Origin of the sequence: Dechloromonas sp. CZR5 (assembly GCF_008711155.1) — a bacterium.
Classification (GTDB): Bacteria; Pseudomonadota; Gammaproteobacteria; order Burkholderiales; family Rhodocyclaceae; genus Azonexus.
In genome coordinates this window covers 283,722-340,213 of the sequence record NZ_VUYQ01000003.1, presented here as the reverse complement: position 1 = coordinate 340,213, position 56,492 = coordinate 283,722, and the positions used below count along the sequence as shown (strand labels likewise).

Here is a 56,492-nt window from a genome sequence, read left to right as displayed (position 1 = left end):
ATGCAGCAAGCCGAGCAGCGGCAGAATCCGCCAGAGCGCGCGGCGCAGGCGGCCCGGCAGGGCAGGACGTGTGTCAGACGGCTGAGAAATCGCTTGCTGGGGGATGGACATGGGATTTTTGTCGTTTGGGGTGGCTGTGCGATGGGAAGCGACGAATCCACTTCAGGGGGATAAGCGGGCGGCGCGAATGGTGCGGGGTAAGGGAATCGTGAACGAACTTGGAGCGCCATGCCCCCGAGACGTTCCATCGGGTTGGCGTTTTCGCCGGTAGCGCATCGGGCCTGGCATGAAAAGGCCGGCGCACGCCTTGCGGCATGGCCGGCCGGTGCCGTCGCGAATCCAGTCGCGTCAAACCCGGTGCGCCGAACCGTCGCCGGGCATCAGTTCGCCGGTGGCGGGTTGGCCGGTCCTTGCGGGCCGGGGCCGCGCATGCCGCCACGCATACCATCGCGTTGGCCGCGCTTGCCCATCATGCTGTGCTCGTCGAAAACCTTCTTCTGTTCCGGCGTCAGCTGGGCGTAGAAGTCCTTCATGGCATTGACGTGCTTGCCCATGGCCTCCTGATGCTGCTTTTGGAACTCCAGCATCTTCTCGGCGCGTTCCGGCGCGGTCAGCTTGGCCATGTCGCCCGGATCAGGGCGATTGGCGTTGCCGGCGAAGGGGTGGGATTCCTGAAATTTGGTCCAGGCACCTTCCTGTTGCGGCGTCAATTTCAGGGCATCGTGCAACTGTTGTTGATGCTGCTTCATGCGTTCGCCGGCTTGCCCTTGGGCAAACTTGCCACCCATCGGGCCGTCGCCCATGCAGCCGCCGCGTTGGGCAAAGCTCGGAGCGGAGACGGCAATGGCGCCGGCACCGATGATTAGGGCAGCGATACGAAGTTTATTGTGCTTCAACATGTTTTTCTCCTTGATGATCACTGGCGGAATGTCCCGCGCTGGAAACCATTAGAGCGCAAACATGTAATTCAGCTATTTCCAGGCTGTTCCAAATTGTTGCAAGCTGTTTCAACGGATGCCGGGTCAGGGGCGACGCCAAAGCCGGCGTAGCGTGGCGGCGGCGACGGCGCAGGCAAACAGCGCGACGATGAGCCATTTTGCCGAGGCGAAGGCGGCCGCCAATGGTATGAGACCTGGATCGACACCGGGGCCGTCGCGCAGCAAGGTTTCGTGACCGTAATTTTCGACGAGGTCGCACAACGCCGCGACCGGCAACGCGGCAACGGCCAGTCGCCGGGGCCAGTGCCACGCCGAACCGAAGAGTGGCGTGCAGATGGTGATGACCAGGCCGAGTACGCCGTAGATCAGCGCGTGCAGCGCATCGTAAGGGAAATGGGCAAGGTAGCGCGCCTTGCCTTCCGCTCCCCAGGCGTCGACGATCTGCCAGAACGAAGAGGGAGAGAACGTTGTCTGGAAACGCAGAATATCCTCGGCTTGTGGGCCCAGCACAACGATGATGTGCGCTTGCGACGCGATGTAGAGCAGGGTCGTGGCAAGCAGTAGAACGAGGTTTCGGTGGCGGAAAGCGGGCATTGCTTAAAGAGCGGCGGGCGGCTTGCAGCCGGGTGGATCGGAACGAGAGGAGGCGGGGATTTACGGACTCGAAGCGATTGTCATGGTAGCGCACACCGGAGCCGTCGGCACGAAGCGAATCTGGCTGTCGAATGTCGGATGTCCGAAAGTCTTCCTCAGAAAGCGCAGCATGGTGATGCGCAATGCGTCGAGTTCGTGCCCACACGGTGTGCATGACGAGTGATGGACGGTAACCAGGCAAGGCGGGAGGCGGTCGTATAGCCGTCCGCCAATGAAATATCGAGAGGGTGGCGCACTGTCGATCCGGATGGTGATGTGTTGAGGGGGAAGAACAAAAGCATCGGCGAGCAATTCGGTGAGGTGTCGGGCGATAAATTCGACCAGCGCTTCCGACAAGTCGGCACCGAGTACGAGGTGGCAATACAGCATGGCGGCCGAAGGCGGTTCAGTGGTGCGGACGCCGCGATGTTGCGTATCGGGCAATACGGGCCTGTAGCGCATGACAGGCTGAAAGAATCCAGGATAGTGGGTTCCAGCGGCGGATGGCAGCCTTGCGCAGGGTTTCGGCGAGACGTCGATGGGCGTCGAATACTTCTGGATTTATGCGGTTCATCGTATGCTCCTGTCAGACGGCGAAGGGCGGCGTCAGGAACAGCTTAGGCAGCGTTCCAGTCTGCGGCGAGGCCATGAAAAGGAAAGGGGTTTTGCATGCCACGCAACACCGATACCGTGGTCAAGGTGCCCGGTTGGCAAAATGTGATGCCAGGGGATTTGGCGATCCTGATCCGTACCGTCGAACTAGGTAGCTTTTCGGCAGTGGCACGAGAGCGCAATCTTCCGACATCGAGTGTGTCGCGGGCCGTCCAGCGGCTGGAGGCAGTCTGGAGTGTGCGGCTACTGCGTCGCTCGACGCACGGGCTGAGCCTGACCCCGGAGGGTGAGGTGGCGGTCGATCTCGGCCGATCCAGTCTGACGAAACTGGCCGAAATCGGTGAGCGGTTGGCGGTACCTCGTGACGGAGTCAGCGGCATGGTGCGCCTGGCCATCAGCTCGTCGTTCGCTGAAGGATTGATTGTGCCGGCCTTGCCCATGCTGGCCGAACGCCATCCAGGGCTAGCGGTGGACGTCATCGTCGATGACAAGGCCAGCGATTTTTCGCTGGATGCCATCGATCTCGCCGTGCGTGTCGGGTCTGTTGTGGATGAGAGCCTCGTCGCCCGACATGTTGGAAGCTTTCGGCGCGGTCTCTTTGCCGCCCCGGCATACCTGCGGCGTTACGGTACGCCGCAGACGCCAGACGATCTCGAAGGCCATCGTTTCGTCAGCCATCAAAGCATTTCCCACCTCAATCATCTGCGTTTCGCGCCGGCAGTGGGTGGCGGCGACCATGTCGTATCCGGGCGATATCGGGCCAATACGACGGCCGTGCTGGAAGAGATGGTTGCTCAGGGACTGGGGATCGGCTACCTGAACGAATTGTTCATGCGCAGCCGCGTGCTCAGAGGTGAGGCGGTCGAAATTCTTGCCGGGCAATGCGATCCGGCACATTACCCGATCTATGCCGTTTATCTGCCCGACCGCCAGCGCCTTCCTCGGGTACAGGCGATGATCGAATTTCTGGGTGAGCTATTCGGTCCGGACGTTTCAGGCTGACGCTTAGACGTCAGCCTCGACCAGTCCGCCATCCTTCTCCATCCATTGCCGGCGTCCGGAAGCCTCGCCCTTGCCCATCAGCAGCGTGAAGGTACGGTGCATCTGCAGGATGGTGTCGCGGTCGGCCTGGAAGGGCACGAGACGACGGGTGTCCGGGCAGAGGGTGGTTTCCCAGAGCTGGTCGGGGTTCATTTCGCCCAGGCCTTTGAATCGGGAGACCGTAATCCGGTGTTCTGGTATGCCTTCCTCACGCAGCTTGTGCAGGGTTTGCTGCTTTTCCGCCTCGTCCAGGCAATACACCTTGCGGGTGTGCCCCTTGGCTTCGACGTCGACACGGAACAGCGGCGGCTGGGCGACGTGGATGTGGCCCTTCTCGACCAGGGCCGGGAAGTGCTTGAGGAAGAGCGTGAACAGCAGCACCTGGATGTGCGAGCCATCGACGTCGGCATCGGACATGACGATGACGCGGCCGTAGCGCAGGCCGGAGACGTCAACGGAGTCGATCTGGTCGATGCCGTGCGGATCGACGCCGACGGCAACGGAAATATCATGCACCTCGTTGTTCTTGAACAGCTGGTCGCGATCGACCTCCCAGGTGTTCAGCACCTTGCCGCGCAAGGGCAGCACGGCCTGGGTTTCCTTGTCTCGGCCTTGCTTGGCGGAGCCGCCGGCCGAGTCGCCCTCGACCAGGAAGAGTTCGTTGCGGCTGATGTCGTCCGACTCGCAGTCGGTCAGCTTGCCGGGCAGCGTGGCGATGCCGGAGGACTTCTTTTTTTCGACCTTCTGCGTCGATTTCATGCGGTTCTGCGCCGCCTTGACGGCCAGTTCGGCGATCTTCTTGCCGAAATCGGCATGGCTGTTCAGCCATAGCTCGAAGGGGTCGCGCACCATCTGGGCGACCAGCTTGTAGGCGTCGCGGCTGGTCAGCTTTTCCTTGGTCTGACCCTGGAACTGCGGGTCGAGCACCTTGGCCGAGAGCAGGTAGGTCATCTTGCCGCAGACGTCTTCCTGCGCCAGCTTGACCTTGGCGGGCAGGATGGCGTGGTGGTCGGCGAAGGCTTTCACTGCTTCGAAAACGCCGGATTTCAGGCCGGCTTCGTGCGTGCCGCCATCCAGCGTCGGGATCAGGTTGACGTAGCTTTCCGGCTTGCCGCCGCCTTCCTCGAACCAGGCGAGCGCCCAGGTGGCGCCTTCGCCGACCGCAAAGCCGTTTTCGACCTCGACGTATTTTTCGCCCACGAAGATCGGCGCTACCGGCGTGCCGACCATCATCTCGGCCAGGTAGTCGGCCATGCCGTTCTGGTAGCACCAGGTCTTCTTCTCCTGGCCTTCAATCTCCAGTTCGACCGTGACGTTGGGCATCAGCACGGCCTTGGAGCGCAGCAGGTGCTCAAGCTGGCCGAGATTGACCTTGGGCGAATCGAAATACTTGGGGTCCGGCGAGATGCGAACCGTCGTGCCGGTGGTGCGCGGGCCGACGTCGCCGATGCGGGCCAGCGGTTCGATCACGAAGCCGTCGGCAAAGGCGATTTTGTGCACGCCACCGCCGCGCTTGATCTCGACTTCCAGCCGTGTCGATAGGGCATTGGTCACCGAGACGCCGACACCGTGCAGGCCGCCGGAAAAGCGGTAGGCGTTGCCCGATTCCTTCTTGTTGAACTTGCCGCCGGCGTGCAGCTTGCAGAAGACCAGTTCGACGGCAGGCTTGCCTTCCTCCGGGTGAATCTCGACCGGGATGCCGCGACCGTTGTCGGAAACCTCGATCAGCCCGTCGGCCGCAATGCGCACTGAAATCTTCTTGGCGAAACCGGCCAGTGCCTCGTCGGCGGCGTTGTCGATGACTTCCTGCACGATATGGGTCGGGCAGGTCGTCCGGGTGTACATCCCGGGACGTTCCTTGACGGGTTCGAGGTCCTTGAGGACGCGGATGGATGAGGCGGAGTAGTCGGACATGCGATTTGGAATCTTGGGTGATAATGGCGGTCGCTCACCGAAGTGGCGCGGAGCGCGATTCTACCTGCCGCAGCGCTCGCCGCAATCCTCCAATATAGATATCGATGAAAAGGACGCCTCTCATGAACGTTGCTCAAATCGCCACAACACGCCGTACCTGCAAGGCCTTCGATCCGACCCGCAAAATTCCCGGCAGCGTGCTGGACGACCTGAAGACCGTGCTGCGTTTCGCCCCTTCTTCGGTGAACAGCCAGCCCTGGCACTTTGTCATCGCCGGTAGCGATGCCGGCAAGGAGGCGCTGGCCGCGACGCTCGACGGCGCTTTTGCCTACAACGCCGGCAAGGTACGCGGCGCCTCGCACGTTGTGGTCTTCTGTGCGCGTACCGCGCTTGACGAGGCGTATCTGAACAGCCTGCTGGATCAGGAAGAGGCCGATGGTCGCTTTGCCACGCCGGACGCCAGGGCAGGGCAATCCAAATCGCGCAGTTTTTACGTCGGCCTGCACCGCGACCAGTTGAACGATGCCGATGCCTGGGCCGACCGCCAGATCTACATCGCACTCGGCAATCTGATGCAGGCCGCCGCCGCGCTCGGCGTCGATGCCTGTCCGATGGAAGGGATCGACGTGTTGAAGCTGGACGAGGCACTCGGCCTGCCGCAAAAGGGTTTGCGCGCGGTCGTCATGTGCGCGCTGGGTTACGGCAGCGAACAGGATTTCAACGCCAGGCTGCCGAAGTCCCGCCTGCCCGCCGACACGGTGTTCAGCGAAATCTGATAGCCGGGAGACGGAACCCAGCCTTGGCGCTGCGACGGGCGCCCCGGCCGTGCGAGTTTTCCATCGACGTTAACTACCTGAACAATCCCATGCGCCAAACCGGCGCCGTCCCGACAGCGAACGGAGTTCCCCATGGCTGGTGCCAGCCTGCTTGCACTGATTGACGATATCGCGACGATCCTCGACGACGTCGCCGTACTGACCAAGGTGGCCGCCAGGAAGACGGCCGGCGTATTGGGCGACGATCTGGCGCTCAATGCCCAGCAGGTGGCCGGTGTGGCCGCCGAACGCGAACTGCCCGTGGTGTGGGCCGTAGCGGTTGGATCGTTCAGGAACAAGTTGATTTTGGTGCCCGCCGCATTGCTGATCAGCGCCTTCATGCCGTGGGCGGTCATGCCCCTGCTGATGCTGGGCGGTATCTACCTGTGCCTGGAGGGCGTCGAGAAGCTCGCGCACAAGTGGTTGCACAGCACCGAGGAAGATGCCGCGCACCACGCCGAGGAACTGGCGGCGGTGGCCAATGAAAGTGTCGATCTGGCTGCCTTCGAGGCGGACAAGATCAAGGGAGCCATCCGTACCGATTTTGTGCTCTCCGCCGAGATCATCGTCATTGCGCTCGGTACGGTCGCCGGGCAGCCCTTTTCGACGCAGGTTGCCGTGCTGGCCGGTATTGGCGTGATCATGACGGTCGGTGTCTACGGCATCGTTGCCGCTATCGTGAAGATGGACGACATCGGCGTCTGGCTGTTGAAAAAGGATTCCGGCGCCGCCCAATCGCTTGGCAAGGGCCTGTTGCTGGCGGCTCCCAGGTTGATGCGGCTGCTCGCCGTGCTGGGCACCGCAGCAATGTTCCTGGTTGGCGGCAGTATTCTGGTGCACGGCATTCCGGCGTTGCATCACGGTATCGAAGCGTTCGCCGGCCTTGCCGGTTGGGGGAGCGTCCCGGCATCGATGGCGATGGAAGCAATGGTCGGGGTGGTCGGTGGTGCACTCGCCCTGCTCGGCATGCAGGTATTCGGCGCTGCCCGCAAAATGATCTCCGGAGGAGCGAAAGCATGAGCAAAGCGTTGCGTTTGTCGGAAAAATGGTTCCGTTTCGGGTTGTGGATCGTGGCCTTCGTTTTCGCGAGCTTCCTGATCGGGTTGGGCGGAACGATCGTCGCCAACCTTCCCAAAGTCGAACATCGCTACACACTCGACGATTTCATCGACAAGCCGGCTGCCGAGAGCCTGCGCGCCGAACTGCGCAGCTTGCAGGAAAAACGCCAGGTGGCCCAGGACGCCAACGATCAGGCGCAGTTGAAACTCAATGCCGCCCGCGCCAATTCCGGAAGCGCACGCGATACCTTCAACAACTGGCTGGCGACCCGTCATGCCACCCAGCGTCCGGAGCAGGACCGTGAACTGATCGAACGGACCCAGGCGCTGGATGAGTTGAAGATACTTGAGCGCAAGGCGTTGTCCGATGTCGAGCGCCAGCAGCAGAACCTGCTCGATGCCCGTCAGGCCGAGGCGAAGGTTCAGCGCGACCTGCACGAACTCGAAGACGCCGCGTCGCAAAAGCTGGATGTCGAACTGCGCGATCAGGAATTGCGCGTGTTCGGTTATCGCCTGCTGCTGACCCTGCCGCTGCTGGTCGCCGCCGGCTGGTTGTTCGCCAGGAAGCGCCACAGCACCTGGTGGCCATTCGTCTGGGGCTTCATCTACTTTGCGCTTTTCGCCTTCTTCGTCGAGCTGGTACCCTACCTGCCCAGCTACGGCGGGTACGTGCGCTACGTGGTTGGCATCGTCCTTACCGTGCTGGTGGGCCGCTACGCCATCGTCGCCCTCAATCGCTACCTGGAAAAACAGAAGCAGGCCGAAGCGCTGCCCGATATCGAGCGGCGCAAGGAACTCAGCTACGACACGGCGCTGGCGCGGCTGGCCAAAAAGGTCTGCCCCGGTTGCGAGCGGTCGGTTGATCTGACCAATACGGCGATCGATTACTGCCCGCACTGCGGTATCTGCCTGTTCGACCACTGCGGCCAATGCAAAGAGCGGAAAAGCGCTTTCGCACGTTTTTGCCACGCCTGCGGCGCGGCAGCGGGGCAAGGGAGTTAGCGTCAGCCGCTCGGCGGGCTGGAGGCAGGCTACGAGGCCGTTCGCCAGGGGTACGCAAGCGCTTCCAGGTCAAGTGGAAAAAATGCGCGGAGGCCGATCTTCCTGGTAAAAAGCCCTGGTTGACGATGGGTTATTCATCCGTGGATACTCGGGGCACACCGATTGTCCCGTCACCTTTTTTGCATCCTGATCAATGATCGACAGCGTTTCCCGCCGCCTCGCATTTTCCATGGGGTCGTTGATTCTGGCACTGCTGCTTTTGCTCACTGCCCTGGGCTTCGTCGCCCTGCGGAATGCCACCGACGATTCCTTGTCGGTCGCCATTTGGCAGATGGCGCAGGCCCGTGCCCAGGCTCACCGGGACATCTTTCGCCAGGCGAATGACAGCGTCCGGCGCTTGCACGGCGAATTGCTCGAGCGCCTTCAGGCGCAGAACCCCGCAACTGCCGATCGACGTTTTTTCGAATTGTTTGCCCGTGCCGACGATGGCCTCTGGCGCCTGCGCCCGGAGCTGGTCGATACCCGCCGCGCGCCCACGCTTTACCTGCGCAATGCCGACGATGCCTCGGCCAGGCGGCGGGCGGTTGCCAGCTACGACCTGCTGCGCGAGCAGGGGCCGGCGATGGTGCCGCCTTTTTTTTCGGTTTACATGGATTTCGTCGAGGTCGGGCTGATGGTTTACTCGCGCGGCATCGATTGGGGAGCCAAGGCGACGCCGCAAACCGACAACTTCAACTATCCGACCATGGCCAACTCGCGACCGGACAAAAATCCGGAGCGCCGGCCTTTCTGGACGCCGGTCTATCTGGATAACCAGGCCGGAGCCTGGATGATTTCGGCGATTCAGCCGCTTGACTGGCAGGGCGTATGGGTCGGTACCGTCGGACTCGATATCACGGTCGAGAGCTTGCTGACCAATGTCGATCAGAACGGTGCAACCGGCGAGTACCACCTGATCATCGACGATAAAAGCCAGTTGATCGCGCATCCGCAGCTTCAGCAACGGATTGTCGAAGCGCAAGGCCAGTTGGCGATTGCCACCCTTGGCGACCCGCTGCTCGAACAGATGGACGGGGTCATCAGGGGCAGCGGACTACCGTCCGGCGTTGAACGCTCGCCGGACGGCACGCACTGGATCGCGTGGAGCCGGATCGATGGCCTGGGGTGGTATTGGGTGACGCTGTTGCCGAAAGCCGGCATCGATAGCCGGATACTGATCGGCGCCGGGTTGCTGCTGGCGATTGGCTTGCTGCTGATTCTTCCCAGCCTGTGGCTCATGCACAGCGCCATCCAGCGCATTGTCAGTCGGCCGCTGGGCAGGATCACGCAAGCCGTCGACGCGATCGGCAAGGGCGAAAAGCCGGCGCCGATCGAGTTGCATCAAGGCGACGAACTGGGACGCCTGGCCAACGCCTTCGATTGCATGACCGCCGAGATCGCCGCACAGCGGGCCGCCCAGCAGCAGCGTACGCAGACGCTCGAAGAAGAGGTCGGGCAGCGTACGGCCGACCTGGCGCTGGCCAAGTCGCAGGCCGAGCAGGCGAGTGCCGCGAAAAGCACCTTCCTGGCCAACATGTCGCACGAGATCCGCACGCCGATGAATGCCATCCTCGGCCTGACCTACCTCCTGGGCAGCGAAGCGACACCGGCACAGGCAGACCGGCTGGGGAAGATCAATGCCGCGGGCAAGCACCTGCTTTCCATCATCAACGACATCCTCGACATATCCAAGATTGAAGCCGGCAAATTGCAGCTGGAGCACAACGATTTCACGCTTTCGGCTGTTCTCGATCACGTGCGCTCCCTGCTTGCCGATGCCGCCAGCCAGAAGGGCGTGGAGATTCACATCGATACCGATGCGGTACCTGTCTGGTTGTGTGGCGATGTCGTGCGTCTGCGGCAGGGTGTACTCAACTATGCCGGCAACGCCCTCAAATTCACCGAGCAGGGGCGCCTGACTCTCGCTGCCAAGCTGCTTGAAGAGCAAGGCGACGATCTGTTCGTGCGCTTCGAGGTGCGCGACACCGGTATCGGCATCGAGCCGGAAAAGCTTGCCACGCTCTTCCAGTCCTTCGCCCAGGCTGATGCCTCGACGACCCGGCAATTCGGGGGCACGGGCCTCGGCCTCGTCATCACCCGCCGCTTGTCCGAGTTGATGGGTGGAGAGGCTGGAGCGGAGAGCATTCCCGGCAAGGGGAGCACCTTCTGGTTCACCGCCCGGCTGCAGCGTGGCCGGGGAATCCTGCCGGCAGTGGCCGCTTCCGGTTGCGATGCGGAAACCCGGTTGCGCGAACGATCGAAGCGCGCCCATCTGTTGCTTGCCGAAGACAACCCGATCAATCGCGAAGTGGCACTGGAGTTGCTGCACGCCGTCAATATGCGGGTGGATGTTGCCGTGGACGGGGTCGATGCGGTCGAACTCGCTCGCCGACAGCAGTACGACCTGGTGCTGATGGACATCCAGATGCCCAATCTTGACGGGCTGGGTGCGACAGCCGCCATTCGTGCGCTGCCGGGTTGGCAGGACACGCCGATCCTGGCGATGACAGCCAATGCCTTCGACGAGGACAAGGCGAGCGCCAGACTGGCCGGCATGAACGATCACGTCGCCAAACCGGTCGAACCTGAGCTGCTCTATGCCACCTTGCTGAAGTGGCTGCCAAGCTGCGCCGAAAAAACCGTCGAAGAAAGAGTCGTGTTCGCAGAGGCGCCGGTAGTAAATGAAACCGATGCCGACCTTTACGCTGCCCTGGCGCAAATCGGCGATCTCGATCTGGAAGCAGGCCTCAAGCTTGCCGGGGGCAAGCTGCCGTTTTACCGCCGCTTGCTGACGCTCTTCGTCGATGCGCATGGGGGCGACGCGGAACGGCTGCTCGAACTGCTTGATCGGCATGACACCAAAGCTGCCCAAGGTGTCGCCCATACCCTGAAAGGTGCCACCGGGAACCTGGGGGTACGACCCATTTACGACCTTGCCAGCGAGCTCGACAGTGCGCTCAAGAGCGGCGATGACGCAGGGGCCGATGCGGCACTGAAACAGCTGAGCGAACGACTTCCCGCATTGATCGGTGCCTTGCGGTCGGTGCTGGCGGCGTAGGCCGGCAAGGCGCACAGCTGTAGCGCGGCAGCTCGATGGGCCCTGAAACGGGCCTGATGCGTCAAGATCCGGGCATTCCCCGGCGGCGCTGCATTTCCCGGCCGAGGGCATTGAATTGTTCGGCCAGTTCGTGCTGCAGGAAGTTGCTGCCGAGCGAGGAGGGTATCCAGCTGTCGGGCTCGATTTCGATGTGATAGTCGATCTGTGTTCCGCTGCCCTGTGGATGGAGTTTCATTTCGCTCTGCATGCGCTTGGCCGAGCCGGAAATCGAGCGGGAGAGGATGCGGTTATCGTCGATGACCTCGATGCGGCGCAGGCTTTCGAACGACATGGAAAACGGCCCGAAGCTGACCTTGCCGCGCTGGGCCACTTCATAGACGTTGCCGTGATGGGAAACCACGCGACTGGCCAGCACGCCGGGCATGAAGTCCGCCATGTGCTCGAAGTCGGTCAGCACCTTGAGGGCGATGCCGGGTGCGACCGGGGACTTGAGGTGCAGGGTGGCGATGTACAGGCCGTCGCGGTAATCGACCTGGACTTCATCGTCCGTGACAGCCTGCCCGGGGAGCGCCAGGCAGGCAATCGATAGCAGCATCAGGAAGCGCAGCCACAGCGCGTTCATCCGGACCTCAATGCAGCGCGCGCGACAGCCTCGGGTGCGTGGCAACGTAGTAGTACAGAGCCGGCAGCACGAAGAGCGTCAGCACCGTGGCCGAGATCAGGCCGCCAATGACGACCAGGGCTAGTGGACGCTGGGTTTCGGAACCGATACCGTGCGACAGCGCCATCGGCAGCAGGCCGAGCATGGCGAGCAGGGCAGTCATCAGCACGGTGCGCAGGCGAGACAAGGCTCCCTGGAAGACGGCCTGGTAATCATCGAGTTTCTGCTGCTTCAATTGGTTGATGTAGCTGACCATCACCACCCCGTTCAAGACCGCCTGCCCGAACAGCGCAATGAAGCCGATGGCGGCCGATACCGAGAGCGGTATCCCGGAGATGAGCAGGGCGAAGATGCCGCCGATCAGCGCGAAGGGGATGTTGCAGATGATGATCAGCGCATCCTTGAACGACTCGAAGGCGTCGAACAGCAGCAGGAAGATCATCAGGATGGATAACGGCACGACCAGCATCAGGCGCTTCATGGCGCGTTCCTGGTTCTCGAACTCGCCGGACCAGGTGATCGAGTAGCCTTCCGGCAGCTTGATCTCCTTGGCGTGGTTCTGCATGTCGGCCACCACGCTGCCCATGTCGCGGTCGCGGATGAAGACGCCGATGGCGACGACGCGCTGTCCCGATTCGCGGGCGATGTTCATGGCGCCGCTCGCCATCTTGAAATCGACCAGCGCGGAGAGCGGGACCTGGGCGCCGTTCGGCGTCGGCACCAGCACGTCCTTCAGCTTGTCGAGCTGGCGCGACGGCTCGGCGAGGCGGACGACGACGCTGAAATGGCGGTCGCCTTCCCACAGCTCGGTGGCTGCCTTGCCGGCGAGCGCCGTTTCGACGACATCCTGCACGTCCATCACATTCAGGCCGTAGCGGGCGGCAGCGGCGCGATCGATTTCCAGGCGGTATTGCGGCAGGTCGCCGTCGCGGTCGATGAAGGCGCGGGCAACGCCCGGCACGTTGCCGATCTTGTCGAGCAACTGGTTGGCGTGCAGCTTAAGGGTGGCCGTGTCGTCGCCAAACAGCTTGATGACGATCTGGCCGTCGATCTGCGAGATGGATTCGAGAATCTGGTCGCGCACCGGCTGACTGAAGGTCGGTTCGATGCCCGGCATGTCGTTCAGCTTGTCCTCCATCTCGCGAACCAGCTGGTCCTTGGTCATGCCCTTGCGCCATTGGCTGTCGGGCTTCAGGTCGACCAGCATCTCGGTCATGTTGATGTTCTTGGGGTCGGTGCCGTCTTCCGGCCGGCCGCCCTTGGAAATCACCGCATTGACCTCGGGGAAGTCGGCGATGATGCGCCGCAGCTTGCGCAGTTCGCCTTTCGCCTCGTCGACCGACACCGAGGTCGGCAGTGTGATGTTGATCCAGATCGAACCTTCGTTCAGTTCCGGCAGGAATTCGGTGCCCAGTTGCGGTACCAGGGTTGCCGTGATGGCCAGGGCGGTGAGCGCGATGGCCAGTACACGCTTGGCGTGGGCAAGCACCCATTTGAGCGCCGGTTCGTAGCGATCCATGAACCAGCGCATCAGTCTGGTTTCCTCGTGCGGCACATTCTTTTTGAAGGCGATCTTGGAGAGCAGGGGCACCAGCGTCAGCGACAGGATCAGCGAGGTGATCAGCGCGGCGACGACCGAGTAGGCCATGGGCGCGAAGATTTTTCCTTCATGGCGCTGCATGGTGAAAATGGGCAGGTGGGCGACGATGATGATGATCATCGAGAACACCGTCGGCCGGCCGATTTCGACGACGGCCTCCTGGATGGTCCGGATGTGCGGGCGGTGGTCGTCGTCCCGGTTCGCCTCGCCAAGGCGCCGGAAGATGTTTTCGATGACGATGACCGCGCCATCGACAATGATGCCGAAGTCCATGGCGCCCAGCGACAGCAGGTTCGCCGGGATGCCGACCAGCGACAGGCCGGTGAAGGTGCCGAGCAGGGCGAGCGGAATGATCGAGGCGACGATACCGGCAGCGCGCAGATCGGCGAGGAAAAGGTAAAGCACCAGCGTGACGAGTAGGGCGCCTTCGAGCAGGTTCATGAAGACGGTTTTCAGCGTCTTGCTGATCAGCCACGAGCGGTCGTAGAAGGGCACGATCTGCACGCCGTGCGGCAGGCCGCCATTGTTGAGTGCATCGACCTTGGCCTTCAGCGCGTCGAGGACCATGGACGGGTTTTCGTCCTTGCGCAGCAGGACGATGCCGGACACCACGTCGTCCTGGTCGCCGTTGGCGTCGCTGATGCCGACGATGCCCTGTTCCGGCACGCGCGATTCGACGACTTCGGCGATATCGCGGACCAGGATAGGGGTGCCGTTGTTCTCGGCGACGACCACCTGGCCGATATCGGCCGATGAACGCAGCAGGCCGAGCGAGCGGATCAGGAACTGCTGGCGCCCCTGCGCGACCGAGCCGCCACCGGCATTGGCATTGGCCCGCTGCAGCGCATTGAACAACTGGCCGAGGGTGATCTTGTAGTCGCGCAGCTTGGGCAGGTTGGGGCGTACCTCGTACTGGCGGATCGGCCCGCCCAACGACACCACGTCGGCAATGCCGGAGACCTGCTTGATCTGGCGGACGACCGTCCAGTCCTGGATGGCGCGGATTTCGGTTGGCTTGAGGCCGGGAGCCTCCAGGCGGTAGCGGAAGATTTCACCGGTGGCGGTGGCCGGCGGCGCCAGTTCCGGTTCAACGCCGGGCGGCAGGTCGAGGCCGCGCAGGCGTTCCTGGATCAGTTGCCGGGCCATGAACAGGCTGGGTTTCTCGTCGAAGGTGACGACGATGAACGACAGGCCGAACTGCGTGTGCGAGAACATGCGGATCGAGTTCGGCACGCCGGAGAGTGCGATTTCGAGCGGAATGGTGACCTGCTTCTCGACTTCTTCCGGCGCGCGGCCGGGGTAGAGCGAGATGATGGTGACCTGGGTGTCGGTCACGTCCGGGAAGGCCTCGATCGGCAGCGAGCGGAACGAAGCGGTACCGATGCCGATGAACAGCAGGACGCCCAGAATGATGAACAGTGGCTGGGTAAGCGCGAAATGAACGATGCGCTTGATCATTTGGCTGCCTGTTTTTCAGCGGCGGCAGCCGGCTTGAAGTATTTCAGCAGGTGCAGGCTGCCCTCGATAACGACCTTGTCGCCTTCCTTGACGCCGGCCATCAGGTCGATCAGGCCTTCGCGCTCGGCGCCGGCCTCGACGGCCTGCCGCCGGTAGCGGCCCGGCGCTTCCTCGACGAAGACATAGCGCTTGTTGCCGAACAGGAATACCGCCGCTGCCGGGGCGCGCAATGCGGCCGTCGGTTCCAGCTCGACCAGCGCATTGACGAACATCTCGCCTTTCAAGCGACGGTCGGCGTTGGGGACTTCGCCGCGAATCTTGATGGTACGGGTATTCGGATCGACGAAGTCGGCCACATGGCGAATGACGCCCTTGAAACGCTCGCCGGGGTATTGCTTGGACTCGATGAGCAGCGGTTCGCCTTTCTTCAGCTTCGACAGATCGGCTTCGCCGGCGTCAACCTGAATCCACAGGCTGCCCGGGTCGGTGACGACGAACAAGGGCGAGCCGGATTGGTCGGGGCGGAACTCCTGGCCGGGATTGAGGTTGCGTTCGACGACGGTGCCGGCCAGCGGGCTGCGCAGGGCATAGGTTCCATCGCCTTCGCCACCGAGGCCGGCGACACGGCGGCTGGCCCGCTCCGCCTCGGCCTTGGCGGCAATGGCTGTTGCTTCGGCTTGTTGCCAATCCTTCTCGGCGACGACGCCGGCTTCGCGCAGCACGCGGTTGCGTTCCAGCGCCTGCGCGGCGACCTGGGCATCTGCACGCGCCTTGCGGGCATCGGCCAGCGCCTGGCCGTAGTCGGGGGAGCTCAGTATGGCCAGCGTCTGACCGATCTTGACCGGATTGCCGATATCGACGGCGATGCTCTGGACCCGTCCGCCCACTTGCGGGAAGACGCGCACGGTCTTTTCCTCGTTCCATACCAGGCGGCCGGGCAGACGCAGCAGGCCGCCCTTGTCCTTTTCGACGGTGGCGAGTTTCAGGAATGTGGCCTTGTCCGGCTCGGCGAGCAGGGCGAGGTCGCCGTCGACCTTCACCGCCGCGGCCTTTTGTGACTCGGGTTCGGCGGAACAGCCGGCCAGCGCCAGCAGCAGGGTAATAAGAAGAGTGCTCAGCTTCATGGATTCTTCCTGAATTCGGCCTGGACCTGCCAGTCCGACAAGGCTTTGGCGTAATCGGCGCGCGCGCTGGCGGCTTCGATCTGTATCTGGCGCAGGGTGCGGCGGGCGTCGAGCAAATCCATCAGGCCCATGGCCCCCTTGCTGTAGGCAAGTTCGGCGGCCTTGGCGACGCGTTCGGCGTCGGTCAGCAGGCCGCCTTCCAGCCGCTGCATGCGGTCGCGCGAGGCGAGCAGGGCATTGCGTGCCTGGGCGACCTGCCCGATGGCGACCGCCTGCTGCTGGTCGTATTGCAGCCGGGCGGCGTTGTAATCGGCCTCGGCACGGCCGATTTCGCCTTCGTATTCGTGCCAGATGAAGAGCGGCACGCTGACACCGAAACCATAGCTGTTGGTCGGCGCGTTCTGCAGGTTGCGTTCGTATTGCACGCCGACCGTGACGTCGCGGCTGCGCTTGGCACGGGCCAGGTCGCGGTCGGCCTCGGCGGCGGCCATGCGCTTCTGGGCAGCGGCGAGATCCGGGCGTTGATCGAGCGGATGGGCGTTGAGGGCGATGGCTTCGAGTTGCGGCCAGCCATCGGTGGCGACGATCTGATCGGCCTCGGCGTCGCGGCCGATCAGGTAGGCCAGCATTTGTTGTGCGACGGCGAGGTCTGCCTGGGCTTGGCGGGCATCAGCCTCGGCACGCGCTTGGTCGATCTGTAGGCGGGAGACGTCGACCGGCGCCAGATCGCCGGCTTTCTGGCGCAGGCGGCCGGCCTGGGCGCTCTTTTCGTACAGCGCCGCCGATTCACGGGCGAGGGTGAGCTTTTCCTGGGCGAGGCGCAGGTTGTAGTAGGCCTGGCGCAAGTCGCCCAGTTGCTGGCGTGCCGTGTCGTCGCGCTCGAACTTCGCCGCATCGACGCGGGCTTCGGCGCCCTTGATGCGCAGGTCGCGCTTGCCGCCGCGTTCGATCAGCTGGTCGAGGCGGAGCTGGGTGTCCATCTTCTTGTCTTTGAGCGGGCCGCCACCGTACCCGGACTGCGGGCTGATCGACAGGGCGTTGATCGTCAGGTCGGGGTTGGGACGCTGGGCAGCGGTGCGGACATCGGCCGTGGCACCGGCAACGACGATATCGGCAAGTTTGAGTTCACGGCTTTGCTCCCGCCACAGCGTCTCGGCGTCGCGGAGCGTCAGGGGCATGCCCGGGTCAGCGAAAGCAAGGCCCGGAACGGAAAGCAAAAGAATCAGGAGGCGTCGCATCGCATCAAACCAAAAGTCAGCGTGCTATCGTATGGAATTGGCCTGACTGAATTCTGACTGATTTTATGCGTATTCTGTTGATTGAAGACGATGCCCTGCTTGCCGATGGATTGGCACGTGCCTTGCGCCATTCCGGCTATCTTGTCGACACCGCTGCGGATGGGCGTGCCGCGGATCAATTGTTGTCCAGCGATGGTTACGATCTGGCCGTCCTCGATCTCGGCTTGCCCGGACTGGATGGCAGCGAAGTATTGCAGCGTCTGCGTGCCCGCCGCCAGCAAACGCCCGTTCTGATTCTGTCGGCGCGACTTGCCGTCGAGGAGCGGGTCCGCCTGCTCGATCTCGGTGCCGACGACTACGTGGTCAAGCCGGTGCGCCTCGACGAACTGGAAGCACGCGTCAGGGCGCTGATCCGGCGCGGACAGGGCGGCGCCGTGCCGGATTTCATGCTTGGCCGCCTGCGGCTGGATACCGTCGGCAAGCGAGCCTGGCTCGATGACACCCCTCTCGATCTGAATGCCCGGGAATGGGCGGCCCTGGAATTTCTGTCCGGGCGCGTCAATCGCATCGTCAGCAAGGAGCAGCTGATGCAGGCCCTGTATGGCTGGCAGGACGATATTTCGACCAATGCCATCGAAAAGCTGATGTCCAGGCTGCGCGGCAAAATCGAAGTCGCCGGCATCACGATCCGCACGGTACGCGGTTTGGGATATTTCCTCGAAAAACCCGACGATGCGGCCGCGTAGCGCGCTCAGCCTGCGCCTGATGCTCATCGACCGGTTGCTGCCGGCGATGTTGATCCTGTTGCTGCTTGGGGCGCTGGCGGCTTACTGGGTAGCCTTGCGCGCGGCGACCAAGGCCTACGACCGGGGTTTGCTGGATACGGCCTTCACCATTGCCGAACAGCTGCGGGTCGTCGATGGGCGCCTCCAGTTACCCTTGTCGCAACAGGCGCGGGCCGTGTTGTTGACCGACAAGTTCGACCAGATTTTCTATGCCGTGCATGGCGCGGCTGGCGAGTTGCTCGACGGAAATCCGGAATTGCCCATGCCGCCGAGGGAGAGCTGGCAGCAACTGGGAAACGACGGGCGTTGGTACTACGACGGTACGCTCGATGAGGAGTCGATCCGCCTTGCCGCCTATCAGCGGCGCATGGATGATCAACTGGTGACGATCATCGCGGCCGAAACCCTGGTCAAGCGCCAGGAGCTGGTTCGCGACATCCTGCTCGCCATGGTGCTGCCGGAAATCCTGCTGGTCGTGGTGGCCTGCCTGGTCATCTGGTCGGGGGTGCGCTCCGGTCTGCGCCCGCTCGACGACCTGCAGTCCGAGCTGGCCGACCGTTCCCCCGCCGATCTCCGGCCGGTGACGGCCGACGTGCCGGAGGAAATGCAGCAAGTGGTGACCGAAATCAACGGTTTGTTGCGCCGCCTCGACCAGGCCTTGTCGAGTCAGCGCAATTTTGTTTCGGATGCGGCCCACCAACTGAGGACACCCATTGCGGCCTTGCTGGCGCAGGTCGAGGCTGCCCAGCAGGAATCCGGGCAGTCCGGCAAGGGCGTTCTGTCGGGAATCCACGCCGCAGCCGGGCGCCTGGGGCATCTCGTCGAACAGCTATTGGCGCTGGCCCGGGCCGAGCCGAGCTTGCCGCAGACGTCGGCAGTCATCTCGTTGGCGGACCTGGTCAGGTCGGTTGCCGAAAACTGGCTCCCCAAGGCCATCGCCAAGGATATCGATCTCGGTTTCGAGCTTTCTCCGGCTTTAGTGGCCGGCAACGAACTGCTGCTGCAGGAACTGCTGGCCAACCTGCTTGATAACGCCTTGCGTCACACCCCTGAGGGTGGCGTGGTTACCGTCAGCTGCGCCCAGGAAGGGGTGACGGCCTGGTTGCGGGTCGAAGACAGCGGGCCGGGCATCGCCGAAAGCGAAAGACCGCGCATCGGCGAGCGCTTCTACCGGCCGGCCGGCCAGACGGGCGATGGTTGCGGCCTGGGGCTGGCCATCGTGCGGGAAATCGCTCGCCAGCATCATGGCAAGCTGCAAATCGGCGAATCGGCCCGGCTCGGTGGTGCGATGCTGCAGGTCGAGTTGCCATCGCCCACTGTGGGGGGCAACTAGCAGAACGGCGCGACCGCAGAGCCGGCTATTCCTTCTGTTTCAGCAGCGATTGCAGCGCGGCAAAGGGATTGTGCGTCGCGCTGCCGGTACGTCCGGTACGCGCATCGGTGCGGCCGCGATCGGCCTCGATCTGCTTCTGGTGCTCATTGTCATGGCAGTAAAGGCATAGCAGTTCCCAGTTGCTGCCATCCGCCGGGTTGTTGTCGTGATTGTGATCGCGATGATGCACGGTCAGCTCGCGCAGGTTGGCGTGGGTGAATTCGCGGGCGCAGCGGCCGCAAATCCAAGGGTAGATCTTGAGCGCTTTTTCGCGGTAGCCCTCGGCGCGAAGGTCTGCGGCCTTCCGGGCAGCGAGGACGATTTCATCGAGGCGGTTGTGGTCGATCTGTTTCATGGTGATCTCCGATGGTTACCCGATTCTACGCTGCAAGCCCTAGAATTCCCTTTTTTACCTATCCGGCGCCAGACCCATGCCCCGCATCAAGATCGAACTCCCCGCAGCATTTCCGTTCTCGACCGAAATCCCGATCTACATCGGCCACATCAACTATGGCCATCACCTCGACAATGCCCAGCTGATGTCGCTCGTGTCCGAAGCGCGGGTCCGCTTCTTCAAGTTCCTCGGCTATACCGAACTCGATGTCGAGGGCGTCGGCATCATCGTTGCCGACGTGGCTGCCCAGTATCGTTCCGAAGCCTTTCACGGCGAAACGCTATTGGTCCGGATGGCTGCCAACGATTTCAACAAGTACGGCTGCGATCTGGTCTGGCAACTGGCCGACAAGGACAGCGGACGGGAAGTGGCTCGCGGCAAGCACGGGATCATGTTCTTCGACTACACCGAGCGCAAGCCGACCACCGTTCCAGCGGCCTTCATCGCCAAGGCCGGCGCGGCGTGATTCCGATCCGCTACGTCGAGCCGGTATTCCGCCCGCCGAGCGAGGCGGAATCGCTGATCCTGCCGGTGACCGACGGCTGCTCGTGGAACCAGTGCACCTTCTGCGAGATGTACACCGCGCCGCAGAAGAAATTCCGGGCGCGCGACGAGGACGAAGTCCTGGAAAGCATTCGCCTGACCGGCGAGCGCTACGGCGACCAGATTCGCCGGGTTTTCCTCGCCGATGGCGATGCCCTGGTGCTGCCCACCCGGCGCCTGCTTGCCATCCTCGAGGCCATCCACACGCACATGCCGGCCGTTCGCCGTATTTCCTCTTACTGCCTGCCGCGCAACCTGCGCAAGAAAAGCCAGCAGGAAATCGACGAGCTGTCTGCCGCCGGCCTGAAAATGGTCTACGTCGGGGCCGAATCCGGCGACGACCAGGTGCTTGCCGCCGTCCAGAAGGGCGAAACCTTCGACAGCACTTGCGATGCATTGGACAAGCTGGGCAACGCCGGCATCACCCGTTCGGTCATGATCCTGAACGGCCTGGGCGGCAAGATGCTGTCGCCGCAGCATGCCGACAATTCGGCACGCTTGGCCAACGCCACCCAGCCTGAGTACCTGGCGACGCTGGTGGTCAGTTTTCCCACGGGCGAGGGGCGCTTGCGTGCCGGCTTTCCCGGCTGGGAGCCGCTCGACCGGCATGAACTGTTCGTCGAGATGGAGCGCTTCCTGTCCGGTCTGGACCTGAAACGCACGGTCTTCCGCAGCGACCATGCATCGAACTGGCTGATCCTCAAGGGAACGCTGGGTGCCGACAAGGAACGCCTGTTGCAGCAGGTCCGGCAAGCCATAGTCACACCCGAAACAGCCCGTCTGCGGCCGGGTTGGGCGCGGGGGCTGTAGGCTACACGCTCTTGCCCACGCGCAGGGCGCTGAAAATGGCGAGGGTTTGCAGGATGGCGATACCGACCAGCACGGTGCCGAATTTTCCCGCATCCATCAGGCCGCCGAAGATCAGCGGGGCAGTTGCCAGACCGAGATCGAGCCCGGAATAGACGAAGCCGTAGACCCGTCCGTAGGCGGCCTTGCCGAAGCGGGCGGTGGCCGCCTTGCGTACCAGCAGGTCGCGCGACGGGCCGGCGATGCCGGTGCAGAAGCCGATGCCGGCCATCAGCGGCAGGATCAGCCCGGCAGGCAGTATAGCGCTGGCGAGCAGGACGGCGAGGAGAGCGGCAAGCCCCAGCGCGCCGGCGATCAGTAGGTCGTGTTCGCCTTTCTGCGCGAGAAAGCCGCCGAGAACGATGCCGCAGGCGCTGCCGACCAGGTAGGTCGACAAGGCGAAGGCCGCCGTCGTCAGCGACAGGCTGTACATGGCCTGCAGGATGGGGCTGGCGAAATTCTGGATGGTGCCGAAGGCCGCCGTGATGAGCAGGAAGAACAGAAAGCACAGCCAGACCGCCCGAGAACCCAGGAAGGCGAAGGTGGGGCCGGCATTTTCCTGCGCTTTTTCGGCGTGGTGTGCGGCGGTATCGGTGATCGCTTCGCGGCGCCAGAAGAGCAGCGCGATGGCGAGCAGGGCGACGAGGCTGGCCGCCAGCGCTGCCGTGCGCCAGCCGGCGGAGGCGGCGATGCCGGTCATGAAGATCGGTGCGGCCGCCCAGCCGAGGTTGCCGGAGAGGCCGTGCACCGAGAAGGCATGGCCGAGGCGCGATTGGGAAACGTGGCGGTTGAGGACGGTGAAGTCGGCCGGGTGAAAAACGCTGTTGCCCAGCCCGGCCAGTGCGGCGACGGCAATCAGCATGGGCAGCCCCGTCGCGAAGTGGAGCACGACTCCGGCCAGCGCGAAGCAGGCAATGCCGCAACCGAGGACGCGGGCGGCACCGAAGCGGTCGACCAGAAACCCCGCAGAAGCCTGCCCGATACCCGAGACGACGAAAAAAACCGTCATCGTCACGCCGATTGCCGTGAAGCTCAGGCCGAATTCAGGCATCAGCCAGGGAAACAGCGGTGGCAGCAACAGGTGGAAAAAATGCGAGACGGCATGCACGAAGCCGATCAGGCTGATCGTTTCGAAATCGCTGTGTGTGGCTGGGGGCAGGGTGGCGGTGGTCATCGTCCGTGGCGCTCGGTTGGGTAGGGCGAGTGTAGGAAACTTCGCCTTGACCGTATTGCAATAATCGGACAAAAATTATCGCAATGCTGACATCGCTCCCTTTCGATCCGGTGCCGCGCCGAGCACCTACCCTGAGCGAGCCGCTGACGGTAAACCTCCGCCAGCCGCCGCCGGACGTCGTCGTTCCCTGGCATAGCCACGACTGGGCGCAACTGGCCTATCCGCTGCGTGGTGCGATCCGCGTGTCTGCTGCCGGGACGAGCTGGCTGACGCCGGCATTCAGGGCGGTATGGATTCCACCCGGCATCGAGCACGAAGTCGCCATGCTGGGGCAGGTCGAGCTGCGCACCGTCTATGTCGCGCGGGAAGTGGCGCCCTTGCCGCTGGAAGCCTGTACCGTCATCGAAGTCTCAGACCTCATGCGCAGCCTGATCGAGTCGCTCAGCCGGGTGGGGCGCGAAACGCCGGGCGACGCGGAACGCCGCGACCTGATGATCCGCCTGCTGCTGACCGAAATGCGGCAGGCGCCGACCTTGTCGCTGGGTCTGCCGCTGCCCCGGGATCGCCGCCTGCAGGCGCTCTGCGAGGCACTGATGGCGGAACCGGCCTCGGCGATGGCGCTGGGCGAGTGGGCCGTCCGGGTTGGCGCAAGCGAACGGACGCTCGCCCGGCTGTTCCGGGATGAGCTGCAGATGAGCTTCGGCGCCTGGCGCCAGCAGCTCAGGCTGGCCTGTGCGCTGGACATGATCGGGCGCAGCCGGCCGCTCGGCGAGGTGGCGGCCGAGTTGGGCTATGCGAGCCAGGCGGCATTCTCGGCCATGTTCAAGCGGGCTTTCGGCGTGTCGCCGGGGCGTTTCATGCAGGCCCGGCAGAGCGGTGCATCGGCCGCGGGGGCTGGCGATGCCGAACCGATGCCGTAATGCAGCCCGCGAATTCGCCGGGGAGCGTCGGAAATTGGGCTAAAATCCAAGGATTCCGGAGGACAACGTAAATGAACCCCAAACCTTTGACCGATGCCGATCTCGACCGGCTCGAAGAACTGCTGGAACACGAGGTATTCAAGGGTGACGCCATGCGCCTGGACGAAGCGCAGGCGGTCATCTGTGCTGTGGTCAGCGCCCCGGAGCCGGTCTTGCCGACCATCTGGCTGCCCGAGGTGCTGGGCAACGGCATGGAGTCAGGCGACCCGGTAGTTGGCGAAACCGTCGAACTGCTGATGCGCCTGAACAACGATATTGCCGCTGCGTTGCTGGCCGACGAAACGATCTCGCCCATCCTCTACCCGGTGGACGAAAGCTGCGAGAACTACGATTTCGAGGCCTGGGCCGATTCCTACGTTTTCGGGGCGGGACTGGCCGGCGACTGGTACGAACTGGCCGGCAAGCACGCCGATGACCTGTCCGAACTGCTCGAGCCGATGTTCCTGCTCAACGGCATGCTCAAGGAAGATGCCGAAAAGAACGGCGAGCGCTGGTTTCCGCCAGCCGAGGAAGCCCGTCTGGTGGCCGATATCCAGGAAAACCTGCCGGTCATCGTGCAGACCCTGTACAACTTCTGGCGCAACAAGCGTTCCGGCGGCACCGCGCAGCGCAGCGAAGACAAGATCGGCCGCAACGACCCGTGTCCTTGCGGCAGCGGCAAGAAATTCAAGCAATGCTGCGGCAGCCCGGAAAAGCTGAACTGATCCGTTACCGCACAATGAAAAAGGCCGTTCAAGCGAACGGCCTTTTTCATTGGTGTGCCTTCAGGCGGTTGTCGTTATTCCTGGCGGACGACCACGTAGGCATGCTTGAATTGGGCGCCCTTGATATCGGTCGCGCTCGCCGAACTGCCCGGTTTGATCAGCGAAATCCTGCCGGTAGCCTCCGGGGAGGTACCGTTGGCGATGACTTCCTTCATTTCCAGAATCAAGGGTTCGGGAGCGATCAACCGGAACTCCAGTGTCGTGTCGGTCAAACCTTCCGGCGAGAACTTGAATTGGGAATGCGGGCCGGCCAGCGATACGGAGTGCTTCAACTCGCCATCAAGGAAGACCTGGAACTTGACCGGATCGGCTGCACTGGCGAGGGCTGGAATGCTCAGGGCGGCGGCGAGGATAAGGGCGCTTGCTTTCATGGTTCTTTCGGCAGAGTGATCGGTAAATCGGGACAAAGGCGTGGAGGCCGGGGTGCATTGTCGCCGATGGACGATAATTCACGGGTGAAAAGCATAGAAAATACACCCGGAGACGCCTGTTTGCCAACCCGTCGTTGCTTTAACGACGACATTTTTTATGAAACGACACATGAAACTCTATATCGCCGGTCCCGACGTTTTTCGGCCGGATGCCCTGCGCTGGGCTGACGATGCGCGTACGCTCTGCCGGCAGGCGGGGCATGAGGCCCTGATCCCCCTTGATGGGGTGGAAACCACCGCGGCGGGCATCTTTCACGCCAATATCGACCTGATTCGCCAGGCCGATGCGCTGCTTGCCAATCTCAACCCATTTCGCGGCTGCGAGCCGGATTCCGGAACCTGTGTCGAGGTCGGCTATGCGCTGGCGCTGGGCAAGCCGGTCGTCGGCTATGTCGACAGCCTGGAATCGACGGTCGATCGGGTCCGCCGGCAGCAAGGTCGGGTCGCGTTGTGCGATGGCCGGCCAGTTGACGGCGATGGCCTGCATATCGAGGACTTCGGCCTGCCGCTCAACCTGATGCTGGCCATTCCGGTGAAACTGGTCGCCGGCGGCCTGGCCGCAGCCTTGGCCGCGCTCGGCTCACCGGCATGATGGGCGTCGCCCTTCCGATTATTTACCGCCCCAGGACTGGATGGGAACCGTCGAAATCGCGTTGGCCGGCGCGCCTTCGATGACCCGGCGGCTGATCGCCAGATAGATCAGCACGTTGCGTTTCTGGTCGAGGAAGCGGTGAACTTTCGTTTCCTTGAACAGTAGCGAGGTGTCTTCGCTGAATACAACCTCGTCGTCCGGCAGCTTGGCCGGCAGCACGATCGGCCCGACCTGGCGGCAGGCGATGGAAAACTGCGAAGGATCTTCGGCCAGTCCGAGGCTGCCCTTGACGCCGCCGGTGCGCGCCTGGCTGACATGGCAGGTGACGCCGGGAATCTTCGGGTCGTCGTAGGCATTGACGCAGATACGATGGTTGGCGCCGATCAGCTTCCAGGTGGTGGTGACGCAGTCGATCTCTTCCCCCTGGGCGGGCAGGGCGGCGGCAAGGGCAAGCGCGCCGGCAAGGCAGGCCGGGCGTATCTTGGCAAACGAAAAGCTCATGGTGTTTCCTTGTTCAGTCGGGCAATGAATTCTGCCCCCTTGTTGCGCCCTTCGTCCATCAGGCGTTCGATGAAGGCCGGGCTGCGGTCGAGTTTGGAGGCATAGTCGAGATCGAGTTCGAGGCGGATGAAGCGCACGTCAACGTGCTTCATGTGCGCGGCGTCGAGCCATTTCTTCCTGAGCCAGTCGTTGGTCTGGTCGACGAAGAACAGTTCCTGATGCAGCGACAGGTTGCCAGCCAGTTCGTTGCGGCGGTCGTCGATGTCGTTCGCGGTCATGGGTTCGCCGGCGCGACGTTCTGGATTGATCTGGATGACCCAGATTTCATCCGGCTTGGCGTCCCGGCTTCCCTTGCCGGACAGAAAACCCCGGATCGGCGGATTCTGCGAGAAGAGGCCATCCCAATAAATGCCCTTGCCGATATGAACGGCGCGGAACATTTCCGGAATCGCCGCCGAGGCGAGCAGCGCCTCGACCGTGATGCCCGGCTGTCCGGGGCCGGGATGCGAATGGAAGACGGTGAAATCGCCGGAAAGCACCTCCACGGCACCGATCATCAGGCAGGGTGAATGCGGTTTCGTCAGCGACTGCAGGCGCTCGAACGGGATGTGCGCACTGAGCAGGTCGGCCATGAAATCCTGCCCGCTCGTCGGCAGCAGATAGGGGCTGATTTCCGGCAGGCCGAGCACGGAGCGGCTGCGTTGCTGCAGGAGCAGCCACTGGTTGGTTCAGAAGTCGGGCAGCTGGCTGGCGCTCATCTTTCGCCAGAAGGCGTCGAGCAGGGAAGCGCCGCGCTTCGGGTCACCCTCGAGCAGGCCGGTCCACGCCAGGGCTGCGCACAGGGCGCCGCCTGAGGTGCCGGAGAGGCCCAGGAGATGGTGCTTTTCCGCATCGATGCCGTGCAGGAGCGCTTGCAGCACGCCGGCGGTAAAGGCGGTATGGCTGCCGCCACCCTGGCAGGCGATGGCGACGCGCCGGGGTGAGGGGTTGGATCTGGCCGGTTTCGCGGCAGGCATGGCGTACTCCTTCGTGGGATATTGGGGTAGTGTGCCACAGTCATGACAAACGGTTTGCTGGCGGCTTTGCCACCCGTTTTCGGTCATGCGTTATTGATTGGCACATGCCGAAGGATCGCTGAGGATTACTCGGAACATGTGTTACGCATATTGTCTTAAAGTCGACATGTCATTTGTATTTACTGAAAGCGCCATGAATCTCGAACAAGTCGACAGTGTCATCACCGAATTAAATGAAACCCTGGCGGGGAAGCGGATGTATTTCCCCTGCAATGCCGACATTCGTGCTGCGCTGGCATTTATGGGGCGCTATCTCCGCGACAAGGGTGGCGTTTATGCATCCCTTAGCGACCGGCTGGCGGGTGGATATGTCCGCGTCGATGCACAACTGGTGGCCGATATGCAGAGTTTGCGGGAGCAGTTGCGCGATGAAATGCGCTGCGATGAGCAATTGAACCGCCGCGTCTTGCACGTGCCGAACCGGATTCCCCTCAAGGACAGGCTGGCCAACCTCTTTTTTGCCGCCTGCCTGTTCGGCTATGCCGCGCTGGCGGCGGCCATCGACGATTTCTACATTCCCGGCAAACGCGGTAACGGCATCCATCTGCATGGCGTGTCGTTATGGGTGATGTTTGCCGCCGCCATCTGCGCCGTGGTGGTTCTGCTCGCCGTAATCGTCGATCACTACGACACCCGACCCAACGAGCGGGCTTACAAACGGGTGGGCAACGGCTTCCGTGTCGCCGGCTGGGTGTTGTTCGTCGGGGCTTTTGTCGTCGATATCGCGCTCAAAATCCGCCATTAAGGGCGGCAAGCGGCTTCAGCTTTGCGACGTATTTGGCCAGTATCTTGTAGATGTCGCGGTCGAAGAGCGGGCGGGGGCTGTCCAGCAGTTCGCGGATCTCGTTGTCGGATCGCGCCGTACCCAGATAGCGCCAGCCGTCGATGAGGTGGGCCTCGTCTTCCTCGCGGATGATGGCCGGCCCGGGGTAGGGCCAGGTCACCAGCTTCAGGCCGGTTAGCGCGGTCATCAGGCGCATGGTGTGCTTGGCCAGCGGCTCCTTGCCGACGCAGCTTCCCTTGCAGCGCCGAATCTGGTGGCCGAAGCAGGGCTTGCCCGGCTTGACCGGCTGTTGGCCGGTCAGCATGTCGCACAGGTGGTGGCTTTCGACCAGCTGGCGCATCACGGTGTTGGCTTCCTTGCTGTTCTTGAACAGGCCGTAGCACGCGGTGGAGAGGCCGAAATCAAGCTCATTGGCCAAGGTCAGTTGCGGGCGCAGCCAGCCTTCGCCTTCGTCGACCAGCGTCCAGGTGCACACTTCCTCGTTCTTGCGCAGCTGGCGGTTCTGCGTCGGCAACAGTTCCTTGAGCAGGGCGGATTCACGGAGCAGGGCGCCGATCTCGCCGGCCGTGACGATCCAGTCGATGCGTCGCACCTGTTGGGCGAGTGCCATTTCCCTGGCCGAGCGGACATCGGCCGAAAAGTGCGACAGCACGCGCTTGCGCAGATCCTTGGCCTTGCCGACGTAGATCGGCAGGTTGTTCTCGCCGTAGAGCAGGTAGACGCCGGGCGCATCAGGCAGGTCTTCGAGGTTTGCCGCGTCGAGATTCGGCGGCAGGCTGGGGCGGGTGTTCTGCTTGCGCAGGGCCGCCTCGATGGCCTCGCTGCTGCGGTCGAGGTGGATTTTCTGCCAGAACTGATGGATCAGCTGGGCATCGGCCAGCGCACGGTGGCGGGCCTCGGCCTGCAGGCCATGGCGTTCGATCAGGCTGTCGAGGTTGTGCCGGTGGTGTTCCGGATACAGCGCCCGCGACAGCTTCACCGTGCAGGTGACGGTACTGCGGAAGTCGATACCCAGGCGCTTGAATTCAGTTTTCAGGAAGCTGTAGTCGAAGCGGGCGTTGTGCGCGATGAACAGTCGCCCTTCGAGGCGGCGCAGGGTTTCGCCGGCAATCGCCTCGAAGGGCGGCGCATCGGCCACCATGTCGTTGGTGATGCCGGTCAGCTGCTCGATGAACGGGGGAATCCGCATGCCGGGATTGACCAGCTGCTGCCATTCGCGAACGGACCCATCGTCATCGACCTCGACGATGCCGATTTCGGTGATGCGGTCATGGGTGGCGGTGGCGCCGGTAGTTTCGAGATCGACGAAGGCGAGTGCAGGCATGCCGGTATTTTCGCAGATCGGTGCTGCAGCGCAAAAACGGGATGCGGCAAAACAAGCGCCCGCCTTGTTCGATGCTCATTCCGCCGGCCTGTGAAATCCGGCCGCCAACATGCTATAAACGCTTCCTTTGGCCGCGAGCCGCCGAAATGACCGATACCGCTTACTGGATATTGCGCAGCGACAACCGCTTGCTGATTGCCGTCGACGAGACTGCAGGCTCGCCATTTCCGGCCGGCCGGCATCTCGGCGTGCTGCCCGATGGCGGGCTGCACATCGGCGACTGGCAGGGGGCAAGCTGTTATGCCGCCGATGTGGCCGAGCTGCCCGAGCTTGCCGGAACCGAGCCGACGCCCCTGCGTGCCGTCTTTCAGCTGGCGGGCGGTGAAGCCTTCGCGTTGGCCGGGCGGGCCGTACAACTTCTCGACTGGCAGGCGCAACACCGGTTCTGCGGCCGTTGCGGCACGCCGACCGGGATGCGGGCCGACGAACACGCCATGCAATGCCCGGCCTGCGGTCTGCTGGTTTATCCGCGCATTTCGCCGGCCGTCATGGTGCTGGTGCGCGATGGCGACCGCTTGCTGCTGGCGCGCAGCCCGCGCTTCAAGCCGGGCGTCTACAGCGCGCTGGCCGGCTTTGTCGAACCGGGCGAAACGCTGGAACAGTGCGCCCGGCGCGAGGTCCGCGAGGAAGTTGGGATCGAGATCGCCAATCTGCGCTACTACGCCAGCCAGCCGTGGCCTTTCCCCAATTCACTGATGGTCGCCTTCTTCGCCGATTACGCGGGCGGGGAGATTGTGCCCGAACCGGTGGAAATCGAGGCGGCGGAATGGTTTTCACCCGATGCGCTGCCCTTGCTGCCGGAGCCGATCAGCATCTCGCGGCAGCTCATCGATGCGGCCTTGAGCGAACTGCGCGGCTAAGACGCCCTAGAGGCAGCGGCTGCCGCCCATGCGGCTGAACCCCGGTTCGTTGTTCATGCCCGGGCGGATGCAGATGGTGACGCCCAGCGAGCGGGCGGCGCGGTCTATATCGGGCGGGAAGGGTGAAAAAGGCACCGAACGCTCGATGACCGCCTTGATGAAAGCCACTTCCTCGGCCTGGTCGGCGGCATTGAGCACGACGAAGGACTTCAGCGAACCGTCCGGATTCAGGCGGAACTGAACGGCGGCCGTCTGCACGCCGCGATGCCGGCGTTCGTTGTTGACGAAACCGGCGCTGCGATTCAGCCGCCGCACCAGCGCGTCGAGATACATTTCGAGGCTGAAGGAATTGACTGGCGGGCCATTCGGGCGCAGTTCGAGCAGCGCATCGCCGGTTGCATCTTCCCGCGCCATCTGTCGACCGGCTTCGCGGGCCATGGCCAGCGAGCGCTGCGCCAGCGTCGGCTTCGGTACGGATTTGGCCTGAGTTTCCAGCTCGTTTAGGAAGCCATCCATTTCCGCTTTTTGCGCAACGCTCCATTGGGGTGTCGTGCTCCGCGATTTGTCGGCTGTCAGGATGCGCTGCCGGGGCTTCGCCTTGGCGGCGTTGGCAGCAGCCGGTTTCTGCGGCGCTTCGACGACCGGCTCGACCGCCTTCCGGCTCGGCGCCAGCCGTGCCTCGATGCGCGAGGCAGTATTCGGGTCGCCACGCCGCTCATCGCGCGGCACCAGCAGCACCGCCAGGTGGATCGCCAGCGAAACCGCGAACGCCAGCAGGAGCGCTCGTTGTTCGCGGGATCGTTCGGGACTTTTCATCGGCGGCATTTTATGCGGGCTGCGCCGACGCCGGGCAATTAATCCCGGGCATTCTCGTAACACTTGGTAACCGGAGCGGTTGTCCCGGCGCGATTCAGCCTTGTTTGCCGGCTGCTACCTGAAAGCGTGCGGCGCTCCGGCAGGCGTCGGCGGTCATGGCCTCCAGCCGTTCGTCGGCGGGAGTCAATTCCTCGGCCAGTATGGCTGCCACCTTCCCGATACAGCTTTCGGCCGCTGCCGCGTCGAGGAAGAAAGCGCGTGTCCGGCGGGCCAGGATGTCGTCCACCGTTCGCGCCTGCTCGTAGCGGATGGCGAAACGAACCATGGCCTCGCTATACGGCAGCGCCGGGTGCAGCGGGCGATCATGGCCCGGCAGTTCGGGCAGGCACGCTGCTTCGCTACCGAGGACGCTGTCACATGGCTCGCTCGGGCAGCCGTGCAGCCTCAGGTCGCGGGTTTTGCAGGAAACCGGGGACAGACCGGCCAGCACGGCGGCACGGTCGATGACTTGCTCGCCCATCAGTCGGTAGGTGGTCCATTTGCCGCCGGCCACGGTGATCAGGCCGCTGTCGCTGACCAGGATCGCGTGTTCGCGCGACAGGGCGGCGGTGGTTTTGTGGTCGCTGTCGTGTTCCGGATGGATCAAGGGGCGCAGGCCGGCGAAGGCACTGCGGATGTCGGCACGGGTCGGCGCACGGGTCAGGATGCCGGCAGTCGTGCGCAGCAGGAAGTCGATTTCTTCCTCAAGCGGCTGCGGATCGTCGAGCCGTTTGAGGTCGGGGCGCGGCGTATCGGTGGTGCCGAGCAGCACCTTGCCTTGCCAGGGGATGGCGAACATGACGCGGCCGTCTTCCGTTTCCGGTATCAACAGGGCCTCGTTGCCGGGCAGGAAATCGGCGTCGACGACCAGATGGATGCCCTGGCTGGGGGTCAGCAGCGGTGCGCTGTCCGGGCGGTCGAGTCGGCGAATCCGGTCGCCATGGACACCGGTGGCGTTGATGACGACCTTGGCCTTTATCTCGAATTCTTCCCCGGTCTCGGCATCCCGGGCGAGCGCGCCGACGATGCGGCCGCCCGCCTTGAGGAGGCCGACAACCGGCAGGTAGTTGAGGCAGGTGGCGCCGTGGTCGACGGCGGTGCGCATCAGCGCGATGGCCAGGCGGGCATCGTCGAACTGAGCGTCCCAGTAGCGGATACCGCCGCACAGCCCATCCGGGTTCAAGCCGGGCAGGGCGGCAAGCAGCGCGGCCCGGTCCAGCCCGGTGGAAGCTGCCAGGCTGTGCGCGCCGGCCAGCCGGTCGTAGAGTTTGAGTCCGGTCCCGTAGAACAGGCGGTCGACTAGCTTCCTGGCGGGAATGATGAAGGCGAGCGGATGGACGAGATGCGGAGCGTTGGCCAGCAGATGGGTCCGTTCGTGCAGGGCGCTGCGGACCAGGCTGATGTCGCCCTGGCGCAGGTAGCGCACGCCGCCGTGAATCAGCTTGGTGCTGCACGAGGAAGTGCCGGAAGCGAAGTCGCGGGCTTCGAGGAGCAGCGTCCGGTAGCCGCGGGCGGCGGCATCGACGGCGGCACCGAGGCCGCTGGCACCACCGCCGATGATCAGCACATCCCAGGTGTCCTCGTCGAGCAGCGCGGAGAGGCTTTCGTGGCGGGCGGGTGGCACGAGTGTCATAGTGGAGTCGTCCATCTCAGCGCGCGTTCGACAGCGCGATGCCATTCGCCGAACAAGGCGGCGCGTCGCGTTTCGGGCATGTTCGGTGTGAAGCGCCGTTCGGCCTGCCACAGCGCCGCCAGTTCGGCTTCGTCCTGCCAGAAACCGACCGCCAGGCCGGCCAGGTAGGCGGCGCCGAGCGCGGTGGTTTCGGTGACGCGCGGGCGCACCACCGGCACGCCGAGCAGATCGGCCTGGAATTGCATCAGCAGGTCGTTGCGCGCCGCGCCGCCATCGACGCGCAATTCGCTCAGCGGATGACCGGCATCCTTTTCCATGGCGGCCAGCAGGTCGGCGCTCTGGAAGGCGATGGCTTCGAGCGCGGCGCGGGCAATGTGAGCCTTGGTCGAACCACGCGTCAGGCCGAACAGGGCACCGCGCGCCTGCGGGTCCCAATGCGGCGCGCCGAGGCCGGCATGGGCCGGAACGAGATAGACGCCGCCGTTGTCCGGCACGCTGGCAGCCAGCGCCTCGACTTCAGCCGAGCTGGAAATCAGCCCCAGCCCGTCGCGCAGCCATTGCACCGTGGCACCGCCCATGAACACGCTGCCTTCGAGCAGGTAGGTGGTTCGTTCCCGACGCTGCCAGCCGACCGTGCTCAACAGGCGATGGCGCGAGGTCATCGGCTGGTCGCCGGTGTTCATGAGCAGGAAGCAGCCGGTGCCGTAGGTATTCTTGGCCATGCCGTGTTCCAGGCAGGCCTGGCCGAAGGTGGCGGCCTGCTGGTCGCCGGCGATGCCGGCCAAGGGCACGGTACAGCCCAGCCATCGGGGATCCAGCGTGGCGATCGGCCCGCTGCTGTCGACGATGCGCGGCAGCAGCCGGGGTGGGATGTCGAGCAGGGCCAGCAGTTCGTCGTCCCAGCACCGGCGATGAATGTCGAACAACAGGGTACGCGCAGCGTTCGACGGATCGGTGACGTGCGCCTGGCCGCCGGACAGATGCCAGGCCAGCCAGCTATCGACGGTGCCGAAGGCCAGCTCACCGCGTTCGGCGCGGCTGCGGGCACCCGGAATGTGATCGAGCAGCCATTTCAGCTTGGTGCCGGAAAAGTAGGCGTCGAGCACCAGGCCCGTCCGTTTGGCAAACAGGGCGGCATGGCCGGCGGCGTTCAGTTCGTCGCAGATGGCGGCGGTGCGCCGATCCTGCCAGACGATGGCGCGGTGCAGCGGCTGGCCGGTGACGCGATCCCAGAGAACGGTCGTTTCGCGCTGGTTGGTGATGCCGACGGCGGCCAGTTGCTCCGGGCGGATAGCGTTGTCGCGCAACACGGCGCGCGCCACGGCCAGCTGCGATGCCCATATTTCGTCAGCGTCGTGCTCAACCCAGCCGGGTTGCGGATAGTGCTGGGTGATTTCCTGCTGGGCGATAGCGAGGATGTTTCCGCCGCGGTCGAACAGGATGGCACGACTGCTGGTCGTTCCCTGATCGAGGGCCAGGACGAAACGTTCCGTACCGCTGGGCATGGCAGGCTCCTGCTGGGGAAATGCCCCCAGTATAGCGCTGCCGGCCCGCGCTGATCGCGGGCAACTGGCGGTGTGGCGGCTTATCCGGCGATCAGCACTTGGTCAGCGAGAGGGCGTTGATGCAGTAGCGCAGGCCGCTCGGTGCCGGCCCATCGGGGAAAACGTGGCCGAGATGGGCATCGCAGACGTTGCAGGTGGTTTCGATGCGCGTCATGCCGTGGCTGGAATCATCATGATAGGCCACGACGTCGGGCGACAGGGCCTGGGTGAAGCTCGGCCAGCCGCTGCGACTGTCGAACTTGCTGCCGGCGTCGAACAACTCGGTGCCGCAGCAGACGCAGGCATAGCGGCCGGGTTCGAAGAGGGCGCACATGGCGGAACTGTGGGCGGGCTCGGTGCCTTTCTGCCGGGCGACGTAAAACTGCTCCGGCGTCAGGCGGGTACGCCACTCGGCCTCGCCGTGTTCGACGCGGCGCGGCGGCTCGGGATTGCCGTTGCGTGCCAGACGCAGCACTCCGGCCCAGGTCAGGGTACCGTCTGGCGTCAGGCCGGCGTATCGGCTTTCGGCATCGCGCAGGTAGTCGATCAGCCGGTCGGCGTCGACGTGGTAGTGATTGAAGAGGACCACGCCTTCGGGATCGATCAGGATGAACCACGGCGTCCCGCCGCTGCGGTAGCGTTGCATCAGTCGGGAACCGGCACGATCCGGGCCGGCATCGTGGCCGAAGGGGATGGGCAAGGCGTAGCGCTGCTGGTTGGCGAAGCCGCGCTCCGGCGTGTTGTGCTCGAATTCCTCGAAGACGGTCTGGATGGCGGCAAAACTGATGGTCGGCGAGCGGCGGAAAGCCTCGAAAAGCTTGATCAGGGTGGGAAAGCCGCTGCGGTGGCAGCCCGGGCAGTTGTCCTGGAAGCAGAAGATCAGCTTGTAGCGTCCGGGCATGTCCGCCAGTCCGTAGGCGGCCAGGGGTTGGCCGGCCGCATCGCGCCATGAATCGACGCCCGGTTCCGGCGCGAGTTGATGGGCGATGCCGTAGTCGTTGGTGGCCATGTCGTACTCCGTCAGGTTCCGCAGAAAGTCTGGTAGCAGGCCGTTACCTCGGCCGGGGCCGGTTCGGTATAGGCGATATCGTCGGCGCGCGATTCGAAAGGATTTTGCAGTACCGCCAGCAGTCGTTCGAAAGGCGCCAGGTTCATCCGGTCTACGGCCTCCGCCAGCGCCTCCTCGACGCGATGGTTGCGGGCGATGACCCAGGGATTGGCTCTTCGCATGGCCGTCAGCAAGGCATCGGCGCGATTCGGCTGGCGGGCCAGCCAGCGGGCGTGCCAGGCGCCGAATCCGGCCTCATTGCCGAACAGTGCCTGCAGCGGGAGCGGATTGCCGGCGGCAGCGTCGTACAGCGCACGGAAGGCGTTGGTGAAATCGAGCTTGCCCGCTTGTAGCAGCGAGAGGAAATCTTCCGCCAGTTGGCTGTCTTCGCTCGCCTGGCCCGACTCATCAAACCCGAGCTTGCTCCGCATGACGGCCAGCCAATGCACCGCGACCCGTTCCGGAAACGCCGTGAGCAGCGCCGTGGCGCGGGCCACCGCCTGGTCGCTGTCGGTATCGATCAGGGCCAGCAGCGATTCGGCCAGGCGCGCCAGGTTCCATTGCGCGATATCGGCCTGGTTGCCATAGGCGTAGCGGCCGTGCCGGTCGATGGAGCTGAAGACCGTCGCCGGGTCGTAAGCCTCCATGAAGGCGCAGGGACCGTAGTCGATGGTTTCGCCGGAGAGCGTCATGTTGTCGGTGTTCATCACGCCGTGGATGAAGCCGACGCCCAGCCAGCGGGCGATCAGCAGCGCCTGCCGTTCGGCGACGCCGGCCAGCAGGTCGAGGTAGGGCTGCGTGCTGGCAACCAGTTCCGGGTAATGGCGGGCAATGACGTAATCGGCCAGACGCTTGACCTGCTCCGGCCCCTGGTGGGCGGCAAAGTATTCGAACGTGCCGATCCGCACATGGCTGGCTGCTACCCGCGTCAGCACCGCGCCGGGCAGGGCGCGTTCGCGGCGCACCATGTCGCCGGTGGCGACCACGGCCAGCGAGCGCGTCGTCGGAATGCCCAGTGCGTGCATCGCTTCGCTGACGAGGTATTCGCGCAAAGCTGGCCCAAGCGCGCATTTGCCGTCGCCGTTGCGGGAAAACGGCGTCCGTCCGGAGCCCTTGAAAGCGATATCCTGCCGCCGGCCGTTGGCGTCGATCACCTCGCCCAGCAGCAAGGCCCGCCCGTCGCCCAATTGCGGCGAAAAGCCGCCGAACTGATGCCCGGCATAGGCCTGCGCGATCGGCTCGGCGCCTTCCATAGGGTAATTCCCCGCCAGCGCCTCGATGCCTTCCGGCGAAGCGAGCAGTGCGGGATCGGCACCCAGTTCGCAGGCCAGCGAGGTATTCAGGCGGATCAGGCTCGGCTTGCTGGCCGGTGTCGGTTTCCAGCGGACGTAGAAATTTTCCAGGTCGCGGACGTATGTGTTGTCGAAGGCAAAAAGACGGGGGGCTGGGGGAGGCATCGAAACGAAACAGGGGAGGTTGGAGGCGAAGTCAAACCGATGCCGGGTCGCCAAACCCGCCTGCGGTCGCCTTTTCGACGGCGGAGGCCGGGTTTGGTTCCCTTGGCACCGGCCGACCATGTCATTTATCGACCGCCATGTCCGGCCAGGCCGGCGCTACCGTTCTCTCCGGACAGGTTTTCCAGAATGGGGCAATCCGGGCGTTCGTCGCCGTGGCAACAGCTGACCAGATGGGACAAGGCATTCTTCATCGACTGGAGTTCTTCGAGTTTCCGGTCGAGGAATTCCAGGTGCCGCTTGGCAAGCGCCTTCACTTCCCGGCTGGGACGCGCCCGGTCCTGCCAGAGTCCCAGCAGGCCCTGGATTTCGCCAAGCGAGAACCCCAGGTCGCGCGAACGGCGGATGAACTGGAGGGTGCGCAGGTCCTTTTCGCCGTACTGGCGATAGCCTGCATCGGATCGGCCGGCCTGGGGCAGCAATCCGATCCCCTCATAGTGGCGAATCATCTTGGCCGAAACGCCTGAAGCCTTGGCTGCACTGCCGATATTCATTTCTCCGTCCTTTCCACGCCCGTCGTCGCGCTACCCCGCCAATGGCGCAGCAGCAATGCGTTGGCGACCACACTAACACTGCTCAGTGCCATTGCGGCACCGGCGACGACCGGATTCAGCATGCCCATGGCCGCCAGGGGGATTCCCGATACGTTATAGGCAAATGCCCAGAACAGGCCTTGCTTGATTTTGCGATAGGTACGACGGGATACGTCGAAAGCGTCGGCCACCAGGCGCGGATCGCCGCGCATCAATGTAATGCCCGCCGCCTCCATGGCCACATCGGTGCCGGTTGACATGCTCAGCCCGACATCGGCGGCGACCAGGCTGGGGGCATCGTTCAGGCCATCTCCGACCATCGCCACCACGTATCCCTGTTCGCGAATCGCCTGGATGACGTTCGACTTGTCGGCCGGCAGCAATTCGGCGCGAACCTCATCGATGCCGAGTTCGGCGCTCACCGCCCGGGCGCTTCCCTGATTGTCCCCGGTCAGCATGACGGTTTTTATTCCCAGCTGGCGCAGGCGGGCGACGGCCTGATAGGACGCCGGCTTGATCGTGTCGCCGAAGGCCAGAAGCCCCAACAATTCCGGGCCCGAGTCCGATTGGCGCAGCAGCCAGGAGATGGTCTTTCCTTCGCTTTCCAGCGCTGCGGCCACAGCTGCGAGCTTGCCTGGGGCAACGCCCTGTTCCTGCATCAGGCGGGCGCTGCCAAGAAGTATCAACGTCCCGTCCAGCCTGGCTTGCAACCCCCGACCTGGCAGCACCTTGGCCTCGCTGACTGCCGGCAATGCCATGCCGAGTTCGCGCACTTTCTCCATGACCGCGTGCGCCAGCGGATGATCGCTGGTTTGTTGAAGGGCGCCGGCGATCTGCAGGACCGTCTCTTTCGCGATGCCTTCGGCCGGTTCGAAGGCCACCAGCGCGGGCTTTCCTTCAGTGAGCGTGCCGGTCTTGTCGAAGGCGACGGCGGTCACCGAATGCGCCAGCTCAAGCGCTTCGACATCCTTGATGAGGATTCCCCGACGAGCGGCCACTCCGGTCCCGGCCATGATGGCGGTCGGGGTAGCCAGGCCCAGGGCGCACGGACAGGCGATGACGAGGACGGCGACGGCATTGATGAGCGCCTGCTCCCAGTTCCCCGAATACATCATCCAGCCGACGAAGGTGGCCACGGCAATCAACAGCACCGCCGGGACGAAGACTGCGCTGACGCGGTCCACGATGCGCTGAATCGGCGCCTTCGCCGCCTGGGCGGATTCGACCAGGCGAATGATGCGGGCCAGCGTCGTTTCCGTGCCGGTAGCCATGGTGCGGACATGGAGCAGCCCTTCGCCATTGATCGATCCCCCGGTGACCTTGTCCCCCGTATTTTTTGCGACGGGCAGGCTTTCGCCGGTAATGAGCGCTTCATCCACATGACTCTGTCCGTCCACGACTTCGCCATCGACCGCAATGCGTTCTCCCGGGCGGACCACGACCAGGTCACCGACCGTCAGCCGCTCAACCGGCGTCATCACCTCCTGGCCATCGACCAGCACCCGGGCGATGCTGGGGCGGAGCGCATTCAAGGCGCGAATGGCATCGGCCGTTTGCCGTTTGGCGCGTGCCTCCAGCCATTTACCCAGCAGAACCAGCGTGATGATGGCGGCAGAAGCCTCGAAATAGAGATGAAAAGCCCCCTCATGGCCGCGCTGCACGAGCAGGTAGAGCGATAGACCGTAGGCGGCGCTGGTGCCGAGCGCGACCAGCAAATCCATATTGCCCGCCCCGGCTTTGACGGCTTTCCAGGCCGCGCTGTAGAAGCGCCACCCCAGCCAGAATTGAACCGGGGTCGCCAAGGCGAGTTGCACCCAGCCGTCGAGCATCCAGTCGACACCGACGAGACCGAGCAGCATGGGGGCCATCAGCGGTAGCGTCAGCAAGGCGCTCAGGGCAATCGGCCACCATTCGGGAAGGCGATTGCGTGTCGTTTCCGCTCGTTGTTCCGCGACCGGATCTGCCGTGTAGCCGGCTTTGGCAACGGCTGCGGCGAGGAGGGAGAAGGTCACGCCCGAAAGTGCTTCGACCGCTGCCTTTTCCGTTGCGAGATTCACCGACGCGTTCAGCACGCCGGGGACTTTCAGCAAGGCCTTCTCGACCCGGCCGGCGCACGATGCGCAGCTCATGCCGCCGATTTGGAGAGCAATGCTTTGTGTCGCAACGCGGTACCCGGCTTCCCGAACGGCCTCCGTCAGCGCCTCGACGCGTACGCCTGGCGCTGTTTTCACCAGGGCCTCTTCGGTCGCAAGATTGACGCTGCTCTCCGTTACGCCATCAACGCGCAGAAGCGCCTTTTCGACACGAGCAACGCAGGAAGCGCAGCTCATCCCGCCAATACCGAGCCTGAGCTCAAGAGCCGTATCTGAATTCGAGGTAGAGGACATTTGCGTCTCCAAAGGATTGCCATGAACCCATGATGGAGCTTCCCATGGTGGGAAGGTCAAGCGACCTTGCGTAACTTTTTTTCAGAACGGATTTTCTGCAGGTCCGCGGCTGCTGGTCACCGCTTCCGATAATGCGCTTCGGCCATCTCGGCAGCGGCTGACCACAAGGCCGGAGCGCCCCGCTCGATTGGAGGCTGGCAGCGGGCCTTGATCTGTTCCAGCGTCACCGCGCACTCCACCCAGGAACCGCCGTCGGTGGCGGCGTTGTGCAGCATGGGCTGGAAGCGGTCGAGGGCCTTGGCGAACCGGGCGTCGTCGCTCCCGGCGGCTTCGAATTCGTGCCACAGGTCGCGGAACTCTTCGGCCTGAGCCTCCGGCAGCAGGCCGAAGAGGCGTTCGGCAGCCAGGCGCTCGCGTTCCGCCTGTCCGGCGTGCGTGGCGGGGATATGGAATGGAACGTCGCCGGCGTCGATCTCGACGATGTCGTGGATGAGCAGCATCTTGACGACGCGCAGGATGTCGATCGTGCCGGCCGCATGCTCGGCGAGCACCAGCGCATACATGGCGAGGTGCCAGGAGTGTTCGGCGCTGTTCTCGCGCCGTGAGCGGTCAATCAGCGGCGACAGGCGCACAACGGTCTTGAGACGGTCAATTTCGCGCAGGAAGGCGAGTTGCTTGTCGAGGTCGGGCATGGCGGTCGGTTCGTCGGGAAGAGGCCCGGCAAGTCTAACAGCCTCTTACGGCAGGAAGCGCCGGGGTAGCGGCTTGTAGAGCACTTCGACGGCGGCCGTGGACCATCCCTTGAAGACCTCGGCGAGGACCGCCTGGCGCAGCACGTATTCGCGCTGGGAGTGCGCTATGAACTTGGTCATCAGCTCGGCCAGTTCGGCCCGGTCGGCGGTGGCGAACATCTGGACGAATTGATAGCGGGAGAGGCCGCTGGTCCAGTCGAAGCTGTACAGCTTGCCGGAGAACCAGTCGTAGAGCACGCCATCGCATTTCATGCTGCCGATGGTGGCGGTCGCCGGGTCGGTATAGCCCAGCGCCTTGATCAGCTTGGCGAGGTCTTTTTCCTTCTCGACCCCGAACAGCGGCCACAGATCCTTGCGCGACTTGAGAAAATCGAGAATGGTGGTGTCCGCCACCTTCTGCATCTCGGCGGGGATCATCATCTCGGCGGCAATGCTCTTGATGCTCATCTCGCTCAGCGTCTTGTAGGTTTTCAGCTCCTTTTCCAGGGTGTCCAGCGTGAGCTTCATGTGATCGTGCAACCAGATGCCGAATTCCTTGCGCGAGATGACGACTTGCACGTCGGGATCGAACTCCAGCGCATCGATCAAGACCTGCCGCCAGTTGTCGAGAAAATCGGTCAAGAATTTTACCAAGCGCTCTACCTCGCTCAGACCGGCCCTGGTTAGCCGGCCCGCGCCGCGCGCTTTCTGGCCGAAGCTATTGAGGGTCTTGGTAATCTCCTCCACGGTCAGTTTGCCGGCACCGCGCACGCGGGCGAGAACCGTGGTGGTGCCCTCGACTTCGCCGAACAGGGCGAAGCTGCAAGGCACGTTGCCGGAAAGGGCCATCTCCGGCCCCATGTCGTTGAGGAAGAGGACCAGGTCGCCGAACTTGTTCACCGTTGCCACGGCGCCTTCTTGGAGAGCCTTGAGCAGCGCGGCGCTGTCGTCGAGGAAATTGAGCAGGCCGGAAAAACCGATCTCGACCGCCCGGTTGAGCGTGCTGCCCAGCTTGGCCAGCAATTCGAGCACCAGGCCGGCCACTTCCTTGCTGGCCCGCGCGCCGCGCACGAAAAGCCGAGCAAAGCGGCGGGCCGCCCGGTAGGTCATGCCGGGCAGCTTGGCGATGGCGCGAATGCCGGTGAACAGGAACCACAGGTCGCCGGCCAGCTTGCCGAGCATGAAGCCGGCCTTGTCGAAATCCAGGTCGTAGAGGGCGGCACTGAATTCGACATTCCATGCCTGCCAGGCGTCCTGGGCCATGGCGGCCAGCGATTCGATGGAAAGCTGGCGGATGCCGTCGATCAACTGACCGATCTTGCGCCGTGCCATGTCGAGGTTCTGGCAGGCTTCGACGGCGAAATCGAACAGTTCGTACAGCGTCTCCGCGATGGCCGCCCCGGAGTAGCCGAGGCCGAGCAGGAAGCCGCCGGTGAAACGCACCGGCGTCCAGGCCGAGAACTCGTGGTAGTACAGCACCTGTTCCCACAACACGCCATGATTGAGCAGGTAGCGCTTCAGGCCGTCGTCGTTGTTCGGCGTCGCCTGGTCGAAGAAGGCGTGAACGCAATCGAAGCGGGCCAGAATGGGGATGAGATCCTGCAGTTCATCGCCGCTCAGGTTGTAATACTCGAGGATGGTTACCAGGGAGCGGGAGAAGGCGCGTCCCTGCATGGAGAACAAAAAGCCCGATTCCATCGTCCGTAGTTGGTCGATGAGCACCGTGGCCGTCGCCAGCAGCTTTTCCGACGGCATGCGCCCGACGGCCTCGGCGACATCCGGCAAGGGCAGGGCCGGCAGCCATCGGCCGCCAGGGCTCTTGATCCGCGGGTCGGCAACAGAACCGTCGGCCACGGGCGGCTACCGGCTTCGCCTAGTCCGTCGGACGCGTGCCGACACCGATATGGACATCGACCGTCGGCGCCGTCGCGGCACCGATGACGGCGTCGCGCACCGACGTGGTCAGATCGCCTTCCGACGACTGGCTGGCGACGCGTGCCGTCATCAGCGCGTGGGCGTCGCTCATCGACTGGGCGCTGGTGTCGTCCATGGCCGTGGTCATCGCCTGCACCACTTCCAGATGGGTGCCGTCCGTGGGCAGCAGCTCGTCCCAATGGGCCAGGCAGATGTAGGGGCGGGTGGCGGTCGGGCAGGGCGTGCCGGCGACAACCTGAATCTCGCTGTTGCCGCCGAAATAGGTAGTGCGGGCGGTTTCCAATTCCTGAAGCACCTTCTTCACGGCGGCGGCCTTCAGCGGGTCCTTGACCGGGGTATGCACCCGCCGCTCAATGAGCAGGGCCATCGCCTGGGGCTCGAAGCCGGGGCGGATGGGCAGGAAAACCCGCATCCAGCTGGCGTTTTCGAAGGCATCGGGCGCTTTTTCGGGATTGCGTCGCTCCCGGTTGCTCCACCAGGACGGGTAATACTGAAAGGCCGTGGCCGAGAAATCAAAGACCTTGTTCCACATTTCGACCTCGAAGCCCTCGTCCCGTTCGCTGGGCGGGAAAAGCATGGCGATCAGCAACTGATAGGCCGCCGACACCGGATCGAAAGTTGCCATGTAGGCGGTGCGCCAGCGCGCCAGGGCGGTGCCGATGGCGGTTTCCCGTTCCGCCTTGAGGCGGGCCACTTCCTTGTCGTAGGTAGCCTTTTCTTCGTTCCACTTGGCCAGGTCGGCCAGGAAGGTGGCGCTGGCGGCCGAGGAATCGGCCACGAAGCCGGCGGTCAGGCTGCAATACAGATGGGCGCCGACACCGCCCCAATCGACGCCGGCATGGACGATCACGCGCAGGCCGGGACCGTTCTCGTCGACGTAGGGCTCGGCCAGCAGCACGCGGACTCCCGGCGCACCGCGACCGCCGAAGCCGGACCAGTTCACGGTCAGCGTGATGGCATCGGTATTGCCATCCCAGCGGTAGCCGGCGGCCGGTACCGGAATCTTGAATTCATAGTCGGCCCGCATGTCGCCCCAGGGTTGCCCCCAACTGCTCAGTTCGATGGAGGGCGTGGTCACCGTGCGTGCCGGGCCGACACCCGGATCGGTCGGCGTGGCGCGCAGGGTGGGCAGATCGAGGGTGATCTCCTGTTCCAGGCGCTGGCGCTCGGCGCGTTCCGCCTGATCGAGGACGACGCCGGGATCGGGAATGAAGGGCGCCCAGCACAGGCGGACGCCGAAACGCTCGTGGGAGACATCCAGCTTCTGCAGCAGCTTGAAATAAACCAGATCGACCGGCGTGTACGGATTGGGATTGCGCAGAATCCGCTTGTTCCCGGCTTCATAGCGGCTGGTTTCCGCCACTTTCATGGTGATCTTGTGCTGGGCGCGGCGGCGTGCCGCCAGCTTTTCCGTCTTGGTCATCACGTTGCGCACCGTTTCTCCCTGGCTGGAGGAGAGGGCGTTGTTGACGGAATCCGTATAGCCGGCACTGATGTTCAGATTGACGTAATAGGAGACCCCGAGGGTGCCGCCGATATTGGTGCTGCGGTTGTGGGTGTCGCTCTGGGTCTGGTTGAGGGCTTCGGACAATTCGGTGGTCAGGCTGCTGCCCAGTTCCGTATTTACTTCCTCTTCCGTGTCGTTGATGTCCTCGAAGGTGACTGTCTTCTCGGAAAATGTTTTCTGCTCGATGGTCACTTCCTCGCCCGGTGCCAGGCTCAGCGACAGAATCTGCTCGCCGAGGGCGAAACCCTTGGGACGGAAGCGGGTACGTTCAAGCAGGATGACGCCGAAATCGGAAGCCTTGCCCGCCAGCTCGACGTCGTCCCCCGGCCGGCCCGTACCCCAGCCCATGCCGCCGGGGTTGCCGTTGTTGCCGGTCGGCGTAACCGTGGTGCCCGGACCCTGCTTGGGTGGCTTCGGCGGCTTGGGCGGCCGTCCGGGGCCGACTTTGAGGTCGCCAGTGCTCAGTGCCTTGGCGGCCGCCTTCTCCATCTCCTGACGCATGTCGCGCATGGCCGTCGATACCACGCTGACCACCGGATTTCCGTTGGCGTCGCGGATGATGAAAGGGACAAAACGATTCTGGTAGGCGAAACGATCGGCCGGCAGCGGGGTCAGGTCGAGATCGGCCAGGGCGGGGCCCACGGTTTTTCTGGTCTGCATCGATAACTCCGGAAAACGTCGTTGGAAGAAAGAAAACCAATTACGTCAGCAACTGAAGCGCGAACTGCGACCAGGTACCCAAGTACTTCCTTGGGTCGTGCAGGCGAGGCGGAACTGTCCGGCCGGCGCCCGTGCCCCGGCTATAAAATCGGATGCGAAAGCCATTTAATCACCGTCTCGATCAAATGACAACGGGGCAGGCATACCGGGGTGCGGCGCCTCCCCGAGGTAGCCTAACTCGCTTGCCGCTTGCCTGTATTCCGTTTCGCCGGGCGCGGTTTCCGGTCGCCTTCGCTTCTCGGCATCGGGCGCATCGGGTCGGCATGCTCCAGCCAGATCAGGGTGTCGACATAGGACATGAAGCCCTGCAGGTAGTCCGGCGCTACGTCACGCATGACTTGCAGGCTGCGCAACACGAGGTGCTGGGAATTCATCGGGCCGGCATTTTCCGGGGCCTGGGCCAGCGTCTGGGTCAGTTGTTGCTCGGCACTGAGCTTGGACCAGGTGTTGCGGAAATAGGCCACGGACTTGAGCTCCGGCGCCCGCGGGGCGCGGGGCCTGGCGTGTCGTTGGGTATTTGGCGGAGGCGTTGCCGAATGGGGCGTTGTCGGCTGTTCATGGGCATGCTGGCCGATATAGGCGAGCAGTTCGGCCAGGGGGCTGGTGGTGGCCTTGTCGACGGGTGTCTCGACGGACGGGCCGGGTATGGCTGCCAGTTGGTCGGCGGCGGTGTTGATGCGGGCCAGCAGGGCTCGGCGAACAGCCTCGGGTTGCGTGGCCGCCCGGCGTTCGAGCGATTCGATATAGGCAAACCGTACCGGCTCGCGACGATCGGCACCGCTGGCGCGCAGGGCGTCCAGGCGGGCTTGCGGATCGCTGGCGCTGCCCGTCGTGTCAGCCATTGCCTTCCTTGACCGTCTTGCTGCTCTTGGGAACCGGGGCCATTTCGACGCGGCGGTTACGGGCGCGCCCTTCGGCATCGGCGTTGGAGGCCACCGGCTGTTGCGCGCCGAATGCAGCGGCAAAGACGGCGTCGGACGGCACCCCGTCGTCGATCAGGGTCCGAGTGACGGTGAGGGCGCGTTGCGCGGACAGTTCCCAGTTGTCGGTAAATTTGCTGTTGCTGCCACGTACCGGCATGTCGTCCGTGAAGCCGCTGACCATCAGCATCTGCTCGCCAACCGACAGGTAGGCGGCGATGGGCTGGGCGAGGCTCTTCAGGAGTTGTTTGCCATCCGGCTGCAACTGGTCGGAATTGAGCGCGAACAGGACGTTGCCGCTGATGCCGATCTTGCCGTTGTTGAGCGTGACGCGGCCTGAGGCGAGCGGGCCGGCGAGGGCCTTTTCGAGCGCCATGCGGCGCGCTTCTTCCTGCTGGCGTTTCTGGATTTCGGCTTCCAGGCTGCTCACCAGTTCAAGTTGTACGCCGAGCACGCCGACGAGGATCAGCACGAAGGCGCCGAGCAGGCCGGACATCAGGTCACCGAAGACGGCCCAGATCGGGGTGTCGTGTTCGACGCCGGCGTCGATCTGTTCCATGCTCAGGCCTCGACCGGTTTGTCAGACAGGCTGGCGACGCGTTGCAGGTCGTCCACCATCTTTTTCTGCGACAGGATGCTGAGGTCGATCAGTTCGCGCGCCTGGGCGACGTAGTAGGCGAGCTGTTCGTCGCTGCGGGTGAGGGCCTTGGCGAGGCCGCCTTCGATGCGCTGCAGCGCGCCCATCATCTTGTCGTTGGCCTCGGTGAACAGCTGGACGGCGGTACCGAAAGCCTCGCCGAGGCTGGCCACCTCGATGGCGCTGCCGGCGACGCTGGCTCCGGCTTCGACCAGCTTGCCGGCTTCGCTATCGACCTTGCTGGCGAACTGGCCGCTGACACGTTCGAGCAGTTCGGACGACGAGGCGACCAAGGCGTCGATGGCGCTGCGCTGTTCGGTCGACGCGTGGTTGATGGCATCGAGCAAGGCAGCCAGCGTTTCCATGATGCGGCTGCGTTCTTCGAGCAGGCTGTTGTCGCGGGCGATGCTGGCGGAGAGTTCGTGGCGCAACTGGCCGATGACCTCGGCGGCGGCCTTCGGCGCCTCGGCAGCGGTCTGCATCAGGCGGGTGACTTCGTCGATGGTCGTCCGGGCCTGGGCCTGCGTGGTGGCAACGACATCGCGGGCGGTGTCGGCGAGGCTGCGGGTGATCTGTTCCTGCTGCGCCAGTGTCGCTGCACCGGAGCTCTGCCACTGGCTCTCCAGGCGACCGGCCAGCGTTTGCAGGGCATCGGTGTAGGCGCGCTGGCGGTCGGCTTCGCCGGCATTCCATTCGCTTTGCCACGCCGCCTGCTGGGCGCGCAGTTCGGCGAACAGGCCGGCACTGCGTTCGGCGAAGGTATCGACCAGGCTGGTCTGTGTCTTGTCGAGCGCCGTCGTCAGGCGTTCGCTGGCCTGTTCGTGGCTGGCCAGGGCGCGCGTCCAGGTTTCGGATACCGTACCGACGGCGCCGTCGAAACGCTGGGCCAGGCCATCGAGCTGGGTGGCGACCTGTTGCGTCAGGTTGCTTTGCTCGGCGCGGGTGGCTGCGGCCAGTTCGGCATGGACCGCCGTGATCTCGCTGCGGATGGTCGCCTGGTTGCTGTCGACCGCCGCCAGCAGGGCATGGGCCCGCTCGGCAAAGGTGTCGGCAAAGGCAGTGAGTGCCGTTTGCAGGTTGCGATGCAGCACGTCGCTGGCTTGGCCTTGCTGGTCGACGGCCTTGTCCCAGGTAGCGGAGACCTGACCGACAGCCTCGTCGAAGCGCCTGGCGACGCCGTCGAGCTGGCGGGTGACGGTGTCGGCCAGTTGTAGATGGGTATCGCGGGTGGCGGCGATCAGCGCCGCATTGCGCTGTTCAGCATCGCCTTGCAGGCTGGCGTGCAAGCCTTCGACCGAGGCCAGCAAGGTCCCCGAACGCTGCTCGAAGCTGTCGGAGTAGCCCTGTAGCGCTGACTGCAGGTTGTGGTGCTGGGTTTCGGTGGCTTGCTCCTGGCGGGCAACAGCCTGCGTCCAGGTATCGCCGACGGTGCCAAGGGTTTCCGCAAAGCGGCCGGCAACGTCGTCGAGGCGAGTCTGCACGGAGCCGAACAGCTTGTCGTGGAGGTCGCGCGTCTGGCCGGCGATGCCTTCCATGGTCGCGGTGACGACTGGCTGAATGGTTTTGGCGGCGACGGTGGCGCTGTCTTTCAGGCTGGCCTTGAGGGACTGGTCCACGGATTGGGCGAGGTCGGTATAGAGGGCCTTGGCTTCGGCGTGGAACTGTTGCTGCCCGGCGAGCAGATTGGCGCCGAGTTCCCGGTTCTGTTCGGCCATCTGGCCCATCATCGCCTGCAGCGTGGTGACCAGATCGGGCAGAGCCTGCGATTGGGCCTGCAAGGCCTTGAAGGTTTCCTGGCGCTGGTGGGTCAGCGAAAAGTCGCGCAGGGCGCTGGCGATCTTGCTGTCGAGCAGTTGGCCGATACGCAGGCGGTCGCGGCGGCAGAGGGCCGACATCAGACCGAGCATGGCCGAGGTGGCGACGCCGGCTACCGAGGTGCCGAAGGCAACGCCGAGGCCCTTGACCGGCGCGGCCAGCGCGGCGCGGATGGTCTGCAGGTCGGTGGTGCTTTCCAGCGCCAGCACGGCGCCGTTGAGCGTGACGACCATGCCGAGGAAGGTGCCGAGCATGCCGAGCAGCACCAGCAGGCCGACCAGATAGGGCGTCAGGCCGGGGCCGGGCAGGGCGGCACGCTCGCCTTCGATGCGCAGGCGGACGGTGTTCTGCAGCGGTGCTGGCACCTGTTGCAGCCATTCGCCGAGGTGGGCCAGGTCGTCCGGAATGGCGCGCAGGGCCTTGGCCAGGCCGTCGGTGTTGCCGTGAAAGCGGCGCAACTCCATGGCGCCGGCGATATAGACGGCGGTGATGACCAGTGTGACGACCAGGGCCAGATGGCTGCCGCCGATGTAGCTGGAGGCGACCCAGAGTGCGGCAAGCAGGCCGAGGATGAAGGCTGAGATACAGAAATTGCGGTTCATGGCGTGGTGTTGTCTTCCTGGCCAAGGGCGGCGATCAGTCCGGCGGCCGGTTTCAGGCGCAAATCGAGTTCGGCCAGCAGCATGGCCTGGGTGTCCTGGCAAAAGGCTTCGAGCCAGCTTCCCGGTTGTGTCCAAAGCGCCGGGTCATCTTGGGCAGTGGCCGGCAAGCTTGCCTGGTGCTCCTGGTAGCGCTGGGCGAAGCGTCGGGCGAGCAGAATCGGAATGTTGCCGAGCAGGTTGCGCTCGCGAACGATCAGTATTTTATCGAAATTCGCATCCAGTTCAGCCAGTTGGCGATGCGCCGGTGAACGGGCGGCGAGAGCCTTCCTGGCGTTGCTCCGCAAGGCGGAAATGGCACTCGCCATGTCGCGCTGGTGGGCCAGGTAGTAACGATGGTAGGGAGCAAAATCGGCGGCTTCCTTGGCGGTGGCTTGCGGCAAAGGGGTCGGGAAGCGAACCCGGGCGGTTCCTTCGCTGAACACCCCATCGTTCTGGATCGAGCTGCTCAAGTTTTCACGAACGCGAGTCAGTTGCGCCGCTAGCGGGTTGGCATGCGCGCCGGTTGCCGGCATCGTCGTTTTTGCGGCGTCGGCATTGAGCGCCGAAAAAAGGGCGAGGGCATCCGCGAAATCAAGCCACTGGCCCAGTCGCTCGCCAAAATCGTATTTGGGATCAACGGGTTCCGGGGTGATTTCGGAGAGGAGCCGGACCAGGCCGGATCGGTTGAAGGTGGTGCGCTGTAATCCTGGCGTCATGGCCGAGGGGGATGCCGTACTCGAAAAAGGCCGCAAGGCTACACCAAACTTGTGTCATGGTCAGCGCTTTGTCCAAAGCCAGGTGGCAACGGTGCTTCGGGAGGCGTGGGCGGAAGAAGGCCGCGAATCGGTGCGTTCGACCGCCTGCGTATCGTCCGGTAATTGCCTGCGCCTCGTGGCGCGGCTACCCTTGCGCCTGTTATATCCAATATCCACGCCACGAACGATCCCGGAAAACCGAATGACCACCAGCCACGAACGCTTCACCCTCTGCATCGCCCTGTTCGATGCTGCCAATGCCGAAGACCCCAATCAGGAGGATGGTCTGCCCAAAGAGTTGCTGTACGCCCGGCGCATGACTGACATGATCGGCCGGTTCGCTCCGCAGGCCGGCGAAGTCGCACAATTGGCCGTGCGCGCCCAGCACATCCGGCGGTGGACGGTGCCGCGCAGCAACTATCCGCTTGGCAAGCCGGGCTACTTCGCTTGGCGAACCGGGCTTTATCGCTTTCATGCGGAAACGGCCGGCGAATTGATGCGCCAGGCCGGCTACGACGAGGCGATCATCGCTCAGGTCATGGCAGCCGTGGGCAAGGAGGGGATCAAGACCAATCCCGATACGCAGTTGCTGGAGGATGTTTCCAGCCTCGTTTTCATTGAGCACTACATGCAGGGTTTCGCCGGTCAGCATGCCGACTACAGCGAAGACAAGTGGCTCGGCATCATTCGCAAGACATGGAAGAAAATGTCCGAAGCGGCGCGTGCTTTTGCGACCAGTGGTGGTATCAAGTTGCCGGAGGCCTTGCTGCCACTGATCACGAAGGCGCTGGCCGACGCATGAAACAACGACGTGCCCCGCGATCTTTTTCCCCAAAGACCTTTGTCGGGAGCCGGCGGCTATGACCATTGAAATTTCCAACGACGCCAGCAAGGCTGCCGTTGCATCGATTCAGCGTTATTTTTCCGAAAACCTCGACGAGGAAATCGGCAATCTGGCGGCGGGAGCACTCCTCAGCTTCTTTCTCAAGGAAATCGGGCCGGTCGTCTACAACCAGGCCGTAGCCGATGCTCAGGCCCGCTTGCAGGTACGGGTTGCCGAGCTGGATGCCGAGGTCTATGAAGAGCCCTTTGCTTATTGGAGTAAGCAAGGAAAAGTTGGCGGGCAACGGCGGTGAGCTGACATTCAGCGACTTGATAAGTCGCCGTCCAGGGCGGAGGGGCGCCCAGGATTTGCCAAAACCCGGGAGCACCCCGCCTCAGGTATAATGCCGGCCTTCCCGCCTAACCCGATTTCACCTCTCCATGGCCGATATTCTTTGCCTCAAGGGCGACAACGCTCTTTCCGCTTTTCGCCTGCAACGCCTGCAAGCCCGCCTGACTGCCGCCGTCTCCGATATCGAGTCGGTAGCGGCCGACTACTGGCATGTCACCGCGCTGCGCCGGGCGCTGAACGCCGACGAGCGTTCCAAGCTGGCGCAACTGCTGGAGGAAAAGCCGGCTGGCGAGGACAAGGGCGAACTGTTCCTGGTGACGCCGCGCATCGGCACCATCTCACCGTGGTCCTCCAAGGCGACCGATATCGCCTGGAACTGTGACCTTGACGCTATCGAGCGCATCGAGCGCGTGATCGCCTACCACGTCGTGGTACGCGGCGGCCGCGCCTTGGCTGCGGATGAAAAGAAGACGGTTGCGGCCCTGTTGCACGACCGCATGACCGATTCGGTGCTGGCCGGCTTTGCCGATGCCGGTGAGCTGTTCCGCCATTTTGAGCCGAAGCCGCTGAATACTGTCGACGTGCTGGCCGGCGGCAAGGCTGCGCTGGTCGAGGCTAACAGCACGCTGGGCCTAGCGCTGTCGGATGACGAAATCGATTACCTGCTTGACATCTTCACGACGGCGAAGCGTAACCCGACCGACGTCGAACTCATGATGTTCGCCCAGGCCAACTCCGAGCACTGCCGCCACAAGATCTTCAACGCCTCGTGGGTGATCGACGGAGAGAAGAAGGACAAGACGCTGTTCGGCATGATCCGCGAAACACATGCAGCCGCACCGCAGGGCACGATCATGGCCTACGCTGACAACGCCTCTATCATCGAAGGCGCGACCATCCAGCGGTTCTACCCGGATGCCGATCGCGGCTACAGCTACAAGGAAGAGCTGACCCATATCCTGACCAAGGTCGAGACGCACAACCACCCGACGGCGATTTCCCCGTTCCCGGGCGCCTCGACTGGTTCCGGCGGCGAAATCCGCGACGAAGGCGCCACTGGCAAGGGCTCCAAGCCGAAGGCCGGCCTCTGCGGCTTCTCGGTCTCCAATCTGAATCTGCCCGACGCGCCGCAACCGTGGGAACACGCCTACGGCCGCCCGTCGCGCATCGCTTCGGCGCTCGACATCATGCTCGAAGGCCCGATCGGTGCCGCCGCCTTCAACAACGAATTTGGCCGTCCGAACCTGACCGGCTATTTCCGTACCTACGAACAGGACGTGGACGGCGTGGTCCGTGGCTACCACAAGCCGATCATGATCGCCGGCGGCCTGGGCTCCATCCAGGCTGAGCAGTCGTTCAAGGAAGAGACTTTCCCGGTCGGCACCAAGTTCGTGCAACTGGGTGGCCCCGGCATGCTGATCGGCCTCGGTGGTGGCGCCGCCTCGTCGATGACGGCTGGTGTCAATGCCGAAGACCTCGATTTCGCCTCGGTGCAGCGCGGCAACCCGGAAATCCAGCGCCGTGCACAGGAAGTCATCGACCGCTGCTGGCAGATGGGCGCCAACAACCCGATCCTGTCGGTGCACGACGTCGGCGCCGGCGGCGTCTCCAACGCCTTGCCGGAACTGGCCCATTCGGGTGGTGTCGGCGCCGTGTTCGACCTGCGCAAGGTGCCGACCGAAGAGCCGGGCATGTCGCCGGCCGAAATCTGGTCCAACGAATCGCAGGAACGCTACGTGCTGGCCATTCCGGCCGGCCGCATCGCCGAATTCCAGGCCATGTGCGAACGCGAGCGCTGCCCCTTCGCCGTGGTCGGCGAAGCGACCGGCGACGGCCACTTGACCGTGACCGATGCCCATTTCGGCGTCAATCCGGTCGATATGGAAATGGAAGCGCTGCTCGGCAAGCCGCCGCGCATGACCCGCGACGTGACGCACCAGCCGGAAACCTTCGTTTCCTTCGACGCCACCGCCATCGAGCTGAAGGATGCCGCCTATCGCCTGATGCGTCTGCCGACCATCGCCGACAAGACCTTCCTGATCTCCATCGGCGACCGCTCGGTCGGCGGCATGACCGCCCGCGACCAGATGGTCGGCCCGTGGCAGGTGCCGGTGGCCGACGTTGCCGTGACCACAATGGGTTACCAGGGTTATCTGGGCGAAGCTTTCGCCATGGGCGAGCGCACCCCGCTCGCCGTCTTCGACGCCCCGGCCTCCGGCCGCATGGCCATCGGTGAAGCGTTGACCAACCTGGCGGCTGCCGACATCGGCGAACTGGGCAAGGTCAAGCTGTCGGCCAACTGGATGGCGCCTTGCGGCGTCGCTGGCGAAGATGCCCGCCTGTTCGACACCGTCGAGGCGGTGTCCGATCTGTGCAAGGCCATCGGCGTCTCGATCCCGGTCGGCAAGGATTCGCTGTCGATGCGTACCGCTTGGGAAGAGGGCGGCGAGAAGAAACAGGTGGTGTCGCCCCTGTCGCTGATCGTCACTTCCTTTGCCGCCGTCGACGATGTGCGTAAGACCAAGACCCCGCAACTGGCTGTCGACCAGGGCGAAACCGAACTGCTGCTGCTCGATCTCGGCCAGAACCGCTTGGGCGGCTCGGCCCTGGCCCAGGTTTATAACGCCACCGGCAGCGATGCGCCGGACGTCGACGATCCGGCCAAGCTGAAGGGCCTGTTCGATGCCGTGCAGAAGCTGAACCGCGAAGGCATGCTGCTCGCCTATCACGACCGTTCCGATGGCGGCCTGTTCGTCGCCGCCTGCGAAATGGCCTTCGCCAGCCGTCGCGGCGTGTCGCTCGACCTCGATGGCCTCTGTTTCGACGCCGCAGCGCTCGACATCGACGGCGCCGAGAAGCGCCCGGACCTGCTGGCCGGCCGCGACTTCGAGCACATCGTCCGCGCCCTGTTCAACGAGGAGCTCGGTGCGCTGATCCAGATTCGCCGTGAAGACCGTGAGAAGGTCACGCCGATTCTGCGTGCCTGCGGCGTTCCGTATCACTTCGTCGGTACCCTGAACGAGTGGGACGAAATCCGTGTTACCCGCAACGCCAAGCGCGTGCTGCGCGAGAAGCGCGTCGACCTGCAGCGTGCCTGGTCCGAGACCAGCTACCAGATGCAGGCCATGCGCGACAACCCGAGCTGCGCCCAGCAGGAATTCGACCGCATCCTCGATACCAGCGATCCGGGCCTGACGCCGAAGATCACCTTCGATCCGCAGGACGACTTCACCCAGGTCTACGCCGCCGTCAGCGGTCGCCCGCGTGTCGCCATCCTGCGCGAGCAGGGCGTCAACAGCCATTATGAAATGGCCGCCGCCTTCGACCGTGCCGGCTTCCAGTCGGTCGACGTGCATATGAGCGACATCCTCGCCGGCCGCGTCAGCCTCAAGGACTTCAAGGGCCTGGTTGCCTGCGGCGGTTTCTCCTACGGCGACGTGCTCGGCGCCGGCCAGGGCTGGGCCAAGACCATCCTGATGCACGACGGCTGCCGCGATGAGTTCGCTGCCTTCTTCAACCGTCCGGATACCTTCGCACTGGGCGTTTGCAACGGTTGCCAGATGATGAGCGCGCTCAAGTCCATCATCCCGGGCGCCGAACACTGGCCGGCCTTCCGCCGCAACAAGGTCGAACAGTTCGAGGCCCGCTTCGTGATGACCGAGATCCTGGAGTCGCCGTCCATCTTCTTCCGTGGCATGGAAGGCTCGCAGGTGCCCATCGTTGTCTCGCACGGCGAGGGCAGGGTGGTCTTCGACAATGCCGACGACCAGGGCAAGGTGCTGTCCGCCGTACGCTATGTCGACAACAAGGGCGAACCGACCGAAGTCTATCCGTACAATCCGAACGGTTCGCCGGGCGGCCTGACGGCGGTGACCACGGCCGACGGCCGCTTCACCATCATGATGCCGCACCCGGAACGCGTTTTCCGCACGGTGCAGATGTCCTGGCACCCGGAAAACTGGGGCGAGGATTCGCCGTGGATGCGCATGTTCCGCAACGCCCGACGCTGGGTGGGCTAAGCGAATTGATCACAAAAAAGGAGCGCAAAGGCGCTCCTTTTTTGCAGGAAAATTTAGTGTTTGTTCAGCAATGGGTAGCCTTGAACGAATACCCGGTCAGTCTGTGCGGCCGGAATATGACATGCCTGACAGTCTGCCCGATAGCTGGTCGCCACGTTTTTCAGCGGATCGTCTGACTTGTACATGGCCCAACCCCAGCCATCCTCCCAAAGCGGGTTACCCGGGAAACGGCCTTTGCCATCCTTGATCATGACGAACCAAACAGCCGGGGTGCCCGCCCAATGCACCGGGTTGCCCGTGGTCAGGGGGCCGGTTTCCAGCTTGCGGATTTCCTTGACCAGCGTTGCGCCATCGGGAAATTTTCCGGTCTTGCGGTAGTGGTCCAGCGATTTGCGTTCCGTATAAACATCGTGGAAGCCGTGAGCAGCCGACTTTTCGTCGGTAACGGCCCACGAGCCGAGGTGAACGAATTCGCTGCGGAAATTCTTGGGCAAATTGATCTGCCCCTTGTCGTTCACGTAGGGCGAAAATGAATCTGCCGCCAGCAGCGGCATGGCAAGTGTCGATGCGACGGCGGCGAGGGCGAATTTTGCTTTCATGATGACTCTCCTGTTACCTCAGTCTGCTGTCGGAAACTCCATCGCAGACAGAGTTTCCGACAGGGTGAATCGGTTAGACCTTAACGACCGGGAAATCCACTTCGGTACCCGCGACGTGGTTGGCGTAGTTGGTCAGCGTATTCAGTGCGACAGCCGCCACCACTTCCAGCAGGAGTCCGTCATCGACCCCGGCATGGCGATACGCTTCCAGATCGGACGAGTCCAGTCTGCCGCGCCGTTCCGTCAATTTCCGGGCCAGCCCGGCAAGCGCCGCATCCAGCTGCGTTGAGGCATTGCCGGTACGCGCCAGCGCAATAGCGTCGGCATCGAGGCCAGCTCCACGGCCGAGCAGGGTATGCGCGCTCAGGCAGTATTGGCAGGCATTGGCCTGGCCGACGGCCAGTGCAATGATTTCCCGTTGCGCCGACGTCAGGCGTCCACCGGCAAGTGTATCGGCCAGGCCCAGGTATCCCTTCAGCACCGTTGGTGCGTGGGCAAGCGTGGCAAACAGATTGGGCACCATGCCCAATTTGCCTTTGACGGCGGCAAGCGTACCGGCAACTTCGGTATTGGCTTGTTCAGGATTGACTGGATGGATAAAAGGCATTTCGATCTCCTTGGTGTCATGCAAAAGTGCATGGAGCAGATAATCGGCCTTTTTCTGATACGATATGAATCATTGGGTATCAAAATTAATACTAGGAGTATTATTTATGGATAGGCTCGCGGTGCTTCTGCAGCACTACACCCTGAGTACCGAGGTCTTTCACACCGGTCAGTTCTGCGGACAGGCGGTATACGACAGTACGCATGGCTTTCTGCATCTGCTGCGGAGCGGGGCGGTTCGGGTAACCTCCGACCGACACCCGCCGTTGGATTTGAATGAACCTTGTCTGTTGCTGTATCCACGCCAAGCGCGCCATGTTTTCATCGCGCCGGAAGGGAAGGCGGCGGATCTGATTTGTTCCCGGATTGATCTCGGCTCGGTGGCGGGCAATCCGATCGCCCGCGCCCTGCCGGATATCCTCCATATTCCGCTGGCCAAAATGCCGGACATGAAGACAACGCTGGATTTACTGGTCGCAGAATCCAACGGCAACTTGTGTGGACGCCAGGCCGCGATGAACCGCTTGTCCGAACTGCTCCTCATACATCTTCTGCGCTACCTGATGAATGGCGAATCGGTATCGACGGGGCTGCTGGCCGGCCTGGCCGACAAGCGTTTGGCCAAGGCGATCACGGCTATCCACGAACAACCGGCTGAGGCATGGACGCTGGAAGGGATGGCTGAGGTCGCCGGTATGTCGCGGGCACGCTTTGCAACCGTATTCCGGGAAACGATCGGCTGCACTCCCGGCACTTATCTCTCGGCATGGCGGATCGATCTGGCTGGCAAGCACCTGCGCCACGGAAAATCGGTGGCATGGACTGCCGATGCCGTCGGTTATGGCAGCGCCGCAGCCTTGGCACGGGCTTTCCGCATGATTAGGGGCCTGTCCCCGGGGCAGTGGCTGAAGACAGCCGAATAACACGCCGTCTGTCCGCCGGAAACGGGATACATCCCAGTGATGTACGTTGCCCGATAAGATAAGCCATAAAAAAAGCAGCCATCAAGGCTGCTTTTTTATGAGTGCGTACCAGGGCGATTTGCAGGTTGCCTACTCGTCGGCAAGAACGAGGCGTGCATCGTCGAGGTGGGCGATCAGGCGATGGGCGGCTTCGTTCAGGTCGGGAAGCAGCAAGTCGGCCGAGTCGCCGAGGCCGTTGTTGCTCAGGTCGATGATCTCGTTGGCCAGGGCGTGGAAATGCCGGTCGGCGGCCAGCAAGGCGGCCAGCACGCTATTGTTG

General features: G+C 63.7%; 51 protein-coding genes (2 of these 51 cut by a window edge). 18 read left to right on the top strand and 33 right to left on the bottom strand.

All coding sequences use genetic code 11. The features are described 5' to 3' along the window. From F1002_RS10485 to F1002_RS10470, 4 genes are all read right to left on the bottom strand, one after another. Nucleotides 1–111, bottom strand: partial view of a metallophosphoesterase gene (locus tag F1002_RS10485; protein WP_150428978.1) — the start only. It extends 1,071 nt beyond the left edge of the window; 111 of the gene's 1,182 nt are visible here — the first part of the coding sequence; the start codon lies at nt 109–111; the stop codon falls past the left edge of the window. 269 nt (nt 112–380) lie between these two features. Beyond that, nucleotides 381–899 carry a Spy/CpxP family protein refolding chaperone gene (locus tag F1002_RS10480; protein ID WP_150428977.1) on the bottom strand — a complete coding sequence of 173 codons (519 nt, stop codon included), beginning with the start codon at nt 897–899 and terminating at the stop codon, nt 381–383. Nucleotides 900–1,022: 123 nt separating this feature from the next. Further along, complete coding sequence (locus F1002_RS10475) at nt 1,023–1,532, bottom strand: hypothetical protein (RefSeq protein WP_150428976.1); 510 nt, start codon at nt 1,530–1,532, stop codon at nt 1,023–1,025. A 60-nt stretch (nt 1,533–1,592) separates the two neighbouring features. Next, a complete protein-coding gene (locus F1002_RS10470) occupies nt 1,593–2,033 on the bottom strand; it encodes a hypothetical protein (RefSeq protein WP_150428975.1) in 441 nt (146 codons plus the stop codon). A 207-nt stretch (nt 2,034–2,240) separates the two neighbouring features. Between F1002_RS10470 and F1002_RS10465 the strand changes: the two genes are divergently transcribed. Then, entirely contained in the window at nt 2,241–3,185 is a 945-nt protein-coding gene (locus F1002_RS10465) for a LysR family transcriptional regulator (protein ID WP_150428974.1), read from the top strand. A 3-nt stretch (nt 3,186–3,188) separates the two neighbouring features. Here the strand turns inward: F1002_RS10465 and parE are convergent, their stop codons facing one another. Further along, nucleotides 3,189–5,138, bottom strand: a complete 1,950-nt coding sequence (parE, locus tag F1002_RS10460; RefSeq protein WP_150428973.1) for a DNA topoisomerase IV subunit B — start codon at nt 5,136–5,138, stop codon at nt 3,189–3,191. A gap of 122 nt (nt 5,139–5,260) precedes the next feature. Here parE and nfsB point away from each other — a divergent pair, with 122 nt between their 5' ends. From nfsB to F1002_RS10440, 4 genes are all read left to right on the top strand, one after another. Beyond that, nucleotides 5,261–5,914 carry an oxygen-insensitive NAD(P)H nitroreductase gene (gene nfsB / locus F1002_RS10455; RefSeq protein WP_150428972.1) on the top strand — a complete coding sequence of 218 codons (654 nt, stop codon included), beginning with the start codon at nt 5,261–5,263 and terminating at the stop codon, nt 5,912–5,914. Between the two features lie 132 nt (nt 5,915–6,046). After that, entirely contained in the window at nt 6,047–6,973 is a 927-nt protein-coding gene (locus F1002_RS10450) for a DUF808 domain-containing protein (protein WP_150428971.1), read from the top strand. Then, nucleotides 6,970–8,013: a zinc ribbon domain-containing protein gene (locus tag F1002_RS10445; RefSeq protein ID WP_150428970.1), complete on the top strand. Its 1,044-nt coding sequence runs from the start codon at nt 6,970–6,972 to the stop codon at nt 8,011–8,013. The genes F1002_RS10450 and F1002_RS10445 overlap by 4 nt, the downstream gene beginning before the upstream one ends. A gap of 193 nt (nt 8,014–8,206) precedes the next feature. Next, entirely contained in the window at nt 8,207–11,110 is a 2,904-nt protein-coding gene (locus tag F1002_RS10440) for an ATP-binding protein (protein WP_150428969.1), read from the top strand. 61 nt (nt 11,111–11,171) lie between these two features. Here F1002_RS10440 and F1002_RS10435 read toward each other — a convergent pair whose 3' ends face one another. From F1002_RS10435 to F1002_RS10420, 4 genes are read right to left on the bottom strand one after another with little or no spacing between them, the layout of a single operon-like run. Continuing rightward, nucleotides 11,172–11,732, bottom strand: coding sequence for an SRPBCC family protein (locus F1002_RS10435; RefSeq protein ID WP_150428968.1), 561 nt, complete (start codon nt 11,730–11,732; stop codon nt 11,172–11,174). 7 nt (nt 11,733–11,739) lie between these two features. Then, a complete protein-coding gene (locus F1002_RS10430; protein WP_150428967.1) occupies nt 11,740–14,829 on the bottom strand; it encodes an efflux RND transporter permease subunit in 3,090 nt (1,029 codons plus the stop codon). Beyond that, the gene (locus F1002_RS10425) at nt 14,826–15,953 is read right to left on the bottom strand and encodes an efflux RND transporter periplasmic adaptor subunit (RefSeq protein WP_150428966.1); all 1,128 of its coding nucleotides are present in this window, start codon (nt 15,951–15,953) and stop codon (nt 14,826–14,828) included. Before F1002_RS10425 ends, F1002_RS10430 begins: the two co-directional genes overlap by 4 nt. Further along, nucleotides 15,950–17,131: a TolC family protein gene (locus F1002_RS10420; RefSeq protein ID WP_223879543.1), complete on the bottom strand. Its 1,182-nt coding sequence runs from the start codon at nt 17,129–17,131 to the stop codon at nt 15,950–15,952. Before F1002_RS10420 ends, F1002_RS10425 begins: the two co-directional genes overlap by 4 nt. A 125-nt stretch (nt 17,132–17,256) precedes the next feature. Between F1002_RS10420 and F1002_RS10415 the strand changes: the two genes are divergently transcribed. Together F1002_RS10415 and F1002_RS10410 are read left to right on the top strand one after the other, a co-directional pair. Then, nucleotides 17,257–17,937: a response regulator transcription factor gene (locus F1002_RS10415; RefSeq protein WP_150428964.1), complete on the top strand. Its 681-nt coding sequence runs from the start codon at nt 17,257–17,259 to the stop codon at nt 17,935–17,937. Next, the gene (locus F1002_RS10410) at nt 17,924–19,309 is read left to right on the top strand and encodes a sensor histidine kinase (RefSeq protein WP_150428963.1); all 1,386 of its coding nucleotides are present in this window, start codon (nt 17,924–17,926) and stop codon (nt 19,307–19,309) included. The genes F1002_RS10415 and F1002_RS10410 overlap by 14 nt, the downstream gene beginning before the upstream one ends. Nucleotides 19,310–19,334: 25 nt before the next feature. Here F1002_RS10410 and F1002_RS10405 read toward each other — a convergent pair whose 3' ends face one another. Continuing rightward, nucleotides 19,335–19,703 carry a YajD family HNH nuclease gene (locus F1002_RS10405; RefSeq protein WP_191090366.1) on the bottom strand — a complete coding sequence of 123 codons (369 nt, stop codon included), beginning with the start codon at nt 19,701–19,703 and terminating at the stop codon, nt 19,335–19,337. Between the two features lie 76 nt (nt 19,704–19,779). Here F1002_RS10405 and F1002_RS10400 point away from each other — a divergent pair, with 76 nt between their 5' ends. After that, nucleotides 19,780–20,208 carry a thioesterase family protein gene (locus tag F1002_RS10400; RefSeq protein ID WP_150428961.1) on the top strand — a complete coding sequence of 143 codons (429 nt, stop codon included), beginning with the start codon at nt 19,780–19,782 and terminating at the stop codon, nt 20,206–20,208. Further along, a complete protein-coding gene (locus F1002_RS10395) occupies nt 20,205–21,095 on the top strand; it encodes a radical SAM protein (protein ID WP_150428960.1) in 891 nt (296 codons plus the stop codon). The genes F1002_RS10400 and F1002_RS10395 overlap by 4 nt, the downstream gene beginning before the upstream one ends. Before the next feature lies 1 nt (nt 21,096). On the opposite strand, the gene F1002_RS10390 is transcribed toward F1002_RS10395, so the two are convergent. Continuing rightward, nucleotides 21,097–22,305 carry an MFS transporter gene (locus F1002_RS10390; RefSeq protein ID WP_150428959.1) on the bottom strand — a complete coding sequence of 403 codons (1,209 nt, stop codon included), beginning with the start codon at nt 22,303–22,305 and terminating at the stop codon, nt 21,097–21,099. Nucleotides 22,306–22,388: 83 nt separating this feature from the next. Between F1002_RS10390 and F1002_RS10385 the strand changes: the two genes are divergently transcribed. After that, nucleotides 22,389–23,225, top strand: a complete 837-nt coding sequence (locus tag F1002_RS10385) for a helix-turn-helix domain-containing protein (RefSeq protein WP_150428958.1) — start codon at nt 22,389–22,391, stop codon at nt 23,223–23,225. A gap of 71 nt (nt 23,226–23,296) precedes the next feature. Continuing rightward, nucleotides 23,297–23,989, top strand: a complete 693-nt coding sequence (locus F1002_RS10380) for a YecA family protein (protein ID WP_150429273.1) — start codon at nt 23,297–23,299, stop codon at nt 23,987–23,989. A 74-nt stretch (nt 23,990–24,063) separates the two neighbouring features. Here F1002_RS10380 and F1002_RS10375 read toward each other — a convergent pair whose 3' ends face one another. Next, complete coding sequence (locus tag F1002_RS10375; protein WP_150428957.1) at nt 24,064–24,420, bottom strand: hypothetical protein; 357 nt, start codon at nt 24,418–24,420, stop codon at nt 24,064–24,066. Nucleotides 24,421–24,589: 169 nt separating this feature from the next. Here F1002_RS10375 and F1002_RS10370 point away from each other — a divergent pair, with 169 nt between their 5' ends. Next, entirely contained in the window at nt 24,590–25,072 is a 483-nt protein-coding gene (locus tag F1002_RS10370; RefSeq protein WP_150428956.1) for a nucleoside 2-deoxyribosyltransferase, read from the top strand. 18 nt (nt 25,073–25,090) lie between these two features. Here the strand turns inward: F1002_RS10370 and F1002_RS10365 are convergent, their stop codons facing one another. Genes F1002_RS10365 through F1002_RS21225 form a run of 3 tightly spaced genes read right to left on the bottom strand, consistent with a single transcriptional unit; the run spans nt 25,091 to nt 26,589 of the window. After that, a complete protein-coding gene (locus F1002_RS10365; RefSeq protein WP_150428955.1) occupies nt 25,091–25,573 on the bottom strand; it encodes a CreA family protein in 483 nt (160 codons plus the stop codon). Then, complete coding sequence (locus tag F1002_RS10360; RefSeq protein ID WP_223879542.1) at nt 25,570–26,262, bottom strand: patatin-like phospholipase family protein; 693 nt, start codon at nt 26,260–26,262, stop codon at nt 25,570–25,572. Before F1002_RS10360 ends, F1002_RS10365 begins: the two co-directional genes overlap by 4 nt. Nucleotides 26,263–26,301: 39 nt before the next feature. Continuing rightward, nucleotides 26,302–26,589 (bottom strand): patatin-like phospholipase family protein, encoded by a 288-nt coding sequence (locus F1002_RS21225; protein WP_223879541.1) that lies wholly within the window; start codon nt 26,587–26,589, stop codon nt 26,302–26,304. A gap of 193 nt (nt 26,590–26,782) precedes the next feature. Between F1002_RS21225 and F1002_RS21220 the strand changes: the two genes are divergently transcribed. Next, nucleotides 26,783–27,394 (top strand): hypothetical protein, encoded by a 612-nt coding sequence (locus tag F1002_RS21220; protein ID WP_223879540.1) that lies wholly within the window; start codon nt 26,783–26,785, stop codon nt 27,392–27,394. On the opposite strand, the gene F1002_RS10350 is transcribed toward F1002_RS21220, so the two are convergent. Next, entirely contained in the window at nt 27,378–28,757 is a 1,380-nt protein-coding gene (locus tag F1002_RS10350; RefSeq protein ID WP_150428954.1) for a 3'-5' exonuclease family protein, read from the bottom strand. The two genes, F1002_RS21220 and F1002_RS10350, sit on opposite strands and share 17 nt — an antisense overlap. A gap of 146 nt (nt 28,758–28,903) precedes the next feature. Here F1002_RS10350 and nudC point away from each other — a divergent pair, with 146 nt between their 5' ends. Further along, entirely contained in the window at nt 28,904–29,677 is a 774-nt protein-coding gene (gene nudC / locus F1002_RS10345; protein ID WP_150428953.1) for an NAD(+) diphosphatase, read from the top strand. A gap of 6 nt (nt 29,678–29,683) precedes the next feature. Here nudC and F1002_RS10340 read toward each other — a convergent pair whose 3' ends face one another. The 14 genes from F1002_RS10340 to F1002_RS10275 form a co-directional block, all read right to left on the bottom strand. Further along, complete coding sequence (locus F1002_RS10340) at nt 29,684–30,493, bottom strand: hypothetical protein (protein ID WP_223879538.1); 810 nt, start codon at nt 30,491–30,493, stop codon at nt 29,684–29,686. A 94-nt stretch (nt 30,494–30,587) separates the two neighbouring features. Next, nucleotides 30,588–32,180, bottom strand: coding sequence for a glycerol-3-phosphate dehydrogenase/oxidase (locus tag F1002_RS10335; protein WP_223879537.1), 1,593 nt, complete (start codon nt 32,178–32,180; stop codon nt 30,588–30,590). After that, nucleotides 32,162–33,670 (bottom strand): glycerol kinase GlpK, encoded by a 1,509-nt coding sequence (glpK, locus tag F1002_RS10330; RefSeq protein ID WP_150428951.1) that lies wholly within the window; start codon nt 33,668–33,670, stop codon nt 32,162–32,164. Before glpK ends, F1002_RS10335 begins: the two co-directional genes overlap by 19 nt. Before the next feature lie 91 nt (nt 33,671–33,761). Then, the gene (gene msrB, locus F1002_RS21500; RefSeq protein ID WP_370452149.1) at nt 33,762–34,718 is read right to left on the bottom strand and encodes a peptide-methionine (R)-S-oxide reductase MsrB; all 957 of its coding nucleotides are present in this window, start codon (nt 34,716–34,718) and stop codon (nt 33,762–33,764) included. An 11-nt stretch (nt 34,719–34,729) separates the two neighbouring features. Next, nucleotides 34,730–36,214 (bottom strand): YdiU family protein, encoded by a 1,485-nt coding sequence (locus tag F1002_RS10320; RefSeq protein ID WP_150428950.1) that lies wholly within the window; start codon nt 36,212–36,214, stop codon nt 34,730–34,732. Nucleotides 36,215–36,339: 125 nt separating this feature from the next. Beyond that, complete coding sequence (cueR, locus tag F1002_RS10315) at nt 36,340–36,765, bottom strand: Cu(I)-responsive transcriptional regulator (protein WP_150428949.1); 426 nt, start codon at nt 36,763–36,765, stop codon at nt 36,340–36,342. Then, a complete protein-coding gene (locus F1002_RS10310; RefSeq protein ID WP_150428948.1) occupies nt 36,762–39,191 on the bottom strand; it encodes a heavy metal translocating P-type ATPase in 2,430 nt (809 codons plus the stop codon). The genes cueR and F1002_RS10310 overlap by 4 nt, the downstream gene beginning before the upstream one ends. Before the next feature lie 116 nt (nt 39,192–39,307). Beyond that, the gene (locus F1002_RS10305) at nt 39,308–39,883 is read right to left on the bottom strand and encodes an HD family hydrolase (protein WP_150428947.1); all 576 of its coding nucleotides are present in this window, start codon (nt 39,881–39,883) and stop codon (nt 39,308–39,310) included. A 45-nt stretch (nt 39,884–39,928) separates the two neighbouring features. Then, entirely contained in the window at nt 39,929–41,776 is a 1,848-nt protein-coding gene (locus tag F1002_RS10300) for a hypothetical protein (RefSeq protein ID WP_150428946.1), read from the bottom strand. Between the two features lie 19 nt (nt 41,777–41,795). Continuing rightward, on the bottom strand, nt 41,796–44,024 hold the full coding sequence (locus F1002_RS10295; protein ID WP_150428945.1) for a hypothetical protein: 2,229 nt from the start codon (nt 44,022–44,024) through the stop codon (nt 41,796–41,798). Nucleotides 44,025–44,257: 233 nt separating this feature from the next. After that, entirely contained in the window at nt 44,258–44,926 is a 669-nt protein-coding gene (locus tag F1002_RS10290; protein WP_191090365.1) for a DUF2894 domain-containing protein, read from the bottom strand. Then, nucleotides 44,919–45,563 carry an OmpA family protein gene (locus F1002_RS10285; protein ID WP_150428943.1) on the bottom strand — a complete coding sequence of 215 codons (645 nt, stop codon included), beginning with the start codon at nt 45,561–45,563 and terminating at the stop codon, nt 44,919–44,921. The genes F1002_RS10290 and F1002_RS10285 overlap by 8 nt, the downstream gene beginning before the upstream one ends. Nucleotides 45,564–45,565: 2 nt before the next feature. Beyond that, a complete protein-coding gene (locus tag F1002_RS10280) occupies nt 45,566–48,058 on the bottom strand; it encodes a DUF802 domain-containing protein (protein ID WP_150428942.1) in 2,493 nt (830 codons plus the stop codon). Then, nucleotides 48,055–48,813, bottom strand: coding sequence for a DUF3348 domain-containing protein (locus tag F1002_RS10275; RefSeq protein ID WP_150428941.1), 759 nt, complete (start codon nt 48,811–48,813; stop codon nt 48,055–48,057). The genes F1002_RS10280 and F1002_RS10275 overlap by 4 nt, the downstream gene beginning before the upstream one ends. A 241-nt stretch (nt 48,814–49,054) precedes the next feature. Between F1002_RS10275 and F1002_RS10270 the strand changes: the two genes are divergently transcribed. The 3 genes from F1002_RS10270 (at nt 49,055) to purL (ending at nt 54,045) form a co-directional block, all read left to right on the top strand. Then, nucleotides 49,055–49,654, top strand: a complete 600-nt coding sequence (locus tag F1002_RS10270) for a DUF4202 domain-containing protein (RefSeq protein WP_150428940.1) — start codon at nt 49,055–49,057, stop codon at nt 49,652–49,654. A gap of 58 nt (nt 49,655–49,712) precedes the next feature. Continuing rightward, nucleotides 49,713–49,988, top strand: coding sequence for a DUF2164 domain-containing protein (locus F1002_RS10265; RefSeq protein WP_150428939.1), 276 nt, complete (start codon nt 49,713–49,715; stop codon nt 49,986–49,988). Between the two features lie 127 nt (nt 49,989–50,115). After that, the gene (gene purL, locus F1002_RS10260; protein WP_150428938.1) at nt 50,116–54,045 is read left to right on the top strand and encodes a phosphoribosylformylglycinamidine synthase; all 3,930 of its coding nucleotides are present in this window, start codon (nt 50,116–50,118) and stop codon (nt 54,043–54,045) included. A 53-nt stretch (nt 54,046–54,098) separates the two neighbouring features. Here purL and F1002_RS10255 read toward each other — a convergent pair whose 3' ends face one another. Both F1002_RS10255 and F1002_RS10250 read right to left on the bottom strand, forming a co-directional pair. Next, nucleotides 54,099–54,644, bottom strand: coding sequence for a cytochrome P460 family protein (locus tag F1002_RS10255; RefSeq protein WP_150428937.1), 546 nt, complete (start codon nt 54,642–54,644; stop codon nt 54,099–54,101). 73 nt (nt 54,645–54,717) lie between these two features. Continuing rightward, nucleotides 54,718–55,251: a carboxymuconolactone decarboxylase family protein gene (locus F1002_RS10250; protein WP_150428936.1), complete on the bottom strand. Its 534-nt coding sequence runs from the start codon at nt 55,249–55,251 to the stop codon at nt 54,718–54,720. 64 nt (nt 55,252–55,315) lie between these two features. Here F1002_RS10250 and F1002_RS10245 point away from each other — a divergent pair, with 64 nt between their 5' ends. Then, nucleotides 55,316–56,173, top strand: coding sequence for an AraC family transcriptional regulator (locus F1002_RS10245; RefSeq protein ID WP_223879536.1), 858 nt, complete (start codon nt 55,316–55,318; stop codon nt 56,171–56,173). Nucleotides 56,174–56,302: 129 nt separating this feature from the next. On the opposite strand, the gene F1002_RS10240 is transcribed toward F1002_RS10245, so the two are convergent. Then, nucleotides 56,303–56,492, bottom strand: partial view of a CZB domain-containing protein gene (locus F1002_RS10240; RefSeq protein WP_150428934.1) — the 3' portion only. Its footprint extends 158 nt past the window's final position; only the last 190 of its 348 coding nucleotides appear in the window; the start codon falls outside the window, past its right edge — the gene reads right to left on this strand; the stop codon is at nt 56,303–56,305.

Bases quoted from the DNA above. Each gene is read 5' to 3' on its own strand.
- F1002_RS10335 (WP_223879537.1), bottom strand. From the start codon at position 32,180: ATGGACGACTCCACTATGACACTCGTGCCACCCGCCCGCCACGAAAGC.
- F1002_RS10255 (WP_150428937.1), bottom strand. From the start codon at position 54,644: ATGAAAGCAAAATTCGCCCTCGCCGCCGTCGCATCGACACTTGCCATG.
- glpK (WP_150428951.1), bottom strand. From the start codon at position 33,670: ATGCCCAGCGGTACGGAACGTTTCGTCCTGGCCCTCGATCAGGGAACG.
- F1002_RS10245 (WP_223879536.1), top strand. From the start codon at position 55,316: ATGAATCATTGGGTATCAAAATTAATACTAGGAGTATTATTTATGGAT.
- F1002_RS10405 (WP_191090366.1), bottom strand. From the start codon at position 19,703: ATGAAACAGATCGACCACAACCGCCTCGATGAAATCGTCCTCGCTGCC.
- F1002_RS10275 (WP_150428941.1), bottom strand. From the start codon at position 48,813: ATGACGCCAGGATTACAGCGCACCACCTTCAACCGATCCGGCCTGGTC.
- F1002_RS10305 (WP_150428947.1), bottom strand. From the start codon at position 39,883: ATGCCCGACCTCGACAAGCAACTCGCCTTCCTGCGCGAAATTGACCGT.
- nudC (WP_150428953.1), top strand. From the start codon at position 28,904: ATGACCGATACCGCTTACTGGATATTGCGCAGCGACAACCGCTTGCTG.
- F1002_RS10445 (WP_150428970.1), top strand. From the start codon at position 6,970: ATGAGCAAAGCGTTGCGTTTGTCGGAAAAATGGTTCCGTTTCGGGTTG.
- F1002_RS10310 (WP_150428948.1), bottom strand. From the start codon at position 39,191: ATGTCCTCTACCTCGAATTCAGATACGGCTCTTGAGCTCAGGCTCGGT.
- cueR (WP_150428949.1), bottom strand. From the start codon at position 36,765: ATGAATATCGGCAGTGCAGCCAAGGCTTCAGGCGTTTCGGCCAAGATG.
- F1002_RS10365 (WP_150428955.1), bottom strand. From the start codon at position 25,573: ATGAGCTTTTCGTTTGCCAAGATACGCCCGGCCTGCCTTGCCGGCGCG.
- F1002_RS10415 (WP_150428964.1), top strand. From the start codon at position 17,257: ATGCGTATTCTGTTGATTGAAGACGATGCCCTGCTTGCCGATGGATTG.
- F1002_RS10370 (WP_150428956.1), top strand. From the start codon at position 24,590: ATGAAACTCTATATCGCCGGTCCCGACGTTTTTCGGCCGGATGCCCTG.
- F1002_RS10425 (WP_150428966.1), bottom strand. From the start codon at position 15,953: ATGAAGCTGAGCACTCTTCTTATTACCCTGCTGCTGGCGCTGGCCGGC.
- F1002_RS10470 (WP_150428975.1), bottom strand. From the start codon at position 2,033: ATGCGCTACAGGCCCGTATTGCCCGATACGCAACATCGCGGCGTCCGC.
- F1002_RS10340 (WP_223879538.1), bottom strand. From the start codon at position 30,493: ATGAAAAGTCCCGAACGATCCCGCGAACAACGAGCGCTCCTGCTGGCG.
- F1002_RS10350 (WP_150428954.1), bottom strand. From the start codon at position 28,757: ATGCCTGCACTCGCCTTCGTCGATCTCGAAACTACCGGCGCCACCGCC.
- F1002_RS10270 (WP_150428940.1), top strand. From the start codon at position 49,055: ATGACCACCAGCCACGAACGCTTCACCCTCTGCATCGCCCTGTTCGAT.
- F1002_RS10480 (WP_150428977.1), bottom strand. From the start codon at position 899: ATGTTGAAGCACAATAAACTTCGTATCGCTGCCCTAATCATCGGTGCC.
- F1002_RS10475 (WP_150428976.1), bottom strand. From the start codon at position 1,532: ATGCCCGCTTTCCGCCACCGAAACCTCGTTCTACTGCTTGCCACGACC.
- F1002_RS10285 (WP_150428943.1), bottom strand. From the start codon at position 45,563: ATGGAACAGATCGACGCCGGCGTCGAACACGACACCCCGATCTGGGCC.
- F1002_RS10440 (WP_150428969.1), top strand. From the start codon at position 8,207: ATGATCGACAGCGTTTCCCGCCGCCTCGCATTTTCCATGGGGTCGTTG.
- msrB (WP_370452149.1), bottom strand. From the start codon at position 34,718: ATGGCCACCAACGACTACGGCATCGCCCATCAACTCGCGCCGGAACCG.
- F1002_RS10280 (WP_150428942.1), bottom strand. From the start codon at position 48,058: ATGAACCGCAATTTCTGTATCTCAGCCTTCATCCTCGGCCTGCTTGCC.
- F1002_RS10400 (WP_150428961.1), top strand. From the start codon at position 19,780: ATGCCCCGCATCAAGATCGAACTCCCCGCAGCATTTCCGTTCTCGACC.
- F1002_RS10435 (WP_150428968.1), bottom strand. From the start codon at position 11,732: ATGAACGCGCTGTGGCTGCGCTTCCTGATGCTGCTATCGATTGCCTGC.
- F1002_RS10295 (WP_150428945.1), bottom strand. From the start codon at position 44,024: ATGCAGACCAGAAAAACCGTGGGCCCCGCCCTGGCCGATCTCGACCTG.
- F1002_RS10450 (WP_150428971.1), top strand. From the start codon at position 6,047: ATGGCTGGTGCCAGCCTGCTTGCACTGATTGACGATATCGCGACGATC.
- F1002_RS10465 (WP_150428974.1), top strand. From the start codon at position 2,241: ATGCCACGCAACACCGATACCGTGGTCAAGGTGCCCGGTTGGCAAAAT.
- F1002_RS10265 (WP_150428939.1), top strand. From the start codon at position 49,713: ATGACCATTGAAATTTCCAACGACGCCAGCAAGGCTGCCGTTGCATCG.
- nfsB (WP_150428972.1), top strand. From the start codon at position 5,261: ATGAACGTTGCTCAAATCGCCACAACACGCCGTACCTGCAAGGCCTTC.
- F1002_RS10385 (WP_150428958.1), top strand. From the start codon at position 22,389: ATGCTGACATCGCTCCCTTTCGATCCGGTGCCGCGCCGAGCACCTACC.
- parE (WP_150428973.1), bottom strand. From the start codon at position 5,138: ATGTCCGACTACTCCGCCTCATCCATCCGCGTCCTCAAGGACCTCGAA.
- F1002_RS10410 (WP_150428963.1), top strand. From the start codon at position 17,924: ATGCGGCCGCGTAGCGCGCTCAGCCTGCGCCTGATGCTCATCGACCGG.
- F1002_RS10290 (WP_191090365.1), bottom strand. From the start codon at position 44,926: ATGGCTGACACGACGGGCAGCGCCAGCGATCCGCAAGCCCGCCTGGAC.
- F1002_RS10390 (WP_150428959.1), bottom strand. From the start codon at position 22,305: ATGACCACCGCCACCCTGCCCCCAGCCACACACAGCGATTTCGAAACG.
- F1002_RS21220 (WP_223879540.1), top strand. From the start codon at position 26,783: ATGAATCTCGAACAAGTCGACAGTGTCATCACCGAATTAAATGAAACC.
- F1002_RS10380 (WP_150429273.1), top strand. From the start codon at position 23,297: ATGAACCCCAAACCTTTGACCGATGCCGATCTCGACCGGCTCGAAGAA.
- F1002_RS10375 (WP_150428957.1), bottom strand. From the start codon at position 24,420: ATGAAAGCAAGCGCCCTTATCCTCGCCGCCGCCCTGAGCATTCCAGCC.
- purL (WP_150428938.1), top strand. From the start codon at position 50,116: ATGGCCGATATTCTTTGCCTCAAGGGCGACAACGCTCTTTCCGCTTTT.
- F1002_RS10320 (WP_150428950.1), bottom strand. From the start codon at position 36,214: ATGCCTCCCCCAGCCCCCCGTCTTTTTGCCTTCGACAACACATACGTC.
- F1002_RS10250 (WP_150428936.1), bottom strand. From the start codon at position 55,251: ATGCCTTTTATCCATCCAGTCAATCCTGAACAAGCCAATACCGAAGTT.
- F1002_RS21225 (WP_223879541.1), bottom strand. From the start codon at position 26,589: ATGCCTGCCGCGAAACCGGCCAGATCCAACCCCTCACCCCGGCGCGTC.
- F1002_RS10430 (WP_150428967.1), bottom strand. From the start codon at position 14,829: ATGATCAAGCGCATCGTTCATTTCGCGCTTACCCAGCCACTGTTCATC.
- F1002_RS10420 (WP_223879543.1), bottom strand. From the start codon at position 17,131: ATGCCCCTGACGCTCCGCGACGCCGAGACGCTGTGGCGGGAGCAAAGC.